The sequence below is a fragment of the Cytobacillus firmus NBRC 15306 genome, from assembly GCF_001591465.1.
GTDB lineage: Bacteria > Bacillota > Bacilli > Bacillales > Cytobacillaceae > Cytobacillus > Cytobacillus firmus.
In genome coordinates, this window is record NZ_BCUY01000022.1 from 1 (window position 1) to 51,359 (window position 51,359).

General features: G+C 43.3%; 53 protein-coding genes, 2 pseudogenes and 2 riboswitches. Of the genes and pseudogenes, 36 read left to right on the forward strand and 19 right to left on the reverse strand.

All coding sequences use genetic code 11. The features are described 5' to 3' along the window. Positions 1-54: 54 nt before the first annotated feature. From liaF to BFI01S_RS08600, 8 genes are all read left to right on the forward strand, one after another. Positions 55-789, forward strand: coding sequence for a cell wall-active antibiotics response protein LiaF (gene liaF, locus BFI01S_RS08565; RefSeq protein WP_061792247.1), 735 nt, complete (start codon positions 55-57; stop codon positions 787-789). Next, the gene (locus BFI01S_RS08570; RefSeq protein ID WP_061792248.1) at positions 786-1,802 is read left to right on the forward strand and encodes a sensor histidine kinase; all 1,017 of its coding nucleotides are present in this window, start codon (positions 786-788) and stop codon (positions 1,800-1,802) included. The genes liaF and BFI01S_RS08570 overlap by 4 nt, the downstream gene beginning before the upstream one ends. Positions 1,803-1,845: 43 nt before the next feature. After that, a complete protein-coding gene (locus tag BFI01S_RS08575) occupies positions 1,846-2,478 on the forward strand; it encodes a response regulator transcription factor (RefSeq protein ID WP_035326266.1) in 633 nt (210 codons plus the stop codon). A gap of 159 nt (positions 2,479-2,637) precedes the next feature. After that, on the forward strand, positions 2,638-3,543 hold the full coding sequence (locus BFI01S_RS08580) for a cation diffusion facilitator family transporter (RefSeq protein WP_235831140.1): 906 nt from the start codon (positions 2,638-2,640) through the stop codon (positions 3,541-3,543). A 300-nt stretch (positions 3,544-3,843) separates the two neighbouring features. Further along, the gene (locus BFI01S_RS08585; RefSeq protein WP_061792249.1) at positions 3,844-5,220 is read left to right on the forward strand and encodes a sigma-54 interaction domain-containing protein; all 1,377 of its coding nucleotides are present in this window, start codon (positions 3,844-3,846) and stop codon (positions 5,218-5,220) included. Positions 5,221-5,305: 85 nt separating this feature from the next. Beyond that, positions 5,306-6,625: an aspartate aminotransferase family protein gene (locus BFI01S_RS08590; protein WP_061792288.1), complete on the forward strand. Its 1,320-nt coding sequence runs from the start codon at positions 5,306-5,308 to the stop codon at positions 6,623-6,625. Between the two features lie 12 nt (positions 6,626-6,637). After that, positions 6,638-8,005 (forward strand): YjiH family protein, encoded by a 1,368-nt coding sequence (locus tag BFI01S_RS08595; protein WP_048010493.1) that lies wholly within the window; start codon positions 6,638-6,640, stop codon positions 8,003-8,005. A gap of 134 nt (positions 8,006-8,139) precedes the next feature. Next, entirely contained in the window at positions 8,140-9,465 is a 1,326-nt protein-coding gene (locus BFI01S_RS08600) for a polysaccharide biosynthesis protein (RefSeq protein WP_061792250.1), read from the forward strand. Between the two features lie 35 nt (positions 9,466-9,500). Here the strand turns inward: BFI01S_RS08600 and BFI01S_RS08605 are convergent, their stop codons facing one another. Both BFI01S_RS08605 and BFI01S_RS08610 read right to left on the reverse strand, forming a co-directional pair. After that, the gene (locus tag BFI01S_RS08605; protein ID WP_061792251.1) at positions 9,501-10,166 is read right to left on the reverse strand and encodes a hypothetical protein; all 666 of its coding nucleotides are present in this window, start codon (positions 10,164-10,166) and stop codon (positions 9,501-9,503) included. A 57-nt stretch (positions 10,167-10,223) separates the two neighbouring features. Then, positions 10,224-10,487: a YbyB family protein gene (locus BFI01S_RS08610; protein WP_009334955.1), complete on the reverse strand. Its 264-nt coding sequence runs from the start codon at positions 10,485-10,487 to the stop codon at positions 10,224-10,226. Positions 10,488-10,685: 198 nt separating this feature from the next. On the opposite strand from BFI01S_RS08610, the gene BFI01S_RS08615 reads away from it, so the two are divergent. From BFI01S_RS08615 to BFI01S_RS08630, 4 genes are all read left to right on the forward strand, one after another. Then, positions 10,686-11,624, forward strand: a complete 939-nt coding sequence (locus BFI01S_RS08615) for a magnesium transporter CorA family protein (RefSeq protein WP_061792252.1) — start codon at positions 10,686-10,688, stop codon at positions 11,622-11,624. 218 nt (positions 11,625-11,842) lie between these two features. Further along, positions 11,843-12,355, forward strand: a complete 513-nt coding sequence (locus BFI01S_RS08620) for an acyl-CoA thioesterase (RefSeq protein WP_061792253.1) — start codon at positions 11,843-11,845, stop codon at positions 12,353-12,355. 253 nt (positions 12,356-12,608) lie between these two features. Then, positions 12,609-14,384 carry a gamma-glutamyltransferase gene (gene ggt, locus BFI01S_RS08625; protein ID WP_061792254.1) on the forward strand — a complete coding sequence of 592 codons (1,776 nt, stop codon included), beginning with the start codon at positions 12,609-12,611 and terminating at the stop codon, positions 14,382-14,384. A gap of 154 nt (positions 14,385-14,538) precedes the next feature. Continuing rightward, entirely contained in the window at positions 14,539-14,865 is a 327-nt protein-coding gene (locus BFI01S_RS08630; RefSeq protein WP_048010501.1) for an SCP2 sterol-binding domain-containing protein, read from the forward strand. 32 nt (positions 14,866-14,897) lie between these two features. On the opposite strand, the gene BFI01S_RS08635 is transcribed toward BFI01S_RS08630, so the two are convergent. Next, on the reverse strand, positions 14,898-15,395 hold the full coding sequence (locus BFI01S_RS08635) for a GNAT family N-acetyltransferase (protein ID WP_048010502.1): 498 nt from the start codon (positions 15,393-15,395) through the stop codon (positions 14,898-14,900). Positions 15,396-15,520: 125 nt separating this feature from the next. On the opposite strand from BFI01S_RS08635, the gene BFI01S_RS22995 reads away from it, so the two are divergent. From BFI01S_RS22995 to BFI01S_RS08655, 6 genes are all read left to right on the forward strand, one after another. Next, entirely contained in the window at positions 15,521-15,664 is a 144-nt protein-coding gene (locus BFI01S_RS22995) for a hypothetical protein (protein ID WP_156185190.1), read from the forward strand. A gap of 100 nt (positions 15,665-15,764) precedes the next feature. Next, positions 15,765-15,938, forward strand: a complete 174-nt coding sequence (locus BFI01S_RS23330; RefSeq protein ID WP_169799743.1) for a hypothetical protein — start codon at positions 15,765-15,767, stop codon at positions 15,936-15,938. 162 nt (positions 15,939-16,100) lie between these two features. Continuing rightward, positions 16,101-17,612: a cardiolipin synthase gene (cls, locus tag BFI01S_RS08640; protein ID WP_061792255.1), complete on the forward strand. Its 1,512-nt coding sequence runs from the start codon at positions 16,101-16,103 to the stop codon at positions 17,610-17,612. Positions 17,613-18,119: 507 nt separating this feature from the next. Then, positions 18,120-19,511, forward strand: a complete 1,392-nt coding sequence (locus tag BFI01S_RS08645; RefSeq protein WP_061792256.1) for a TldD/PmbA family protein — start codon at positions 18,120-18,122, stop codon at positions 19,509-19,511. Position 19,512: 1 nt separating this feature from the next. Beyond that, entirely contained in the window at positions 19,513-20,871 is a 1,359-nt protein-coding gene (locus tag BFI01S_RS08650) for a TldD/PmbA family protein (protein ID WP_061792257.1), read from the forward strand. Positions 20,872-21,301: 430 nt separating this feature from the next. Then, on the forward strand, positions 21,302-21,583 hold the full coding sequence (locus BFI01S_RS08655; protein ID WP_082139009.1) for a hypothetical protein: 282 nt from the start codon (positions 21,302-21,304) through the stop codon (positions 21,581-21,583). A 39-nt stretch (positions 21,584-21,622) separates the two neighbouring features. Here the strand turns inward: BFI01S_RS08655 and BFI01S_RS08660 are convergent, their stop codons facing one another. The 5 genes from BFI01S_RS08660 to BFI01S_RS08680 form a co-directional block, all read right to left on the reverse strand. Further along, positions 21,623-21,964: a DUF3243 domain-containing protein gene (locus tag BFI01S_RS08660; RefSeq protein ID WP_048010509.1), complete on the reverse strand. Its 342-nt coding sequence runs from the start codon at positions 21,962-21,964 to the stop codon at positions 21,623-21,625. Positions 21,965-22,030: 66 nt separating this feature from the next. Beyond that, positions 22,031-22,759 carry a twin-arginine translocase subunit TatC gene (tatC, locus tag BFI01S_RS08665; RefSeq protein WP_061792258.1) on the reverse strand — a complete coding sequence of 243 codons (729 nt, stop codon included), beginning with the start codon at positions 22,757-22,759 and terminating at the stop codon, positions 22,031-22,033. Positions 22,760-22,773: 14 nt separating this feature from the next. Next, positions 22,774-22,992, reverse strand: coding sequence for a twin-arginine translocase TatA/TatE family subunit (gene tatA, locus BFI01S_RS08670; RefSeq protein WP_061792259.1), 219 nt, complete (start codon positions 22,990-22,992; stop codon positions 22,774-22,776). A 27-nt stretch (positions 22,993-23,019) separates the two neighbouring features. Further along, a complete protein-coding gene (locus tag BFI01S_RS08675) occupies positions 23,020-24,729 on the reverse strand; it encodes a GMC family oxidoreductase (protein ID WP_061792260.1) in 1,710 nt (569 codons plus the stop codon). A 26-nt stretch (positions 24,730-24,755) separates the two neighbouring features. Beyond that, positions 24,756-25,520, reverse strand: a complete 765-nt coding sequence (locus BFI01S_RS08680) for a gluconate 2-dehydrogenase subunit 3 family protein (protein ID WP_061792261.1) — start codon at positions 25,518-25,520, stop codon at positions 24,756-24,758. 434 nt (positions 25,521-25,954) lie between these two features. Here BFI01S_RS08680 and BFI01S_RS08685 point away from each other — a divergent pair, with 434 nt between their 5' ends. Further along, a complete protein-coding gene (locus BFI01S_RS08685; protein WP_061792262.1) occupies positions 25,955-26,680 on the forward strand; it encodes a 5-formyltetrahydrofolate cyclo-ligase in 726 nt (241 codons plus the stop codon). A gap of 11 nt (positions 26,681-26,691) precedes the next feature. Here BFI01S_RS08685 and BFI01S_RS08690 read toward each other — a convergent pair. The 3 genes and pseudogenes from BFI01S_RS08690 to mscL all read right to left on the reverse strand — a co-directional run. Continuing rightward, positions 26,692-27,129, reverse strand: a pseudogene (locus tag BFI01S_RS08690) (AhpC/TSA family protein); the annotation flags it as partial. A 219-nt stretch (positions 27,130-27,348) separates the two neighbouring features. Beyond that, entirely contained in the window at positions 27,349-27,990 is a 642-nt protein-coding gene (locus BFI01S_RS08695; RefSeq protein ID WP_061792264.1) for a Bax inhibitor-1/YccA family protein, read from the reverse strand. A gap of 70 nt (positions 27,991-28,060) precedes the next feature. Further along, positions 28,061-28,432 (reverse strand): large conductance mechanosensitive channel protein MscL, encoded by a 372-nt coding sequence (mscL, locus tag BFI01S_RS08700; RefSeq protein WP_061792265.1) that lies wholly within the window; start codon positions 28,430-28,432, stop codon positions 28,061-28,063. Positions 28,433-28,575: 143 nt separating this feature from the next. Continuing rightward, positions 28,576-28,621, forward strand: a riboswitch (PreQ1 riboswitch). Positions 28,622-28,731: 110 nt separating this feature from the next. Between mscL and queF the strand changes: the two genes are divergently transcribed. The 4 genes from queF to BFI01S_RS08720 all read left to right on the forward strand — a co-directional run bounded on the left by queF (position 28,732) and on the right by BFI01S_RS08720 (position 32,584). Beyond that, positions 28,732-29,229 (forward strand): preQ(1) synthase, encoded by a 498-nt coding sequence (gene queF, locus BFI01S_RS08705; protein ID WP_061792266.1) that lies wholly within the window; start codon positions 28,732-28,734, stop codon positions 29,227-29,229. A gap of 159 nt (positions 29,230-29,388) precedes the next feature. After that, entirely contained in the window at positions 29,389-29,679 is a 291-nt protein-coding gene (locus tag BFI01S_RS08710) for a YhdT family protein (protein ID WP_061792267.1), read from the forward strand. Further along, positions 29,676-31,118, forward strand: coding sequence for a sodium/pantothenate symporter (panF, locus tag BFI01S_RS08715; RefSeq protein ID WP_061792268.1), 1,443 nt, complete (start codon positions 29,676-29,678; stop codon positions 31,116-31,118). The genes BFI01S_RS08710 and panF overlap by 4 nt, the downstream gene beginning before the upstream one ends. Before the next feature lie 272 nt (positions 31,119-31,390). After that, entirely contained in the window at positions 31,391-32,584 is a 1,194-nt protein-coding gene (locus BFI01S_RS08720; protein WP_061792269.1) for a hypothetical protein, read from the forward strand. Positions 32,585-32,609: 25 nt separating this feature from the next. Here the strand turns inward: BFI01S_RS08720 and BFI01S_RS08725 are convergent, their stop codons facing one another. From BFI01S_RS08725 to BFI01S_RS08730, 3 genes and pseudogenes are all read right to left on the reverse strand, one after another. After that, positions 32,610-33,842 (reverse strand): aminopeptidase, encoded by a 1,233-nt coding sequence (locus BFI01S_RS08725; protein ID WP_061792270.1) that lies wholly within the window; start codon positions 33,840-33,842, stop codon positions 32,610-32,612. Positions 33,843-34,008: 166 nt separating this feature from the next. Beyond that, a pseudogene (locus BFI01S_RS22400) lies at positions 34,009-34,215 on the reverse strand (TIGR00366 family protein); the annotation flags it as partial. 96 nt (positions 34,216-34,311) lie between these two features. Further along, entirely contained in the window at positions 34,312-36,405 is a 2,094-nt protein-coding gene (locus BFI01S_RS08730; protein ID WP_061792271.1) for a DNA topoisomerase III, read from the reverse strand. Positions 36,406-36,596: 191 nt separating this feature from the next. Here BFI01S_RS08730 and BFI01S_RS08735 point away from each other — a divergent pair, with 191 nt between their 5' ends. Together BFI01S_RS08735 and hutH are read left to right on the forward strand one after the other, a co-directional pair. Further along, positions 36,597-37,442, forward strand: a complete 846-nt coding sequence (locus tag BFI01S_RS08735; RefSeq protein ID WP_061792272.1) for an STAS domain-containing protein — start codon at positions 36,597-36,599, stop codon at positions 37,440-37,442. 356 nt (positions 37,443-37,798) lie between these two features. After that, on the forward strand, positions 37,799-39,292 hold the full coding sequence (hutH, locus tag BFI01S_RS08740) for a histidine ammonia-lyase (protein ID WP_172581949.1): 1,494 nt from the start codon (positions 37,799-37,801) through the stop codon (positions 39,290-39,292). A 39-nt stretch (positions 39,293-39,331) separates the two neighbouring features. Here the strand turns inward: hutH and BFI01S_RS08745 are convergent, their stop codons facing one another. Continuing rightward, positions 39,332-39,559, reverse strand: coding sequence for a hypothetical protein (locus tag BFI01S_RS08745; RefSeq protein WP_226619409.1), 228 nt, complete (start codon positions 39,557-39,559; stop codon positions 39,332-39,334). A gap of 122 nt (positions 39,560-39,681) precedes the next feature. On the opposite strand from BFI01S_RS08745, the gene BFI01S_RS08755 reads away from it, so the two are divergent. The 6 genes from BFI01S_RS08755 to motB all read left to right on the forward strand — a co-directional run bounded on the left by BFI01S_RS08755 (position 39,682) and on the right by motB (position 43,477). Then, positions 39,682-40,269 carry a peroxiredoxin gene (locus BFI01S_RS08755; protein ID WP_373682884.1) on the forward strand — a complete coding sequence of 196 codons (588 nt, stop codon included), beginning with the start codon at positions 39,682-39,684 and terminating at the stop codon, positions 40,267-40,269. Positions 40,270-40,373: 104 nt separating this feature from the next. Further along, entirely contained in the window at positions 40,374-40,748 is a 375-nt protein-coding gene (locus tag BFI01S_RS08760; RefSeq protein ID WP_061792276.1) for a DnaJ family domain-containing protein, read from the forward strand. Between the two features lie 31 nt (positions 40,749-40,779). Further along, positions 40,780-41,241: an STAS domain-containing protein gene (locus BFI01S_RS08765; protein ID WP_061792277.1), complete on the forward strand. Its 462-nt coding sequence runs from the start codon at positions 40,780-40,782 to the stop codon at positions 41,239-41,241. 139 nt (positions 41,242-41,380) lie between these two features. Further along, positions 41,381-41,755 carry a hypothetical protein gene (locus BFI01S_RS08770; RefSeq protein WP_061792278.1) on the forward strand — a complete coding sequence of 125 codons (375 nt, stop codon included), beginning with the start codon at positions 41,381-41,383 and terminating at the stop codon, positions 41,753-41,755. A gap of 137 nt (positions 41,756-41,892) precedes the next feature. After that, positions 41,893-42,687 carry a flagellar motor stator protein MotA gene (gene motA / locus BFI01S_RS08775; RefSeq protein ID WP_061792289.1) on the forward strand — a complete coding sequence of 265 codons (795 nt, stop codon included), beginning with the start codon at positions 41,893-41,895 and terminating at the stop codon, positions 42,685-42,687. Beyond that, a complete protein-coding gene (gene motB, locus BFI01S_RS08780; RefSeq protein ID WP_061792279.1) occupies positions 42,680-43,477 on the forward strand; it encodes a flagellar motor protein MotB in 798 nt (265 codons plus the stop codon). The genes motA and motB overlap by 8 nt, the downstream gene beginning before the upstream one ends. A gap of 301 nt (positions 43,478-43,778) precedes the next feature. Here motB and BFI01S_RS08785 read toward each other — a convergent pair whose 3' ends face one another. Then, the gene (locus BFI01S_RS08785) at positions 43,779-44,975 is read right to left on the reverse strand and encodes an MFS transporter (protein WP_061792280.1); all 1,197 of its coding nucleotides are present in this window, start codon (positions 44,973-44,975) and stop codon (positions 43,779-43,781) included. Between the two features lie 55 nt (positions 44,976-45,030). Continuing rightward, positions 45,031-45,459, reverse strand: coding sequence for a MarR family winged helix-turn-helix transcriptional regulator (locus BFI01S_RS08790; RefSeq protein WP_061792281.1), 429 nt, complete (start codon positions 45,457-45,459; stop codon positions 45,031-45,033). A 160-nt stretch (positions 45,460-45,619) separates the two neighbouring features. Between BFI01S_RS08790 and BFI01S_RS08795 the strand changes: the two genes are divergently transcribed. The 3 genes from BFI01S_RS08795 (at position 45,620) to BFI01S_RS08805 (ending at position 49,163) form a co-directional block, all read left to right on the forward strand. Then, positions 45,620-47,005, forward strand: a complete 1,386-nt coding sequence (locus BFI01S_RS08795; protein WP_061792282.1) for an alanine/glycine:cation symporter family protein — start codon at positions 45,620-45,622, stop codon at positions 47,003-47,005. Positions 47,006-47,139: 134 nt separating this feature from the next. Beyond that, positions 47,140-48,237, forward strand: a complete 1,098-nt coding sequence (locus tag BFI01S_RS08800; protein ID WP_061792283.1) for a carbohydrate kinase — start codon at positions 47,140-47,142, stop codon at positions 48,235-48,237. A gap of 14 nt (positions 48,238-48,251) precedes the next feature. Further along, positions 48,252-49,163, forward strand: coding sequence for a pseudouridine-5'-phosphate glycosidase (locus tag BFI01S_RS08805; protein ID WP_061792284.1), 912 nt, complete (start codon positions 48,252-48,254; stop codon positions 49,161-49,163). Between the two features lie 217 nt (positions 49,164-49,380). On the opposite strand, the gene srtD is transcribed toward BFI01S_RS08805, so the two are convergent. After that, positions 49,381-49,992, reverse strand: a complete 612-nt coding sequence (srtD, locus tag BFI01S_RS08810) for a class D sortase, LPxTATN-specific (RefSeq protein WP_061792285.1) — start codon at positions 49,990-49,992, stop codon at positions 49,381-49,383. Further along, positions 49,993-50,334, reverse strand: a complete 342-nt coding sequence (locus BFI01S_RS08815; RefSeq protein ID WP_061792286.1) for a helix-turn-helix domain-containing protein — start codon at positions 50,332-50,334, stop codon at positions 49,993-49,995. Positions 50,335-50,604: 270 nt separating this feature from the next. Here BFI01S_RS08815 and BFI01S_RS08820 point away from each other — a divergent pair, with 270 nt between their 5' ends. Both BFI01S_RS08820 and BFI01S_RS23000 read left to right on the forward strand, forming a co-directional pair. Next, positions 50,605-50,856 carry a hypothetical protein gene (locus tag BFI01S_RS08820; protein ID WP_061792287.1) on the forward strand — a complete coding sequence of 84 codons (252 nt, stop codon included), beginning with the start codon at positions 50,605-50,607 and terminating at the stop codon, positions 50,854-50,856. 170 nt (positions 50,857-51,026) lie between these two features. Continuing rightward, positions 51,027-51,115, forward strand: a riboswitch (cyclic di-GMP riboswitch). Between the two features lie 29 nt (positions 51,116-51,144). Continuing rightward, a complete protein-coding gene (locus BFI01S_RS23000) occupies positions 51,145-51,294 on the forward strand; it encodes an anti-repressor SinI family protein (protein WP_115596682.1) in 150 nt (49 codons plus the stop codon). Positions 51,295-51,359 lie beyond the last annotated feature (65 nt).

Here is a 51,359-nt window from a genome sequence, read left to right on the forward strand (position 1 = left end):
TACAAGGCGCTTCCGCATTTCTTATCATTCCAATATTAGAAGGGAGAATGCCTAATGAACACAAACAACAAAAGCGATTATATGAGCTGGATCATCATATTGGGCATTGTCTTTCTCTTTGTGGAAATAGCCTTTTTTAACAGCGGCGTGGTGTTCTCTCTTCTTGTGCCAATTGGAATGGTATATATCGGAAGAAAGTGGATGCCTAAGAGCTCCGGTAAATGGCTTTTCTGGTTTGGATTAATTTTTCTGCTCATCAATATTTTCAGCATGATGACGCTGAAATTTTTCCTGCTGGCGATTCTGGTTCACCTGCTGATTCAGTTTGGGCAGTCCAAAAAAGACCCTAAACGGATTCAGCCGGAGTTAAAGGAACCGGCAGTAAATCTCCAGAAAGAAACAGTCATAAAAAAGAATCCTCTTTTTTCCAATATATTTGTCGGCCAGCAAAAAACGCCTGAGAAGGTGTATGAATGGAATGATATCAATATCCAGACCGGCATAGGTGATACGGTCATCGACTTAAGCTATACAGTTATTCCAAAGGGAGAAACCGTCATTTTCATCCGGAACTTCATCGGTAATGTGCAGGTGCTTGTTCCTTATGACGTGGAGGTTAGTGTCAGTCATTCGGCCATAGCCGGAAAGGCACGGATATTCGATTACGAAGAATCAAAGATGTTTAATCAGCACCTTCATCTTCAGACGCCTGGCTATGATCAATCAGGACAGCGCGTTAAAATTTTCACTTCTTTCGCAGTTGGGGATATCGAGGTGAAGCGCGCATGAATATCATTCAGCGGCAAATTGCATGGGGAGCGGGCATGTCTCTCCTCATTCTTGCTGTCCTGACAGCCTCTTTTTTTACGATGTTTCCCATTCCCGGCTGGCGGGATCTTTGGGAAACGGAAATACTTGATATTCCATTTATCTTATTTGTGCCGAGCATAAGCCTGGTTATAGGCCTGATCAGCGGTTTGCTGTCAGGCCTTTACTGGCGCAGGCAGCTTTTTGCAGTAGACACTATGCTCCACCAGGTCGAAGAAGGCAGGCAATTGGATGTGCCGGAAACGGGTAAAGAATTGCAGTCCATAGCAGTCAGGGCCGAGAAGATTCAAAAGAATATGGCAGAACAGGCGAAGATCTCTCAAAAACTGGCAAATGAAAAAGCGGAAGATATCGAAAGCAGGATGCAGGAAATCGTTTCCCAGGAACGGAACAGGCTTGCCCGTGAGCTTCACGACTCAGTCAGCCAGCAGCTGTTTGCAGCGTCCATGATGATGTCCGCCATCACTGAAACCCAGCAGCATCCGGAAGACAGGCAGGCAAAACAGCTGAAAATGGTGGAAGAAATGATCCATCAGTCACAGCTCGAAATGCGTGCCCTGCTCTTACACCTTCGTCCGGCTGCACTTAAGGGTAAAAGCCTTCAGGAAGGAATTGAAGAGCTTTTGGTCGAATTGCTTCAGAAAGTTTCCATGGAGATTGAATGGAAGGTGGAGACTTTTCCGCTTGATAAAGGGGTGGAAGACCATTTATTCCGTATCCTTCAGGAGGCAGTGTCCAATACACTCCGCCATTCCAAATCGGAAAATCTTGAAGTGCTCCTGATTCAAAGAGATGATTATGCCATTCTCCGGGTGGCTGATGATGGAGTCGGGTTTGATGTAGAGGAAACAAAGGCAGGCTCCTATGGTCTGCAGAATATGTATGAACGTGTAGCGGAAGTTGGCGGCAGCATGAAAATCATCAGTGTGAAAAATAAAGGAACCCGTCTTGAAGTAAAGGTTCCGATTATGTAAATAATGTCTGCTTAGGCAAGACTAAATTTTGAGGATGAGGCCAATGATTAAAGTACTTTTTGTGGACGATCATGAAATGGTTCGGATTGGAGTGTCTTCTTATTTGACGGCACAGCCGGATATTGAGGTTATAGGAGAAGCGGATAACGGGAAAACAGCGATTGATATGGCACTTGAATTGCGGCCGGATATCATTCTGATGGATCTAGTCATGAAGGAAATGGACGGAATCGAGGCGACCAGAAGAATCATCGAACAATGGCCGGAAGCTAAGATCATCATTGTGACAAGCTTCCTGGATGATGAAAAAGTGTATCCGGCTTTGGAAGCAGGGGCGACAAGCTATATGCTGAAAACCTCCAAAGCCAGTGAAATTGCTGAGGCAGTCCGCTCGACCTATCATGGACAGTCTGTGCTTGAACCGGAAGTAACAGGCAAAATGATGGTGAAAATGAGGCAGAAAAATCAGCTGCTGCCCCATGAAGAGCTGACAAGCCGCGAGATGGAAATCCTCCTTTTAATGACAGAAGGCAAAACGAATCAGGAAATCGCCGACGAGCTTTTCATTGCCTTAAAAACAGTCAAAACACATGTGAGCAATATTCTAAGCAAACTGCAGGTGCAGGACAGGACCCAGGCGGTCATATATGCCTTTAAGCACTCTCTGGTTAAATAATGTCTTTGGAGAGCTAATCATGATATTAGCTCTTTTTATTTTTGCCAAAAATGATTCAGAATCTGCTGATGAGGGTAACAATAAAACCAAACAAAAATATTTGGCGGTGATGTAATGTCTGTGATTGCTTTATTGAAAAAAGGAAACTAATCATCGGGAATGGCAGCAATCGGAAATACGGCACTCGCAATTGCTAAAGGGCTGGCGGCTTTTGCAAGCGGGAGCGGGGCCATGCTTGCCACGACCCTTCATTCACTTGCAGATGCACTGAACCAGGGGTTTGTGTTCTTTGGCAGTGCGCTTGCGGAAAAGGCCCCAACCAAGAGATTCCCAACAGGATTTGGCAGGGTGATTAACCTGTTTGTATTAATTGCTGTTATCGTCATTTCCATTATGGCCTATGAAACGATACATAAAGGCTGGGAATTGATTCAGCATCCAAAGGAATCAACCGACCTCTGGCTCAATGTGGGAGTAATGATACTTGCCGTCGCTGTGGATGGATTTATTTTATTAAAAGCCATGAAGGAAATCGGCCATGAAACGAGGAATCCTGCCAAAGGATTTGGCATTGTGCCGGTTGCCTTTAAAAATGTCAGGCTTGCCTCTCCACCAACACGACTGGTTTTTTATGAAGATATTATTGCGACATTTGGTGCGCTGCTTGCCCTTGTTTCGATTCTAATCGCTCATTTTACAGGACTTTACTTCCTGGATGGAGTGGGGACGATTTTAATTGGGCTGCTTCTGGTGGGCATCGCTGTGAAAATCGGATTTGAAAATACGTTAGGCCTGATAGGAGTAGCAGCACCAAAGGATATTGAAGACCGTATCGCCCAAATTATTCTTGGTGATCCCCAGGTTGTGGATATTAAACAGCTGCGGCTGATCCAGGAGGGAAGAAGATATCATGTGGAAGGATACATTGAACTGGTCGAAGGCCTCACGCTTGCCGATGCGGATGATATAAAAATTGGTGTAAGAAATCAGCTGCTTGATGACCCTGATATTAGTGATGTAACTCTTGGTATTCTTGAAACAGACCAGATTCAGACATGGAAATAATGTTTCAAGAAAAAGAAGAACTTGAAAAGCAGAGGGAAGAGCTATACGGGAAACTGGATGCTATTTTATAAAAGCGAGGGAAGGCTAACAAATGGGTTAGCCTCTTTTTATGCATTTTATTGTATTAATATAAAATTATTTTAAAAAAACCTTTCAGTTTGCATCTATTTCCTGTATAGTAATATACAAAATTGAATAATTATTTAAGTCTGAATAATTTCACGAGATTTTCTTTTAATAATAAGATCTTTCAAAAGAAAAAACGCTATTCAATATTGAATAATTTTTTCGGAGGGACTAATGAACAGCTTTTTCATGGACTGGAATAATGACAGAGAAGTCATTTCTTCAATGGAAGAAGATATTATGGTCACCAATGCAGACGGCATAATTATAAAGGTCAGTAAAGGCAGCGGTGTGCATTATGGCATAGAACCGGATACGCTGCTTGGTGAATCTGTATATGAACTGGAAAGAAGAGGAGTGTTTAAGCCTGCGATTACTCCTGAAGTATTACAGAAAAAGAAAAAAGTCATTCTGGTGCAAAAAGCCGGCTCAGGCAAAAAGATCCTGGTTACTGGTATTCCAGTATTCAATGAAACTGGGAAAATTGATCATATTGTCAGCTATTCCTACGATGTTTCAGAGCTTCTTGTTATAAAAGAATACCTTAACAGTGTTGAGGAGGAAATGGCCAGGGTGAAGAGCGAACTGGATCTCCTGCGCAATAAGAGCATCAAAATGGATGGCATGGTAGCTGACAGTCCGGCGATGAGAAAGATAGCCGAAACCATTAGAAGAATCAGGGATGTAGATGTCACAGTCCTGCTTCTGGGAGAATCAGGTGTCGGAAAATCGGCTCTCGCCAAATGGATTCATCAAAACAGTACGCGAAAAGTCGGGCCATTCATTGAAGTAAACTGCAGTGCCATTCCGGAATCCATCTTTGAAGCGGAGTTTTTCGGGTATGAAGGCGGTGCTTTTACAGGGGCAAAGAATAAGGGCAAAATGGGATTTGCTGAAATGGCAAAAGGAGGCACACTATTTCTTGATGAAATTGGCGAACTCTCAGCCCATCTGCAGGCAAAGCTGCTGAAATTCATACAAGACAAGCAGTTTTATAGAGTAGGAGGGACAAAGCCTGTTCATGCAGACTTTCGGCTTCTGGCAGCTACGAATAAGGATCTTGAAAAAGCAGTGGAATCCAAGGACTTCAGACAGGACTTATTCTTCCGGCTGAATGTGGTGCCCTTAAAGATTCCGCCGCTCAGGGAGAGGAAAGAGGATTTATTTGCGCTCATTCATTATTTTCTCCACGCTATCTCCAAGCGGCATAATCGGGAAAGGCACCTGGACAAAACTCTGGTCGATCACCTGTTGCAGCTTGAGTGGAAGGGAAACGTAAGAGAGCTTGAAAACCTGATGGAGCGGCTTATCGTGACAAGCACCAGCCTGATGATCACGAAAGATGACCTGCCTTATGAATACCATATGCAAGGAAAAAAAGAGGGTTTTATAGATTATGAGGGACAAACTCTTCCCGCTATATTGGAAGATGTAGAGAAAAAAGTATTAATCAATGCAAGGAAACGTTACCGGACCACTACTGAAATAGCGGGTGTCCTGGGAATCAGTCAGCCTTCAGTAGTAAGAAAATTAAAAAAATATGATTGTTAATACATACTTTGGCATGAATATTGCATTAAAGAATAGCAGAGAAAACATAACCATTACAACTATGCAGGATTCAGGAGGGAAAAGTATGAACGGAGAAAATTGGAGTCATCTTGTCGGAAACATTTCAAACTTATTGGCGCCAAGCATAGCAAAGGATCATCCGAATTTGCCGGTAGTCAAAGCGGAAGGCTGCTATTACTATGGTGTCGACGGAAAAGAGTATTTGGATTTTACATCAGGCATAGCAGTGGAAAATGTCGGACATCGCCACCCGAAGGTTGTACAGGCCATTAAAGACAGTGCAGACCATCTGGTGCACGGCCCGTCAGGCGTAATCATCTATGAATCGATTTTGCGGCTCGCAGATGAGCTTGGGAAAATTACACCGGGAAATCTGGATTGTTTTTTCTTTGCGAACAGCGGGACTGAGGCAATCGAAGGAGCTATTAAGCTTGCAAAGTATGTCACGCGGAGGCCCTATGTCGTTTCCTTCACAGGCTGTTTCCATGGAAGGTCGATGGGAGCGCTGAGTGTATCCACATCCAAGAGCAAATACCGCAAGTTTCAGCAGCCGTCCTGGCTGACGTATCAGCTTCCATATGCGGATGAGCGGGACTGTCCATTTGGTGAAGATCCTGAGGAGTACTTTTCAAGAAAACTGGAAAAGGATGCTGAAACACTCTTCAAGCATCAGGTAGAGCCGGAAGAGGTTGCCTGCATGATCATTGAACCGGTTCTTGGGGAAGGCGGCTATATCATTCCTCCGAAGACATGGCTGCAGAAGATCAGGGAAATCTGTGACCGGCATGGAATCCTGCTGATATTTGATGAAGTGCAAACCGGCTTTGGGCGTACTGGGGAATGGTTTGCCGCTCAGGCTTTTGATGTGGTGCCGGATATCATGGCAATTGCAAAAGGAATCGCGGCAGGACTGCCGTTAAGCGCAACAGCAGCTTCAAAGGAACTGATGGGAAAATGGCCGCTGGGTGCCCACGGCACAACCTTCGGCGGAAATCCGATTGCCTGCTCTGCAGCATTGGCGTCTCTGGAAGTCCTAAAAACAGAGAATCTTTTGGAAAATGCTAAGCATATGGGAGAGTATGCATTAAAGAAATTACAGGCTTTGAAAGCCGAGCATCCTGCAATTGGCAGTGTCCGAGGTCTGGGGCTGATGATCGGCATTGAAATTATCGACCCGCAAACCGGAAAACCGGATGGAAACGCGGTAATGGATATCCTGAATTCTTCTCTTGATAAGGGAGTCCTCTTTTATCTATGCGGAAATTCAGGGGAAGTGATTCGGATGATTCCTCCGCTTGTTGTAACAAAGGAGCAAATTGATCAGGGTCTGAGAGTATTGGAAGAAGCACTTATGGAACATGAAGCAGTTGTTTCCAAATCATAAGGAGGTAAGAGCATGAAAGCTGAGACAAGGGTTAAGCCGCAAGCCGTCACAGGAGAGTATTGGAAATTTATTATTCCATCTTTAATTGGGTCGCTCCTATTCCTGGTTCCTGTTAAATTTCAAGGTGACGTAACGATTGGTGTTGGTATTTTAGCCTCTCTTTTAGGCAAAGCGTTCAGTGAGCAGATGCCTGCCATTATCATTTTTATTTTAGGATTATCTGTTTTTCTTTCCATCCTGGCTAAAACAGCTAAGCCGGCATTTATACTGGATAATAAGTTTTTAAAGGGTTTATTTGATACCGGCAAATTTGGGTTGACCATGAGAGTCCTCGGATTCGCAGTGGGAATCATGACTTTCTTTGAAATCGGGCCTGAATTTATCTGGTCGCGGAATACAGGCGGAGTGGTTCTCTACGACCTGGCTCCCGTTTTGCTTACGTGGTTCCTGTTTGCCGGTATTCTTCTGCCGCTTTTAGTAGAGTTTGGTTTAATGGAGTTCATAGGGGCGCTTGTCCAGAAATTTATGAGGCCACTTTTCACACTGCCCGGCCGGTCTTCCATCGATTGCCTTGCGTCCTGGATGGGTGCCGGAACAGTTGGTGTATTGGTAACAACTAAGCAATATGATGAAGGTTTTTACACAAAAAGAGAAGCAGCGGTGATTGCCACAACCTTCTCAATTGCATCTGTGGCTTTCAGCCTTGTCGTAGCGAATGTGGTTGGCCTTGGCCATTTATTCATCCCTTTTTACTTAACCGTTTCTGCCGCCTGTGTCGTGGCAGCATTGATTATGCCAAGAATTCCGCCTTTATCGCGGAAGCCGGATACCTATTATGAGCCAGTAGGACAGCAGATAGATGAAACCATTCCGGAAGGGGTTTCGAAATTGAAATGGGGATGGGAGCAGGCAATTGATAAAGCAAGGAATGCTCCGGGTCCCAAAAAGCTGTTAACCAATGGCATTGAAACTGTTTTGGATATTTGGATGGGCCTGATACCGCTTGTGATGAGCCTGGGAGCAGCAGCCTTGATCATTGCGGAATACACGCCTGCATTTAAGTTTATTTCTTACCCGCTCATTCCGGTTTTGGAGTTTATGCAATTGCCGGAAGCAGGAGCAGCAGCACAGACTATGCTTGTCGGCTTTGCTGATATGTTCCTTCCAGCTGTTATCGGAAGCGGAATTGAGAGCGAGCTGACAAGATTCGTTGTGGCAGGCCTGTCATTAACACAATTAGTATACATGTCTGAAATCGGGATTCTGATCCTGCGTTCAAACATTCCGCTGAGCTTTATGGATTTATTCGTTATTTTTATCCAAAGAACGATTATTACTTTACCTGTTATTGTACTGATTGCACATGTTTTTGTATTTTAACTGAGAGGGGGGCGGCATATTGCCAGCCCTCCTTTTCGTTATATTAATTTTCTTAAAAGTTCCAAAAGGGCAATATATTATCGGGACATGTCTCATATCTTATATAGAATCTGCATTATATAAGGAGAGGCGCAATGAGTAAATTCTTCAAAGGAGTTATATTGCTTGCATTGGCGGCTTTTGCAAGCGAATGTATAGAGTTTGTGGTGAATATGGTGCTCGCCCGGGAACTGGGGGAGAGGGGACTCGGCATGTACATGTCGATTTTGCCGACCATATTTCTGATCGTGCTGCTGGCCAGTTTTGAGCTTCCGATCTCTATTTCTAAATTCATTGCCGAAAAAGATAAAAGGTATCATCTAAGCATGCTTCATCATGTCATCAAGCTGACCATTATCTTTACAGCCGTTTTGGTGCCGGCTGCCGCGATTATAATTCCGTTTATCAGTGTCTTTGATGAGTACCACCCGCTCTTGAGATGGGTTGTGATCGGCTTTATCCCCATCGTGTCCTTTTCCTCGATTGCCAGAGGATTCTTCATGGGCAAGCATCAAATGGGAAAAATTGCAGCATCCAATTTTCTGCGCAAATCCGTTCAGCTCCTGCTGCTCGTGGTGCTTTATCAGGCCTTTCAATTTGATGTCAATACAGCGGTCTTTATTGCTTTTTGTACGTTTGTAGGAAGTGAGATTGTTGTTTTTCTATACTTGCTGAATATGTTTATTATTCAGTATCAGCGGATTAAGAAAGAACCATCTGATTTTGTCAGCGGAAAAAGTGTGAGGCAGAACCTAATCTCTGTGTCTGTTCCGACAACGGCTTTAAGGGTCTTTCATGCCCTGACACATGCTGTTCAGCCGTTTTTGATCAAGGCTGCGCTCTTAAAAGCAGGCGTTCCGGGCGAAATTGCAACAGCACACTTTGGAATGCTCGCCGGTGTTGCCATGACGATTGGTTTTTTTCCATCCTTTATAGCCCATTCCTTTTTAATCATGCTGATTCCGACAGTCTCCAAAGAGTATGCTGATCATAATCTGGGGGAGCTTCGGAGACTACTTCAGCAGGTGTTCTTTGTCACCTTTTTATACGGGATCCCATCGGTTGTTTTTTTCTATTTCTTTGCACAGCCGCTGACGGAGATGTTTTTTCACTCGACAGATGCAGCCGTGTATTTACAGCTGCTGTGGCCATTCTTTCTGCTCCACTTTTTCATAATCCCGATGCAGGCCTATTTAATCGGCCTGGGGCTGATGAAGGATGCGTTCTATCATTCCGTCTGGTCAACGGTTGTTTCATTCACAGCCATGTTTGTGCTTGGCTCGATGCACAGCCTGCAGATGGACGGGATTATAATGGGCATGAATATGGGAGCTGTTCTTCTGGCGATGATGCATTATGTAACAGTATGCAAAAAGATTGGCCTGACACTCTATCTATCGCCAGTTAAGCAATTTAACTGAAGCCGCGAAAAAAGCATCTCCACTATGGAGGTGCTTTAATCTTCGTTATCCTCATTAGGGCCAAACTTATCCTCAATTGTTTGTTCTTCTCTAATATGGTCGCCTTCCTGCAGTTCCGTAACAAGCCGATCTTTTCTGATTTTTACATCGCCTCTCTGGATAAATAGCACATTAATATCCTCATCCTCCCCGATAATATCCCCCAGCTCTTTACCATTAAATTCACATTTTTCGTCAATGAAATAGTCCAATACATGATCATTATCCTCCGTGAGAAGAGCTTCTCTGATGGGGAGATCACGAAAATCGTAATGTTCTTCGAGCTCATGCTCCAGCTTCTCCGAAAGATAATGCCGCACTTTTGGCATCTTTAAGGTAATAATAACCACGAGCAGGACTGCTGCCACGATCGAGATCTTGGCAGTGAAAAATTCATCTGACAGAATGCTGCTGATTGCCGAAATGATAACTGCCAATGAAAAGGCACCAAATAAAATTAAAAAAGCTCCGAACCTTCTGCGGATCGGATGGTCAATGATGAGTTCCGATTCCCCGGTTGTAAAGCCGGTGCCTGTAAGCATGCTGATCACCTGAAATCTGGCAATATGCTTATCAAGCCCAGTATAAGTGAAGATAAGGGTATGAATTTCGATAACGGCCAAAACGATTCCCAAATAAATCAGGATGAAAAGAACACCCATCTTTCTTCCTCCGAAAATTCAGATTTAAATAAAAAACCTAAGGAGCCAGTCCTTAGGTCATTGCTGAACAGTTTCATTATAGTAATTTACTGAATACATGGCACCTTCATCAACCATTTTATTATCTTCAATATTATGAGGGTCCGGATGACCCAGTTTTTCTGTTGGCACTGTATCGTTTAAAAAACGGTCAGGCAGCATGCCTTTCATTTTAACTGCAAGTGACTGAACTTTATTTCGATTGTTTTTGCTTGCTAATAATAAAATACTTGTAATGCCAACACCGGCTAATAGATATGGGTTTAACGGACGAGAATTCATGGTTAGCTCCTCCTTCAGTAATTGGATTTGTATTTCTTGGTGTATATTTACCCGGCATAATGAAGTGCAAACATTTAGTCTTAATAAGATTGTTTCCAGCACTAGAAATAATTACTCATTGTGAATGGTTTTATTCAGGTCCTGACAGGGGAAATATGTACTTAGTAGAAAGGATAGAATTATAGGAGGAAAATGGGGATGGAAAAAGAATATAGTGAAGATAACTGGACATGGCACCGTTACGATCATTTAGATGAAATTGACTTTAATGACGCTGGCGACTATAAAGAAGCTCTGCAGGCATGGGCCAAAAATACTTCTGAGAACAAAACAAATGTAATGGAAATAGATACTTCCGTTCGCAATAAGGAAATTCTTAGCGGCTCTCTCATTTACCAGCAGACAACAAAAGAGCAGCATGAAAATAGTTTGTTCCACTATTTTCTGACAAGGGATTTTCTCCTAACTGTGGACTTTGATTCGAATGTCATTCAGTCTGATGAATCACTGCTTTTAAAAAAAATGGATTATACGAATAATGCTATTGATGGATTTTTTGTGATTTTAGGCGAGATTCTAAGTGATAATATCAAGAAGATTGATAAGTTTGAAGTACGTTTAAATGATCTGTTATGGAAAATAAAAGATAAAAATAATATTAATCGCCTGGAAGAAATATATGAGCTCCGACACCAGATTCTTGTATGGAAAAATATCATGATTCCTGTTAAGGAAATCAGACTTGGTGTGGAAGAAACCTTTGGTGAAGGTGTTACAGAAGGAACTGAATTTAAAAGAACCTGCAAGAGAATTGAAAGAGGCTATACGCTTGTGCGTGAGTTTCAGCAGGAAATTGATGATCTTGTGAATTTTGAAGAAATGGTATCCATGCATAGAGGAAATGAAATCGTGAAGACGCTCACGGTTATAACCACTCTCATGACTCCGATCGCAACCTGGGGAGCGCTCTGGGGAATGAACTTCAAAGTCATGCCCGAACTGGAATGGAAGTACGGCTATTTGTTCTCAATTATTATTATCATTGCTACTACTGTGGCCCTCTATATCATGCTCGTGAAAAAAGGCTGGATGGGTGATATCCTGAGGGGAAAAAAGAAGAATTCATTCTTTAAATAAAGAACATCAGCTCATAATGTTTTTGATGGGTCAGGCCAAATTGAATATAACGGTAAAAAATATTGAAAAGCTTCTGTTCATTGGTATCTGCAGATTTTCTCAGCACACTGTCGAGGACCTGGTAGGGGATATTTTTGGCAACATTTTTTATATCTATCCAAATTATTTTTATTAGCCATCAGCATTTGATATGCTTTATTAAAACAGGAGGCAACAACATGAACGAAACAAAAACATGCAGAGAATCTTTTACGGTTAAAACAAGCATCGTGCTTCCGCCGGACACGAATACATATGGAACATTATTCGGCGGCAAGCTAATGGCTTACATTGATGATGTCGCAGCCATCGCGGCGATGAGGCATGGAAGGAGAAATGTCGTAACCGCATCTACAGACTCTGTTGACTTTCTTCATCCCGTTTATGAAGGCAATTCAGTCTGCCTGGAGGCTTTTGTGACCTATACAGGCCGGACATCTATGGAGATATTTGTAAAAGTAATTGCAGAAGACCTGCTGACAGGCAATCGAAATGTGTGTGCGATGTCCTTTCTAACAATGGTTGCGGTTGACGAGAATGGAAAGCCTGCTCCGGTGCCGGCAGTCGTTCCTGAGACAGAAGAAGAAAAGAGCTTATATGAAACAGCAAAAGAACGGGCGGAATTCCGCAAAAAGCGGAGAAAGGACAGCGAAGCCAGAGCAAAGACATATGGTACAAGTCTGCCCTGGTAAATAACAAAGCCAATAACAGACATCCGGAATGAGGAGCCGTTTTTTTGATGAGGGTCAAGAGCACCTGACACTGTTTCACCCTGTCAAAAACTTCCTCCTCATTTTTTCCCATCTGTAAGAATAATTGAACCTTTTTACACATCACTGTCTAGTAATATAGATTTAACTTTCAGAATATTAACTCTTATTCCTTGATTATCCTTTTCCTTCCTCTTAAGTTAGACGTGTAGAACCTAACAGAAGGAGGAAAATTATGAGAAGAGTTTTGAAAGCTAGTATTCTAATGCTTTTAAGTATTTTACTGGTTGCCGGAACCATGCCTTTAACCGGGCAGGCGAAAAAGCCGAAGCACGATGATGGTTATGGCGGTTATAGCCAGGTTGATGTCGGCAAGGATGGAATGGTGGCTTCGGCCCATCCGCTTGCGTCAAAAATTGGGGCAGATGTTTTGAAAAAGGGCGGTAATGCCATCGATGCGGCTGTCGCAGTCCAGTTTGCCCTCAATGTGGTGGAACCGATGATGTCCGGAATTGGCGGCGGGGGCTTCATGATGGTCTATGATGGCAAAACGAAAGAAACCACCATCATAAACAGCCGTGAACGTGCTCCGGCTGGTGCAGCGCCGGATATGTTCCTGGATGAAAACGGGAAGCCGATTCCATTTGCGGAGCGATCAACTGGCGGTACGGCTGTCGGTGTGCCGGGCACATTGAAAGGGCTGGAAACAGCTCTTGAAAAATGGGGAACACGCCCTATGCAGCAGCTGATCGGTCCTGCGATTAAGCTGGCAGATAAAGGCTTTCCGATTGATTCTGTATTAGCCGATGCGATCGCCGATAATCAGGATAAGCTTGACAGAACGGCTGCCGGCAAAGTGTTTTTGCCTAAGGGTGAACCTCTTGAAGAAGGGGACCGTTTAGTACAGAAGGATCTTGCCAAAACGCTTAAAATGATTCGTTCTGGCGGAACTGACGCTTTTTATAACGGGAAAATAGCAGACGCTCTTGCAGGTGTGGTGCAGGATTTTGGAGGATCAATGACACCGGAAGATCTGGCAAAGTATGATGTAACCATTGACGAGCCTATTTGGGGAGACTATCAGGGGTATGAAATTGCGAGCATGCCGCCTCCAAGCTCTGGAGGAGTATTTTTGCTGCAGATGCTGAAAATTCTGGATGATTTCAATCTATCACAATATGATTTAAAATCCTGGGAAAAATATCACCTGCTTGCTGAAACCATGCATCTTGCTTATGCAGACCGCGCAGTATATGCAGGGGATCCGGAGTTTGTAAATGTCCCGGTCAATGGTCTCCTTCACCCTGATTATATTAAGGAGCGCCAGGAACTGATCAGCCTGGATAAAGCCAACAAAAATCCTGAAGCGGGAGATCCTTGGAAATATGAGAACAGTGAAGCCAATTATGAAGCGGCTGAACAGCCGAATGACCGCCAATACGGTGAGACTACCCATTTTTCCGTAACGGACAGATGGGGAAATGTTGTATCTTATACGACAACGATTGAACAGGTATTCGGAACAGGAATCATGGTTCCAGGCTACGGATTAATGCTGAATAATGAGCTGACAGATTTTGATGCCGTGCCAGGCGGGGCAAATGAAGTCCAGCCGAATAAGCGGCCTCTAAGCTCGATGACACCGACGATTGTCTTTGAAGATGGAGAGCCTATTCTGACTGTTGGTTCACCAGGCGGCCCAACGATTATTACATCAGTACTGCAGACAATCCTTTATGCCATCGAATATGACATGGAGCTAAAAGCAGCAGTTGAGGAACCGCGGATCTATACCAATAACCTGAATTCCTACCGCTTTGAAGAAGGCATTCCGTCAGAAGTTATTGATGGGCTAAACGGAATGGGGCATAATTTTGGTCCAAGTGCGACCACAATTGGAAACGTCCAAAGTATTTTGATTGACCGTGATAAAGGTATTTTCAAAGGTGTAGCAGATTCAAGCCGTAATGGAGCCGCCATTGGCGTTGATTTGAAAGGGAAAAGAAAATAGAGTTTATGAGAATAGCACCTTGCTGATAAGGTGCTATTCTTTTGGTTGAAAAATGAATACAAATTCATTTTTTTAGCAGGGATTCATCTATATTTGTTGAAATAGAACGGGTCAGGCAAAAAGGTATTTTGGATAATAGAAGGGGGAATATGCCATGACGGTAAAAAATGAACTATATCAGCTGGCGGATAAAATAAACGCTGATCCCGTACATATCAAAGATGAAAAAAATCGGGTATTTCAAGTGGACCTGGAGGAAAGCGGTCCTATTCAAATTTTCTTGAAGGATGGAAAAGTCATAGTGGAAGAGGGTGCTCCACACCAATCAGAAGTAACACTGAAATTGTCAGAAAAAAACTTTTCTAAGCTATTAAAAGGCGATTTAAACACAACCATAGCATTTATGACAGGCAGTCTTAAGGTGGACGGGAAAATGGGCCTTGCCCTCAAATTACAGGAAATAGTGAATAACTATCAATGATAAAAAGGCAGCCATCATAGAGGATGCTGCCTTTAAAAATACAATGCCATCAGGTCTTCATCATAGTACTTGCCATCTATCTTCAGTGCATGCCTCTCCTTGCCGTAAACCTCAAAGCCGAAAGAAGCATAGAGCTTTTTAGCAGGAGTATTTTCAGACATGACGGCCAAGTGGATTTGTTCAACCCCGTCCCAGGATCGTGCCTTTTCTACAGCCTTGCTGACAAGGCTCTTGCCGACACCATTCTTTCGGGCGGACTCTGTCACGTACATTGCATATATATTCGAGCGGTGCTTCATTTTTAACCCTGTATCTCTTACTAAACTGACAACACCTATAAGCTTTCCGTTTTCAAATGCGCCGTAGTGAAAAGAGTTTACTGCCATAAATCTTTCTCCGTACACTTCAGGAGGCCGGCTGGCTTCCTCTTCATAGCTTGAACCAAAAGCTTCCGGGTTCTTTTTTAATCCTTCTAACCTAATCTCTTTGTACATTTCACCATCATCCTGGCGCAGCAGTCTGATTTCCAACAGGGTCACTCCTTTATTTTTTCTTAACCCTTAAATTCTCTTTACCATTACAAAATCCTTTAGCAAAAATTGTTTTTCTTTGCTTTGATAAGGGAACAGGATAAAAAAGTACAGGAGGGATCAGTATGGCACAGGATAACAACAAGGACTTAAAAGAGATTGTAAAAGGGCATGATTCCCGGCAGCAGCAAGAACAGTCATTAAAAGATCAGGAGCGTAAGCCGGATCAGCAAAACCGATTAAAGGACCAGGAGAATATGAGGAAGTAATTTTGAGAGGGAGCTATGAAGAATAGCTCTCTTTTTTTAGGCCGAATTGTAAGCAATGGTTTCCGCATATGGAATATACATATATAAAGGGGGAAGCAGAATGGGAGTGCTGTTTGGTTTAATTATTGCGACTCTGGTTTTCGCCTATTGCATTGACCGCAGAAGGAAGAAGTTAAACAATACAATGCAAAAAGGGATCAGCCCAAGTGAAAAACCGGGGGAGAGCTCGAATTATACGATGGGTGATAATCATTATACCGGAGGGGGACAATAGCTATGGAGTTTTGCGATATCAGCAAGGCTCTTCTTTTTTTCCGGATCATGCTTTCTTATCCTGAAAATGGGAAAAGATAATGTTGCCTGGTTTCTAAAGCGCATCAAAAAGGGTATAAGGAAAACATACATATTGTAACCTTTTTTAGGAGAAGTGGCCCCTATGAAAAAAAGAAGAGTGGAGTCTTTATTTGTATTTATCCTGATTGCATCTGTGTATACGATATTTTTCACGGATGCCGCCCCACCCATTAAAATCGGTGCAGCCCTGCTTTATGCGGCTGTCATATTTATCAGCGCTATATCCTTGATGCTCGAGAATCGGAGCCCTAATCAGACATTGCTTTGGATGTATGTGCTGGTATTTTTTCCGGTAGCCGGTTATTTGATTTATTTGTTCTCCGGGCAGCTTTATTTGAAAGGCTATTTATTTAAAAGCAAAAGAAGCCGCGACAGGGATGAATGGAAAAGGCTGATGAAAAGGGAAGACACGCCTGATATATCATTTCTGCAGGACAGCCAGCACTGCTTTGCTAAATTCGCCAATAATGTGGCATTGACCCCTCTGAGCACCAATTCAAGGGCGAAAATACTTAAAAATGGGGAAGAGACATTTAATGAAATCAAGAAAAAGCTGCGTGAAGCAGAAGAGTTTATCCATATGGAATATTATATTTTCCGGTCTGACAGGCTTGGCAAGGAAATCATCAATATCCTGATCGACAAAGCCAGGCAGGGAGTGGAAGTGCTGTTTATTTTTGATGCGGCAGGCAGCATGGGGATTACACTGGAGGATTTGCAGTGCATGGAGGATGCAGGGATTAAGGTAAAGCCATTTTCTCCGCTTAAGTACGGTTTTTTTAATCAGAAATTCAACTTCAGAAACCATCGCAAAATTGTTGTTATAGATGGAAAAGTCGGCTTTGTGGGCGGACTGAATGTGGGAGTTGAATATCTGGGCGAAAATGAAAAGATTGGATTCTGGCGTGATACTCATATGCTCCTTAAGGGGGAGGCAGTGTATACATTGCATACGGTTTTTCTCCTGGATTGGGAATATGTCAGCAAGGAAGATGTGCTGGAGGAATACCGGGATGTAAAGTATCCGATTGATGATGATGTGCTTGATGGTGCGGTGCAGGTGGTGGCCAGCGGTCCGGACACACAGCAGGGAATTATGAGTGATCTTTATTATTCAATGATATCCTGCGCGACCAGATCCATTTGGATTGCCACACCTTATTTTGTCCCTGATGAATCGATTCGTACGGCATTGAGGGTGGCGGCGGCTAAAGGAGTGGAAGTGCGCATCCTTGTTCCGGAGATCAATGACAGCTTCCTGACGCAATACGCCAGCCGGTCCTACTTTGCGGAGCTTCTGCGATATGGCGTCGAAATTTATTCTTATAAAAAAGGCTTTCTCCATCAGAAGATTATTATCGTGGACGGAATCCTCGCTTCCATTGGAACGGCGAACATGGATATGCGCAGCTTCCACTTGAACTTTGAAGTAAATGTCTTTTTATACGGCACAAGCTCCATCCGCGATCTTGTCGCACATTATGAAGAGGATCTGGAGGAAAGTGTGAAATTAAGTCCTGTCCAATATTATAAGCGGGGATCGGCGGAAAGATCGAAGGAATCCTTCGCCCGGCTGTTTTCGGGGGTGTTGTGAAAAAGTGCCATTGATGTGGCGCTTTTTTTGTGTGGAGGGATACTGTTTTTTTAATCTGCAGATAGATGAGGGGGGACTTGCAAATAGACCAGCCGAAATTACAAATAGATGAACAAGCCTGCAAATAGACCAGCCAAACCTGCAAATAGATAGGTAAATGCAAATAGAAACCCGGAACCTGCAAATAGATGAGCAAATTTGCAACTAGACTAGCCGGAATTACAAATAGATGAGCAAACCTGCAAATAGACCAGCCCAACTTGCAAATAGATAGATAAAATGCAAATAGAAACCCTAAACCTGCAAATAGATGAGTAAATTTGCAAATAGACCAACCAAACCTGCAAATAGGCCCACCCCACAAAAAAGCAACCCACCCATTTACGTCTCCAGACCGAGGCATAATCATCCTCTTTATTGGTCAAAAAAGGAAAAAATCATACTAAAATAAAGATCAGTACGGTATGATTAGAATAGTTTGAAAAGTTAGATAGAAGGAGGGTCACTATGTTTTCACAATCAGTCATTCATGATGTTATTACGGCAGCTCTGGCCACTGGCGGGGATTTTGCCGAAGTATTTGTTGAGGATCGTTTCACCAATAGCCTTGCGCTCCAGAGCGGAAAAATCGAGAGCAGCTTATCAGGCAGGGATTACGGGATCGGCATACGTGTGTTTAAGGGGCTTCAGAGCGTTTATGCTTATACAACGGATGGATCAAAGGAAGGTTTGCTGAAAGCTGCGGGCAATGCTGCCCAGGCGATCAGAGGAGAAAAAATCATTCAGCCCGCACAGCTGCAAAAGGAAATTATTCCGGCAGGGCATCCTATATCTCTGAATCCGCGCGAAGTGGAGAAGCTCCGCAAAGTAGATGTCATGAAAAAGGCATACGAAATTGCGAAAAACTATCACAGCAGCATCCAGCAGGTTACGGTCAGGTATTTGGATGAAGAACAGAATGTGCTGATTGCCAATTCGGAGGGTAAGTTTGTTGAAGACCGACGGGTGCGAAGCCGCCTTGCTATTCAGTCGATTGCGGCAGAAGGAAATCAAATGCAGCCTGGATTCTATGGACCTGGAGCCCATAAAGGCTTTGAATTTATGGAAAACCTGAACTTGGAGCATTACGCCAATGAAGCATCTCGCATCGCCGTTACGATGCTTGGGGCAGACCCTTGTCCAAGCGGGAAGTTCCCTGTGATCATCGATAATGAATTCGGCGGTGTTATTTTCCACGAAGCATGCGGACATGGCCTTGAAGCTACATCTGTAGCGAAGGAAAACTCTGTTTTTGCAAACCGGATCGGCGAAAAAGTGGCCTCGGATGTTGTTACATACATTGATGACGGCACGCTTGCCAATGAGTGGGGATCGATTACGATCGATGATGAAGGCGAAAAGGCGCGTAAAAATGTCCTGATTGAAAATGGAATTTTAAAAGGTTACTTGATTGATAAATTCGGCGGACGCAGGATGGGCATGGCATCGACAGGATCGGGAAGACGGCAGTCCTACCGTTTTGCACCGACTTCGAGAATGACCAATACGTACATTGCAAACGGCAAGTCCACTCCGGAAGAAATCGTCTCAAATACTGAGTACGGAATATATACCAAATACATGGGCGGCGGGCAGGTCAATACCACAACGGGCGATTACAATTTCGCTGTCATGGAGGCGTATCTCGTAAAAGACGGAAAAATCGGCAAGCCGTTAAAAGGTGCTACTTTAATTGGGAATGGCCCGAAAACACTCCAGCTGGTTGATATGGTGGGAAATAACCTGGACCATGGTGCTGGCATGTGCGGTTCACAGAGCGGAAGCATTCCTGTCAATGTTGGCCAGCCGATGATCCGCGTAAGCGAAATGACTGTTGGCGGAACAAAGGGAGGCGAATAATATGAACCTGCAGGAATTTAAGGAAAAGCTATTTCAGCTTGGCGGGCAGCATGGTTTTACAGATATGGAGCTTTATTATGAGAGAGAGGAAAAGTTCGCCTGCGAGCTTTTCAAAGGTGTAATTGATTCCTACGACACTTCCGAAGTGTTCGGAACCTCCTTCCGAGGCCTTTACGAAGGCAGGATGGGCTATGCTTTTACGGAGAAACTGGATGAGGAATCCCTGTCTTTTCTGATCGAGAATGCGAAGGAAAACTCTCAATTTATTGAGGATGAAGTACAGGAAGAAATCTTTGCCGGAAGCGATAAGTATGAGTCTGGAAGCTACTATTCAAGCAGTCTTGCTGAAGTTACGATTCATGAAAAAATTAATTTGCTCAAGGAAATAGAAAAGCACATCTATGCATATGATGAGCGGGTAACCGGGACAGATTATTTCATGCTGCGAAGCGGTGAAACGGAAAGGGTTCTTCTCAACAGCAAAGGCCTGAATCTCAGCGAAAAGAACAATCATGCCGGCATTTATGTATCAGTCATCGTAAAGCAGGGGGACCAGGTGAAAAATGGCGAATACTCCAAGTTTACGAGAGACTTTTCCATCTTGAATCCGGAGGAAATTGCCAAACATGCAGTAGAAGAAGCATTATCACAGCTTAATGCAAGGAGTGCTGAAAGCAAAAACTACCCTGTGCTCTTGAGAAATGATGCTGCCAGCGCTCTGCTGCAGACATACAACTCGATTTTCTCAGCGGAAAACACCCAAAAAGGGCAATCTGCTTTAAAAGGGAAAACGGGTGAAGTCATTGCAGCAGCGTCATTGAATATCGCAGATGATCCATTTTTAGAAGAAGGTCTGCTCAGCTCTAATTTTGACAGCGAAGGGGTTGCCACTGCCAGAAAAGATATTGTGAAAGACGGCAGGCTTGTTACCTTAATGCATAACCGCAAAACAGCACAAAAAGATGGTGTGGAATCGACAGGCAATGCCTATAAAGCTTCTTATAAGGGCGCTTTGACGGTAGCTCCAACAAATCTATACGTCAATCCATCCAATCAAAGCTATGATGAGCTGGTATCCTCGCTCTCAGAGGGCATCATCATTACCGAATTATCCGGCCTCCATTCCGGTGCCAACACCGTCTCAGGGGACTTTTCCATTGCCGCCAACGGCTTTTATGTCAAAGACGGAAACGTGCAAAACGCCGTAAACCAAATGACGATTGCCGGAAACTTCTATGAGCTGTTAAAAAATATTGAAGCCATCGGTTCAGACCTGGAATTCTCAATGGGCTTCATGGCCACAGGCTACATTGGCTCGCCATCTCTATTAATCAGGGAGCTTGCTGTGACGGTTGAATAAATAAAAAGGGATGGCATACCACTTCATAGGTGGTGTGCTTTCTTCATTAAGGGAGCTGCTGGATAAGCTGAAAAATCTGCAGGAAAAATAAAGGATTTTCTTTTCGGAAAATAGAAATTTTGCTGATAAACAAAAATAGGAGGCAAAAAGATGAAAACCCTCGAAACCAGCCGCCTGATTCTTCGCAGCCTTACCCTTGATGATGCACCCAGGGTAGCGGAAATCCCGGATCATGGAGGATTATGGAGAAAACGGGGATGAAGCATGAAGGGATTTTGCGTCAGCATGCAATAAGAGATGGGAGGCGGGTGGATTTGACCTACTATGCCATTCTGCGTGAGGAATACACCGGGTAAGGGAGCCGCTGTTTGAATCGCACTCCACAATATGTTTCAATAGAAGCAAATCCTTTTTAATCATGGAGGTTCATGTGCGGATCATTGCTTCCCATCCTTTTTTTACAGTAAGCAGGAAGATCGACTGGAACCAGCAGCAATACATTGAACAGGAACTTTTTCTTCACTTATTTGAGGATCATATCCTGTCGCCATCAGAAAAGTTTCTCCTTGATGAAGTTTGGGATATGTCATACAGAAATTCCAGCTGCGAATTTGGTTTCCTGTATCTTCATACCAATCGGGGTGTGTTTTCTTTTCAAGTAAAGTCAGAGCCGAGTCACTTTATAAACCTGTATAGAGATCTTAAAAAGTAAAAGCCGGAATTGTCACGATTAACAATTCCGGCTCCATTATTATGCCTGCTCTGTCAGGCGTACAAGCATATGTGCGAGCTTATGCCTTTCTTTATCATCCCCGACCTTCCATAATTCCTTCAGCAGCTGTTCTTCACGGTTTTTTGGCTCCACATTTTCAGCGAGGTAGCCAGCCACTTTTTCTGCGGTTACGGCAAGCTGTTCCTCATTTAATCCCAGCTTTTTGCCAAGCTCAATTCGTTCCGCCAGATAGCTCTTAAATTCATCGAAGCTGCTTAAGATGTCCTCAGCTCGTTCATTCGACATCTTGTCCATTGCGCTCTTAATATTTTTTGTATCCAGTTCACCATCTTGTTTGATTACATGTTCTTGTTCATTCATTTTTATAGACCTCCCAAAGGATTGTTTTCTTATTAAATATCCTTTCAGAAGGAGAATTAAACTCTTTTAGATTTCACTGGATGGTGTTTCCTGAACAGCTTTCAGTTTCCTGAATTTTACTTTGGATAAAATAACGCCAATTTCATATAGCCCGATAAGAGGCACGAGGACTAGAATCTGTGAAAATAAATCTGGTGGTGTAATGAGAGCTGATACAACAGCCATGATCAAATAAGCATATTTTCGCATTGAGCTGAGCATGGCTGGGGTGACAATGCCGATTGTTGTCAAAAACAATAACAGCAAAGGCACTTCAAACAGAAAACCAAAAGGAATGGTCGACATTAAAAGAAACGAAAAATACTCCCTGGCCGTGATCATCATCGCAAAATGTGATTCACCTAATAGCATTAAAAACTGATAAATGGCAGGAAATATAATAAAAAATCCGAAGCCAAGCCCGCCTATAAAGCTGAAAAGGATGGCCGGGAAAAACATTAAAGATACTCTGCTTTCTTTTTCCGTTAAAGCAGGTTTTACAAATAGCCAGATCTGATAGGAAATGAAAGGAAGCGAAAGCCCCAGGCTGATGCTTCCTGCAATTCCTGTGTACAGCTTAATGACATCCAGCGGTCCAAGCATAACAAGCTCATGATCGTTTGCCAGCATAGGGATCAGCCGGTTGATGAAAAACAGACATAGGGTAAAGCTGATAATAAAGAAAATCAGAGATCGAATCAGTACTTTTCTCAGGTCTGTTAAATGTTCTACAAGGGTTTGTTCGTCCGTTTTCATTCTAAACCCTCCTGTTAAAGCGGTTTATCCTTCCGGTCAGCCGTTTCAATTGAACGTGTTTTTGAATCAGGTTCATCATCATCGCTCATAATTTCTCTGGCTGATTTTTTGAATTCTGATAAGGTCCTTCCAAATGCAGATCCGATTTCCGGAAGTTTTTTTGGCCCAAAGATAATTAAGGTTATAACCAGGATGATAATCAATCCGGGTATTCCGATATTTGAAAGCCCCATGATATTCACTCCTTATTTAGAATTTTTTTATGCAAGCAGGCCGCCCTCTTTGCTATATTTAATGATTCCTTCAGCAGCACGATAAGCGAGTGCCCCAACGGTTCCTGTCGGATTATAACCTCCGTTGTGAGGGAAAGCGGATGCGCCAACGACAAAGACATTCTCAGCATCCCACATTTGGAGATAGTTATTTACGGCTGATGTTTCAGGCTCAGCCCCCATGATGACACCGCCTGTATTGTGTGTAGTCTGGTAAGGGACGATATCGTAATGCTCAAGCTGCTGCCGGTCGTTAATTTTTGACGGTCCCATTTCCTTCATGATGTTGCCTGTGATTTTTCCAATATAGTTATAAAGATTCTTATCCTGTTCTGTGAAATCGTATGTCAGACGAAGCAGGGGAAGTCCGTAAGCATCTTTATAAGAAGGATCGAGATCCATAAAATTGTGCTTCACAGGCATGGAAGCCCCCTGTGTGCCGATGCTCAAGGCTCTTGTGAAATATTTGATAGAGTTCTCCTTGAACTTGCTGCCCCATTTCGGTGTATCAGCCGGAACCATATTATATTGAATCGGACGGTATCCTGACTGGTTGATAGATATGGAGCCGCCATGGATAAAGTCAAGATCCGAGTGGTCAAAATTGTCTCCATTGTAATCATCCACAGTTGCACCAAGGGCACCGGCACCCATGAAGGTGTTAAATTGTTCTTCATCGAAAAAGCCCGCTGACCCGGGAAGGATCTGATAGCAATAGTTCTTCCCGATCACCCCTGTGCCTGTATCAGGATTGTATGGACGTCCCAATTTGGATGTCAGCAGCAGGCGGGTGTTATTCATGACATAGCTGGTCAGAATAACCATTTCAGCCGGCTGAATGAATTCTTCTTTTGTCTGGACATCCACATAGCGCACACCGGTTGCTTTTTTGCCGTCGTGAATAATTTCCGTTACATTCGCAAAGTTGCGGATATCCACATTTCCCGTTTCTTTGGCAAATGGAATAACGGCTACAGTCGGATCTGCCTTTGCACCATATTCACAGCCGAAGCGTTCGCAAAACGCACAATATTGGCATGGAGCCAGTTTGGCTCCATATTGGTTTTCATAAGCCTCGCTCATATTGCCCGATGGCATTTGGTAAGGTTTCATCCCCAATGATTTCGCGGCCTTTTTAAATCTTGCTGTAATAGGTGTTTCCTTCATTGGAGGATTTGGGAACGGATCTGCTCTTTTTGGCCCCAGTTCACCTTCTTCTCCGCCAATACCTGCATCCTTTTCAAATTCATAGAAATAAGGCTCTAATTCATCGTATGTAATGCCCCAATCCTGAATTTGAAGACCTTTGATCTTGGATTCGCCATATTTTTTAACTGTCTGTGACTTGATTTCAAAATCATATGGCAAAAAGCGGAAAGTATGACCATTCCAGTGAACACCGGACCCTCCTAAGCCTTCGCCCAGCAAAAAGGAGCCAAGCTGGCGCATGGGAAGGGCTCGTTCCTTCCCGTGGTTGCGGAATGTGATCGTTTCTTTAGAGAGATCCTGCATTAATTCATAGCGGATTCCATAGCGCAGTTCATCATGGACCACATAGTAGTCCTTGACGCCGCGCTCTTTTCCACGCTCCAGGCCGACAACTTTTAATCCCTGTTTCCCAAGTTCAGCCGCAATGATTCCGCCGGCCCAGCCTACTCCTACAATGACTGCATCCGTTTTTGGCAATGTTTTTGCCATGTTTACCACTTCCTTAAAAGATAGTACTATTTCGTATATGAATGGAGGCTGTTTGGTTTAATTTTCACAAATTTTTCAGACTCAATTTGATTGATATAGCTCATTTGATGGCCAGGAAAGTCTTTCATTTTCCAGCCTTCCATATTTTTGTTTCCGGCATAGGCAGGATCTGCATATACACCTTCAATGGTGGCGGCCCGGAGAATATTAAAGAACGTCCTTGAAGTAACACCCCGGAGCTTCACTTTATCCTCTTCAAAGGCTGTAAGAATTTCATCCTGCTGTTCGCCCTCCAGTTCAGCAAATGGCTTCTTGAACTTTTCATTGCTGTAGGTTTGCAGGGCAGCAAGTCCGACATCAAATACTTCATGCCGTTTTAAAGGGGACTGGTAGCCCTGAAAGTTCGACCCTGGAAAGAACGGACCCTGCATATATTCCCTTGTATTATTGCCCCATGAGCCCGCAAGCTGATGGTCGATAAAAAATGGAACATCCAAATCATTGGCACCAGGGCCATTTTCATCCTTTGGATAAATTCTCTCAACGGCTGCCTGCAGGATTCCGAATGTCTCGGGGTTTGTGAAATATAAAGGAGACTGCTGATAGGTAACCTGATCATGCCCGTTTGTATGGGCATTCTCTTCCGTTGCTGTACCGTCTTTGTTCATGTTTGCACCAATTAAGCCGCCAAGAATACCGCCTCCTACTAAACCGCCGGCAACTAACCCGGAATTGCGGATGAATCTCCTCCTGGACATGGTTGATTCTTGTTTTTGTTCATGTTCAGACATTTATATGGAAACCTCCTTTTATTTGCCATTATGGAGAAAAATATACTTGTCTAAACAGTTTGATAGAATTATTTTATAAGGGGGTTCTTAAGGCATTAAAAAAGATGCAAACCGATTGGTCTGCACCTTTTTTAAGTCCGAATGACGGACAGCCTGGAGATTACGATTTGCATAGGGCCGAACCGATTTTAAATATATCGGTTATAGACGAGAGTGCCTTTCGAACGCTCTGCAAACCCTCCTTGGTTTCTTGCAATGCCAATGACGAACCTTGAAGTCGCTGTTACGCTTTTCATCGTCAACCAGTCCCTTCCGTTTTGTTATTGGCCTTGCATTATTTGTTTACCCCGTGAACTTGTCTTAAAACCTGTTTATTTAAAAAATTGGAGTTTTTTTCTTTAATAGATAAAATGAAAGAAAGGAAGTGAAACACGATGAAAACGAAGAAAGAAATCCGTGAGTACATATGGAATTTTCTTGAGGAGAACAAGCTTGGCCGCTTTCCGTTTCCTTTAACGAATAGAATTCCCAATTTCAAAGGAGCTGAAAAAGCGGCTGCATTTGTTTTTACTATGCCTGAGTATAAAGAGGCTAAGGTCATTAAGGTAAATCCTGATTCTCCTCAGCTGCCGGTCCGCACCCAAATTCTGAAAGATGGAAAGACATTGCTGGTTCCCACTCCACGGCTGAAAGCAGGCTTTATTATGGTAAAGCCGGAATGGGTACCAGCGGGGGAGGAGCGGAAAGCAGCGAGCCTTAAGCATATTCACTCATACGGAAAAGAAGTTCCCCTCACACAATTGCCGAAGATTGATTTGTTTTTTGCCGGATCAGTGGGGCTTCACCGGGATGGCCGGCGGGTCGGAAAAGGGGAGGGCTACGCTGACCGGGAGTATGCGATTATCCGGGAACTGGGGAATCCTGAAATCCCCGTGATTGGAACGGTTAACAGCGCCCAGGTGACAGAGGCAGATATCCCGAGGGATCCTTATGATCTGACTGTCGACTGGATTGCAACTGAAAAGGAACTGATCAAAACCAATACGTCCTATCCAAAACCAACCGGGATTCAATGGGATCTTGTAACGGAGAAGGAAATGGAAGAGATGCCGGTTTTGCGTGAAATATGGGAGATCACAAAAGGAAAGGCAGCCAAGTAATTGGCTGCCTTTTAAGCTTTAACTTCGTCCATTTTCTTTAAAACATCATCAATCTTTGCGTGATTTTCAGGGGATTCATCAATATGATTCCATAAAATTTTTCCCTGTGGCGAGAAAAGCCATGTCCCGCCCTGAATGTAGACATCCTGAGTTTTCATGGATTTCATGACAAACTCCTTTTGTTTTTCATCCTTAGGGATAAAGCCGCCGACTTTTCCTGTAATAAACCCAAGTGCTGCTTTTGAAAGAAGCTTCCACTTTGGCATGGTTTTATGTCCCATTCCTCTATAAGCTTCCCGGGAAGGGTCGCCGAGGATCGGAAAAGGGAACGGACCGAATTGCTCAAGGAATTGACTGATAAAGGTTCCTTTCGAAGGAGCAATGACAATGACTTGAAATCCTTTAGCTTCTACTTCATTTATGCGCTCGCGCAACTGCGCAAGATATTCCCGGCAGACCGGTCAGCCAAGATGGCGGACGAAGACAGCCATTGTGTACTGGCTGATGATGGCCTGTTCAAGCGTAATATTTTTATCAGGATGCTGGGTTTCTAAAATATATTTCATGAATATCCCGCCTTTCGGATTTACATCTGATCATACCTAATTCTTTTGAAGGAATAAAGAATTGCGGCTTGCACATAAAAAAACAGGAGTTCGCACTCCTGTTTAGTCCCGGCTCCCCAATATCCCAAAAATGCGCAGGATATTAATGAACAGGTTGATAAAATCAAGATATAGGTTAAGGGCCATCAAAGGCACTTCTTCCGGAGACACTCCATACTGCTTCATGCGGTTGAAGTCGAATAGCACATATCCGCTGAACACGAGCACTCCAATGAAGGAGAACGCGAGCATCGCGTTAGAGCTTAATGGCCAGATGAGACTGAAAATTCCAATCGCAATAAGAGCGAGCAATGCCGCCATCAGCATGCCGCCAAGGAAAGATAGGTCCCGCTTGGTTGTCGAAGCATATACGGCTAAGCCTGTGAACACAACTGTTGTGGTCGCAAGTGCTGTTAAAACAGTGTTAGGTCCAATAGCAGCCAGGTAGTGGGCAACAATCGGGTAGGTCGTCATCCCTGAAATAAATGTAAATACATAAAGGAATGTATACCCAATAGCTTTTTTGCGGCGAAGCAGGAAAGCGAATAGCAGCATTCCGAGTTCAAGAAGCATTAGCGGCAAAAACAGGGCTGGAGGGATGAAAACACCCGCCATCGTTCCGGTAAATGCAATCCCCAATGATAAGGCAAACGCCCGTAAGACAGAAGGCAAATAACTGTTATTTGCAGTATGCTGTACATACATTTTTTCATTTCTCCTCTAAATTCATTTTGTATATGTATATACGACTGAGCTATTATTTAAGTTTCATTAATTATTTATTTTTTAAAAGGTCCCTTATTTCAGTTAAAAGCTCAATATTTTTATCCACAGCTGGTGCAGGTGCTGCTTCCTCTTTCTTTTTGAAACGATTGTTAATAATCCTGATAAAAACGAAAATGGAGAATGCCACGATGAAGAAATCCACCACATTCTGTATGAATAAACCGTATTTCACTTGTGCTCCGCCGACTTTCACCATCAAATCCGTAAAGTCAACTCCGCCCATCAGCAATCCGACAAGCGGCATAATGATATCATCTACAAGAGAAGATACAATCTTTCCGAAGGCCGCTCCAATTACAACCCCAACCGCCAAATCCAGGACATTTCCCTTTAGGGCGAATTTTTTAAACTCATTCCACATAACAAGTCACCTTTCTTTCAAAAAATTACTGTTATTATACTATGAAGAAGGTATGAAAACCAGATAGGGAATGACCTATTGACAGAAACAGGCTTTTTCTCTATAGTAACTATGACAATTATATTTCTATCATTCCCGTGTGAGCGGGAGAGGTTCATAGCTTCACCCTCTATAAAAAACTATGGCTTTGATTATAATAATCAACCATATCCATGAGAGGATATGGTTTTATTTTTCAAGCTGTACTTTTCGGACCTCTCTTTAGGATCAGCGGGATCATATAAAGGGAGGCTATTTTTATGTCAGGAAGAAAAGATGAGGAATTAACGGATATTACATTGTTGGGAAATCAGGGTACTAACTATCTTTTTGAATATGCTCCTGAGATTCTGGAGGCTTTTGATAATAAGCATCCGAACCGCGATTATTTTGTTAAGTTTAATTGTCCTGAGTTTACGAGCCTTTGCCCGAAAACAGGCCAGCCGGATTTTGCGACCATCTATATCAGCTATATTCCGGATCAAAAGATGGTAGAGAGCAAGTCATTAAAGCTATATCTTTTCAGCTTCAGAAATCACGGAGATTTCCATGAGGATTGCATGAACATCATTATGAATGATCTTATCGAATTAATGGATCCCCGCTATATTGAGGTTTGGGGGAAATTCACACCACGTGGAGGAATCTCCATCGATCCGTATTGCAACTACGGTAAGCCGGGGACGAAATATGAAAAAATGGCCGATTACCGCTTGATGAACCATGATCTATATCCGGAGACAATTGACAATCGCTAAACCATAGCTTGCTTAAAGTTCATTTTTAAAATAATATCAAAAAAGGCAGAGGAATCTGCTTTTTTTGTTGCAGAAAATATACATAAGTGGGATTATATTTAGGGAATATTCTGTATTTTAATAGAGCAGTACAATAATAAAGCTCTGAAAGGGGACATAATGAAGAAAAGCATACATAAAAAAGATCCTCGCTTTAAGATTGCAGAGAAAGAAGCGTGGATTGGCATTGGTCTCGTACTCTTTAATTTTATTTGGTGGTATGGGTTTGCCTATGGGCTGGGGTCCGAACCTGCCGATGAGTATACATTCATCATGGGGATGCCTGCCTGGTTTTTCTGGAGCTGTGTAGCCGGATTTGTCGTCATGGTGATACTGGTATCAGCAGCTGTGAAATTCCTGTTTAAGGAAGTTCCGTTCGAAGAAAACGGGGAAGGGGGAGAATCCGAATGAACTGGCAGGTTATTGCTCCTCTTATCTTCTTTTTAATCATTATTTTTCTGGTGGGTTTATGGTCCAGCAGAAAGATTGATGCGAGCAGTTCGTTTCTGCAGGATTATTTTCTTGGAGGAAGGCAGCTGGGCGGTTTTATTCTGGCCATGACCATGATTGCCACCTACGGAAGTGCCAGCAGTTTCATTGGGGGTCCTGGTGTTGCATACACACAGGGCCTAGGCTGGGTATTGCTTGCCATGTCACAGGTTGTTACTGGTTATTTCGTCCTCATGGTTCTGGGGAAAAAATTTGCAATTACAGCAAGAAAGTATAATGCTGTAACACTCATCGATTTTCTGAAAGAAAGATATAACAGCAAATGGGTTGTCTGGCTATCCTCCCTCAGCATCATTATTTTCCTGTTTTCCGCCATGGCTGCCCAATGGGTTGGCGGAGCAAGATTAATTGAATCACTGACAGGATTAAGCTATTTATCGGCTTTGTTTATTTTCGCAGCTTCTGTCATGGTCTATGTTGTCATAGGCGGTTTCCGGGCTGTTGCCCTAACGGATGCCGTTCAGGGCGGGATAATGTTTATCGGAACCATGATCCTTCTGGTTGCCGTTATTGTGGCAGGTGGAGGAATACCGAATATTATCAGCGATCTGTCTTCAGAAAACCCGAATCTGATTACACCGTTTGGCTTTGATGGCGGATTGACCCCTTTATATGTATCCTCATTCTGGATTCTGGTTGGAGTGGGGGTTGTAGGTCTTCCTCAGGTTGCGGTAAGGGCCATGTCTTATAAAAATGCCAGAGCCATGCATAGGGCCATTATCATCGGAACAATCGTGGTCGGCTTTATCATGCTTGGCATGCATTTAATTGGCGTGTTTGCCCGGCCGATTCTTCCCGGAATTGAAGTGGGGGATAAAGTTATGCCGATGATTGCCATGGAAGTCCTTCCACCATGGCTTGCGGGAATTGTGCTGGCTGCACCGATGGCTGCCATCATGTCAACAGTGGATTCCCTGCTCCTTCTGGTCAGCTCGGCGATTGTTAAAGATGTGTATATTAATTACATTAAACCTGATACTGAAGAAAGCACGGTTAAGAAAATGAGTTTTGCAGTCACAGCCCTGCTGGGGGTTCTGGTATGCATCATGGCGCTCAGTCCGCCCGATTTGCTGATCTGGCTGAATCTCTTTTCTTTTGGAGGACTGGAAGCAGCATTCATATGGCCTGTTGTGCTGGGCCTTTATTGGGCGAAGGGAAATAAATATGGTGCAGTGGCCTCCATGATAACAGGAACGGCTTCCTATATTTTATTCCATACTTTTTATCCCAATGCTTTAGGCATGAATACAGTCGTATTGCCTATTGCTTTATCACTGGCAGCTTATATAGCTGTAAGCCTATTTACCGAAAATACAGCACCTGCAGCAGCAGAAATTTAACCAAGAGGCTTCGGAGAGTTTTTCCGGGGCCTCTCGTATTAACCTGCAAAATGCCTATAGATAGGGCCCTCGGCACTTTAATCAAACGTTTGATTGAAGCAGGAGAAGAGTCATATATAAAGGATAAGGGAGGAAATCCATGTTTTTGTAAAAAAATGAGCATATTGATAGGTTTGTAGAAACGATCCCTATTTGTTACACTTAATAAGTTGAAACGTAATTGTAACATTTGACTTTAAATGGAAATGTTTTTTAACATTAGGGAGAATATAATGAAAAATTTTATAAATATGATTATGATTGCCATGCTGTCATCCGTTATAGCAGGCTGCTCAAGTGAAATAAATGCATCTTTAAATACAGAAGAAATAAAGCTTGAAAAAGAAGATAAAGTGGAAGCAGAAAATAGTATATCTGTACAAGAGGATGGAAAAGAGAAAAAAGATACGGTTTGGCTTGAACGCAAGTCATTATTCCAGTTTGACGCAGCAGACGGGAAACTGAAATATACTGTTTATCTTTTTTCGGAAGACGAAAGAAGAACCATTCTGGAAGAGGACAGTGCGAAAGGAAAGAAAGGCGATTCTTATTTTACAGGACATTATTCAGTTTATCTTGCTGAGAAAGGGTCAAAAGAAGCTTATAAACAAGCAGCTCTTAATGACAGTTCTGAAATGTCCTTTAATCCTTCAAAGGAACAGGTTTACACTCAGAAAATGAGGAACAAAACCATTATCTCGATCTTTCAGTCCAAGGGGGAAAATTTAGTTAAGGGCCAGATGCTGGCGATTAAAGATGGTGAAGTGCAAAGAATCAGCACAGAAAAAGACATGACCACTACCTCCAAAGCGAAAATAAAAAACATTAATCAAAAGTATCTTCAAACGGCCCAAAATAAGAATGATGGCTGGGTTATTTCAACATGGCTTTTTAATGAGGAAGCCCATTCAATGAGCCTGCACGACCGAATCGAGCTTTCCAAAGAAGATCAATCTGATATCGACTGGATGAATCTATGGCTGAAAAAGGAAGCCCTTTACTATCCTTTTAAAAACCTGGCACTCAGTGGGGATGCCATTGAGAAAGCAAAACAGGGAATCCCGCTCGGAAGTCCATTTCCGATTGGCACAAACATATCTGAAATTAAAAAGTCAGATCCAAACTTTGTTGAAGAGGGGTTTGAAGCTGGCAGCCCTTTTGTGATGTATCCTGAAATTACCTATTATTTTGAACGGGAAACCGGAAACGTAACAGCTATTTCCATTCCTGGACAGCGGGTGAGAACGTCAATGGACGAGATTACTGCCATGTTCGGCACTCCAGCGGAGGTTAAGGAAGAGAAGCTGTCAGGTGAAACCATCTCCATCTACCCGGCAGATAAATATTCCATCGATATGATTTCTGATTTAGAAGGAAACGTCAGTGAAATCGTATTAAGGAAAACAAAAAATCATGCGGGCCAATGACCGCATGATTTTTGGCGCTTCCGCTTTAAAATGCCCAGTCTCCATTTCTGAATACAGGTTCAGCTTTGCCGTCTTCAGTGATTCCATCGATATCCATTTCAGCGGAACCGATCATGAAATCAACATGTGTTAAGCTTTCGTTCAAGCCGTTTTCAGCCAGTTCTTCACTGGACATTTTCTTGCCGCCTTCAATACAGAATGCATACGCACTGCCGATGGCAAGGTGGTTGGAAGCATTTTCATCGAATAAAGTATTATAGAAAAGCAGATTCGATTTGGAAATTGGCGAGTTGAAAGGAACCAGGGCCACTTCACCAAGATAGTGGGAGCCTTCATCTGTCTCAACCAGCTGCTTGAGGATTTCTTCTCCTTCTTCTGCTTTCACATCTACAATCCGGCCGTTTTCAAATGTCAGGCTGAAGTTATCGATGATGTTTCCGCCATAGCTTAACGGCTTTGTGCTGGAAACTGTACCGTTCACACCTGTCTTGTATGGTACTGTGAACACTTCTTCAGTCGGCATGTTTGCCATGAATTCGTGTCCCTGTTCATTTACACTGCCTGCACCGACCCATAAATGGCCTTTTGGAAGCTCGATTGTCAGGTCTGTCCCTGGAGCTTTATAATGAAGCTTCTGATAACGCTTGCTGTTTAAATAATCCACTTTTTCATGAAGTGTTTCGTCATGCTTTTTCCAGGCTTCGACCGGGTTATCCAAGTCAGCGCGAGTGGCTTTGAAAATTGCGTCCCATAGCATTTCCACTCTGGATTCCTCCGGAGCTTCAGGGAATACCATGTTTGCCCATGCTTTAGATGGAGCTGCTATGACTGTCCAGCTCACTTTATCGGACTGAATGAATTTACGGTATTTTGCAAGCGCCTGTCCGGCTGCTTTCTGGAAGCTTGCGATTCGTTCTGATTTCACACCTTTCAGCAAATCAGGGCTTGCTGAAACGATTGACATGAATGCCGCACCCTTCTCAGCTAAATCTTCGACTTCCTTGGCACGCCATTCCGGGTATTCCGAGAAAGACTCATCCGGTGCCAAATCGTACTTTGTGCGTGTGACGGCATCATCGCTCCAGTTCACAACTACGTTATGAGCTCCTGCTTCATATGCCTTTTTAACAATTGTACGAACCAGTTCAGCTGCATCAAGCGTTGTGTTAATAACAAGTGTCTGACCCTTTTGTACATTTACCCCGACCTTCACCGCAAGCTCTGCGTATTTCTCTAAATTGGTTTGAATTTGACTCATTATGTATTCTCCTTTTGTCAGAATCTTCATTTTCATTGTAGCTGTTCTGTCCGGAAAAAGAAACCTATTGAACTGAATATCATACTGCAGAACTTCCGGTCTCCATCTCCGGGCGGAGGAAAAGAGAGACAGCCAAACCCTGGCAGGGCTTGGCTGTCTCTATTAATTAATATACAAAAATCATTAAAATGGTCGTAACAATGCCCACCCATATGGCCAGCAGTGCACAGTAGCCCATAATATGACGAATATGTAGGCCGACTACACTTAAAATAGGAAGTGCCTAGAAAGGCTGGATCAGGTTCGTCCAGGCATCACCCCAGCCTACCGCCATAGCCGTAATGGCGGGGTCCACACCCAGCTGCAGCCCGGCAGCCTGTCATCAAGAGAAGCACCATTTGCATGGTAGAGGACAAGCTGTGTATGCCAGTTCATATAGAAAAGCCCCGGCGGAAGCCAGGGCTATACATTAATCTTTATCTTCCATTGCGGCCTTCAGCAAATCACCAAGGCTTGTTCCAAAGGACTCTTCCTTCTGGGTATATTTCTGAACAAGTTTTCGTTCTTCGCGTTTGTTGACTGCTTTCTTTTTGTCCTGGGCTTTCTCCACCACATTGCATGAGCGGCATTGGAAGTAGGCGCCTGCCTTGCCCTGGTGGATCTCCATTTTTTTGCGGCACTGAGGGCATCGGCGGTTTGAAAGCTTTGGATCCTTGCGCTTTCGGAAACTGCAATCAAGGTTGGAGCAGACAAGTATTTTTCCGTCCTTTGTATTCCTTTCTTTCAGGAAGGAATCGCATTCCGGACATTTTGAGCCAGTGAGATTATGGGCACGGTACGATTTATCGCTCTTTTTAATTTCAGAAACCAATGTCCGTGTCTGCTTGCGGATATTCTGCAGAAACTCTTTGGGATCTGCTTTTCCGCGCGCGATTTTCTCTAATTCCTGTTCCCATTTGGCCGTCAGTTCCGGTGATTTCAGATCTTCATTCACCAGGTCCATCAGCTGTTTACCCTTTTTAGTCGGAAACAGCCGGCCATTTTGTCTTTCAAGAGCTTCGGTTTCAAGAAGCCGTTCAATGATTTCCGCTCTTGTCGCAGGTGTTCCGAGGCTGTACTTTTCCATCTGGGTCAAAATGTCGGCTTCAGAGTAGCGAAGAGGCGGTTCAGTCAGCTTTGCAGAGGACTCGGCACTTTGTATCGTAAAGCTCTGTCCTTTCGAAATATTCCTCAGGCTCTGTTTTTCTATTTCCTCTTCACTATTCCGTTCAACCTTGCGATAACCGGGGTCGATTACGGCCGTTTCCCTGGCTGTGAATGTCTCCCCATTTACATCGATAACAGCATGGACGGTTTCATACTTATAAGGATTATGGAAAATGGCCAGAAATCTGCGCATGATCAACTCGTAAAGCTTACGCTCATCAGGGGACAAATCACCGAGATGCACACGCTCTTCTGTTGGAATAATCGCATGGTGGTCGGTTACCTTTTCATTATTAAAGACTCGCTTAGCAAGGACCCTGCCCTGATTCGCAAGGATTGGCTTCACTTCATCTTTATAGGAAGCGGCAATGCCATGGAGGCGATCCATCATAGTTGCCTCCATATCCTTTGTCAAATAGCGCGAGTCTGTGCGCGGATAGGTGACAAGCTTATGCTGCTCATAAAGTTTCTGAAGCACATTAGATGTTTTCTTGGCAGAGAAGCCGAAACGTTTATTGGCATCACGCTGCAGCTCGGTCAAATCATAGGGAAGCGGCTGCGGCTCTGTTTTTTCCTTCCGGTTAATGGACTGGATAACCGCTTTTTGCCCTTTTACTTTGGAAAGGACATCATCTGCAGCATCTTTGGAAAACAGGCGCTTTTCTCCATTTTTCTCCCAGTCAGCCTGCAGGGGGCCAATGTGGGCACGAATGGTCCAGTACTCTTTAGGAACAAATTTTTGAATGAGCTTTTCCCTTTCCATCACGAGTGCCAGAGTCGGCGTCTGCACACGGCCCGCGGATAGAGGATCCTTGTATTTAGTCGTCAGGGCCCTTGTGACATTCAGGCCAATGAGCCAATCAGCCTCAGCCCGGCACACGGCGGATTCATACAGATCTTCAAATTGTTTTCCGGGCTTAAGATTTTGAAAGCCGTCACGGATGGCACGATCGGTTACAGATGAGATCCATAATCGTTTGATGGTTTTGCGCCAGCGGATTTTCTCGAGTATCCAGCGAGCGACAAGCTCACCTTCACGCCCTGCATCCGTTGCAATGATGATTTCCTTAATATCCTTCCGCTTAGCCAGGTTTTCAATGGCCTTGTACTGATGGCTGGTCTGCTTCATTACTTTTAGACCCATCTGGTCAGGTATAATCGGCAGATCTTCCAGGTTCCAGTTTTTATATTTGCTGTCATAATGCTCCGGCATTTTTAATTCGATTAAGTGGCCAAGAGCCCAAGTGACGATATATTTATCGCCTTCCATATAGCTTTTATGAGATTGCCGGCATCCCAGAACCCGGGCAATTTCACGGGCAACACTGGGCTTTTCAGCAAGAACAAGTGATTTCATAAGTGCTCCTTTCAAATTACATTCAAGCATTTCTGTACAAACTAAGTATAGCTGAAATTTGGGATGGGATAAACTTTGATAGGCAGTGAAGTAAATAACTGCCTAAGTTGTATTGCTTTTCATAAGCCACAATTCATTCTACAATGAACATACCAGTTTGTTTACAAATAGAAAGAGACAAGGTGAAATAAATGAATTCAAAAAATCGGCTGCTTTATGATTACATTCAGGAGAATTCAATAAAAATCACAGATATGTGGCTGTCTTTAAGGGAAAAGCAGAAAGGCTCCATTTATTCTGCAGATGCAGATCCTGCTTATGAAAAACTCCTTAGAGAACAGAATACGTTTACGAACAGCACTGTGTCAGCAGCTTTGCTGGATGAGGATACTTTTAACGAAAATATGGAAGAGTGGGCCATTACAGTAGCGGAGAGCAGGGTGAATTCGAATACACCCATTTATCAAGTGCTTGAGGCATTAAGCCATGTCCGGGAAACCTATTGGCATTTTGTTGAAAAGTTCATCAACGAAAACAAGTCTGAAGTCACAGCAGACGATGTATTGAAATGGAGCACCATCATTAACAGGGCTTTTGATAAACTCATCAATAAATTCTCGGAGAAGTATTATGAATTAACGACTAATCGGCTTGTTGCCCAGCAAACGCTGATCAATGAACTAGGAACGCCGGTCATTCCGGTTATGGATGGTACTGCTATCCTGCCGCTTATTGGCAATATTGACACGGAGCGTGCGCAAATTCTGATGGAAGAAATTCCGAAAAAATGTGCAAAAGAAAATATTGAGCACTTGTTTATTGATTTATCTAGTGTAGCCATTATTGATACGATGGTCGCACATCAAATATTCTCTTTAACGACAGCTCTAAAGCTGTTAGGGGTCAAATCCACCATCTCCGGAATCAGCCCTGAGGTAGCTCAGACTTCCATTCAGCTCGGCCTGGATTTTACGGGTATTGAAACGTATGGAAAATTAAAACATGCTTTAAAAAGACAAGGTGAAAACATAGAATAGAAAAAAGATTGACAAGCCGGCTGAACTTCCGGCTTTTTATATGGAAATAATAAAATACGCTTTACTGTGTTACCATTCTAACAATCTAACTTGTTAAAAAATGGGAAAATATTATTGACATACCTTAATAGGGAACATAAAATTAATTATATTCAGAAAATATAACGAAAATAGGCTGTGATAAAGATGAGACATCTGACAACAGATACTGCAAATAATCTTCTAAAAAAGGCTGTATTTCAAACCTGTGTTTGAGATACAGCCTTTTCTTTATCTCGCTAATGTACCGGGGAGGATATAAAATGGAAAAATTAACAGAATCGATGATGACTTTAACTCACGGGGAGGAGAACAGCGTGGTTACTTTAAATGGAAATACCCTTACTTTGTCTGAAGTCAAACGAGTTCTTTTTGAAGGAGTAAAGGCTGCGGCATCAGTAGAAAGCATGCTTCGTGTAAAAAACAGCCATGAAGCCGTTAGGAGAATTGTGAGTGAAGAAAAAGTTATATACGGAATAAACACCGGTTTTGGCAAATTCAGCGATGTAAGAATTGACCAGGGAGATGTCGAGGATCTTCAGCTGAATTTAATTCGTTCGCATGCCTGCGGAGTAGGGGAGCCGTTCCCTGAGTCTGTCTCAAGAGCAATGCTTCTTTTAAGAGCAAATGCCTTATTGAAAGGATTCTCAGGCGTTCGTCCGGTCGTGATCGAAACTCTTTTAGCACTTGTGAATAAAAGTATCCATCCTGTCATCCCGCAGCAGGGCTCTCTTGGAGCAAGCGGAGATTTGGCGCCTTTATCCCACCTGGCATTAGTATTAATGGGAGAAGGGGAAGTGTTTTACAAGGGGAAAAGGAAGCCTGCGCTTGAAGTGCTTGTTCAGGAAGGAATAGAACCTGTAACCTTACAGGCGAAGGAAGGGCTTGCCCTCATTAACGGCACACAGGCGATGACGGCAATGGGAGTCATTGGTTATCTGGAAGCGGAAAAAATCGCTTATCAAAGTGAGCTGATTGCAGCACTTACAATGGAAGGATTGAACGGCATAATTGATGCGTTTGATGAGAACATCCATCAGGCAAGAGGGTATCAGCAGCAGGTGGATACAGCCAGAAGAATAAGGGAATACCTGTCAGGCAGCAGCCTGATCACAAGACAGGGGGAAATCCGGGTGCAGGACGCCTATTCCATCCGCTGCATTCCGCAGGTGCATGGAGCATCCTGGCAGGCTCTTGACTATGTGAAAGAAAAGCTTGAAATCGAAATGAATGCAGCCACAGATAATCCGCTTATTTTTGAAAATGGGGAAAGCGTCATATCAGGCGGAAACTTTCATGGGCAGCCGATCGCTCTTGCAATGGACTTCATGAAAATCGCGGCAGCGGAACTGGCCAATATTTCAGAGCGCCGCATTGAAAGGCTTGTTAACCCGCAGCTGAGTGATCTGCCGCCATTTTTAAGCCCGGAGCCTGGACTGCAGTCCGGTGCAATGATTCTCCAATATGTGGCAGCATCCCTTGTTTCGGAGAATAAGACACTCGCCCATCCGGCAAGTGTGGATTCGATCCCTTCTTCAGGGAATCAGGAAGACCATGTGAGCATGGGAACTATCGGATCAAGACATGCTTACCAGATCATCCAGAATGTCAATAAAGTACTGGCAATTGAACTGATTTGCGCACTGCAGGCAGCAGAATTCCGGGGTTGTGATAAAATGGCTGACAAAACAAAACGCTTTTACGAAGAAGCTAGAAAAGTGGTGCCTTCCATCACAAAAGACCGCGTATTTTCAAAGGATATTGAAGCATGCGCAGCCTGGCTGAAGGAGATTGAAATTGACGTAATATAAAACAGAAGGGGTCTGAATGTTATTCAGGCCCCTGACTTTTTAATCTTTGGCTCTTTCCTCAAGTTCCTTGGCTTCATCTTCTTCAAAACGGTTTTTAAACGCTTCCTGTGTCACAATAAATTCCTCATCTTCCTGTGCCTCAGTTGTATGGCGCTCAACCATTGTGTGTTCAGGAAATTCCCCCGGGTGATGCTTTTTTTTATGATTAAAATGGACTCCGCGTGACATAATCAGGCTCCTTTCATAGTTGAATTTGCATTCTTCCACTATTTTTCCCTCCGGCATCAGGAGTATGTACGGCTGGTTCAATCAATATTTTCCGTTCAATATTGCTCTTGTTCGCATAAGTATATAGAGCAAAGACGAAACAGAAAAGGAGGGGGACAGCCGTGATTGATCCGAATGCTTCCGTGTTCTGTGCGGGACGGGGAGACCGTGCGCCAGTTTTTATTGCCGATGCTGTCATTGATCACCAAATAAAAAAAGTCAATCTGGAGAACTATATTGGAAAATGGGTGCTGCTGTTTTTTTATCCGAGTGATTTTACATTTGTCTGACCGACAGAATTAGCGGCGGTCGCCGCTGTGAACCCTTATTTAAAAGCCTTAAACTGCGAAGTCATGTCCATCAGTACGGACAGTGTATATGCACATAAAGTATTTAAGGAAACATCTCCGTCATTAAAAAATGTCAATTATCCAATGGTTAGCGACCGGACACACCAAATCAGCAGAGCTTATAGGGTACTTGATGAAAAGTCAGGAGCGGCCATCAGGGCATCCGTTTTTATCGACCCCAATGGCATTATCGCGGCAAAGCTCATTTATCCCGAGGAAGTTGGCAGAAATCTGCATGAACATGTCAGAATCATGCAGGGCATCCAATATGCACAGCAGACAGGGAAGGGTGTGCCGGCAAACTGGCAGCCAGGCCAGCAAGGGATTAATATGGATCCGAACTTGATAGGTAAAATCTAAAGGAGGATGCGCAAGCTTTCTCCTCCAAAATACATAATTACTTTAATAAGCAGTGCTGAAAATATATAATATAAAGTACACATGAAGCGGAGGGGGAGTTTTTCGTGGACTTTTTTTCTATACTTTCTGAAGATCGGATTAAAAAAGCTTATAAGGACGGGGAATTTGATAATCTGCCGGGATATGGGAAACCGCTGCCGCCTGATGAATTGTCTTCTGTCCCTGAGAACTTGCGCATGGCCTATCGCATCATGAAGAACGCCGGATTCACTGATGAAGAAAACCAAGTGAAAAAGGAAATGCTGACGATTGAAGACTTAATGAAGAAATGTGATGACCAGGAAGAAAAAAAGAACCTGCAGAAGAAATTAAACGAAAAGCTGCTTCGCTATAACAGTATGATGTCCAAAAGAGGGCAAAGCACCAACTCATCCCTTTTCAAAAACTATCAGGAAAAAATTAACAATAAATTATTCTAATGAATTAGATGATTGGAATTGAGGAGAACACATGAATAAAGATGAATATATAAAGTTACTTGAAAAAAGAGTAGAGGAATACGAGGCAGCCATAGCAGATATGACCGCACCGATTATTCCATCGATCATTCCCCAGACGATTCTTGTGCCAATTACAGGGTTGCTCATGGCTGAAAGATTCGAAAAAATTACGGCTAAGATCCTGAACCATATTAAAGACCATGACACAGAATTTGCCATTATAGATTTTACCGATATTACGGTCGACCGCTTAGAGCAGATGTGCCTGTCAGAGCTTGGGGAGCAAATCCGCAGCCTGACTGATTCCATTAACCTCATGGGAGTTAAGCCTTACTTTGTCGGAATGACCCCGCAGCTTATAAAAGAAATCATTTTATCCGGCATTGAATTAAATGCTGAAACACATGCCAACTTCCAGGCGGCTTTAAAGCATCTAATGAAAATACACAATCTTGTCTTTCAAAAAAACTAAATTCTCAAGACCCCTCTCCTGAACAGGATAGGGTTTTTTTACTTATACAGGCACATTTTCTTTCCGATTGGGGAATTGTCCATGCGAAAACCTCCTGTGATACATATTCTATAGTATCCATGAGAAAGGAGGTAGACTTATGTCGAGAGATTGGAGAAGAAGATTTGAGATTAATGCAGATGAAGTAGAAATCAGAGCCGAAAGAGTTATTGTAAAAGAAGAAGATAATCGCCGCCGTGATGATGTGCGTGGAGCGGAAGACCGCCGCAGGAAGCACCGCCGAGATGACGATGTAGCAGGAATAGAGGACAATCGCAGAAGACATTGTGGCTGTGGAAGAGACAGTGTTGGCGGAGCAGAAGATGACCGCCGAAAACATCGCCGTGACAATGTGCGTGGTGCTGGTGACTTATGGTACAACAGAGATTTAGCCGGATCTGGCAGAGGCTGCAGATGCCGCCGAGATGACGATGACCGCAGAAGAAGAGGTTTCTGCGGATGCCGCTGGATCTAAAAATAATGAAAACGAAGGCAGGGGAAGCACCTCTGCCTTTTATATATGAAAATTTTCCTAAAGAACTGTTAAAATCATCCGAAATTAATAATAGAAAGTTTTGGAGATTTTCAGACTACATAGAAGGTGTGGCATGCATGGATAAAACAACGATTATAGGAGTAATATTAGGAATCATAGCAGTTGGAGTAGGGATGGTTTTTAAAGGGGTTTCCCCATCTGTTCTGATTAACCCTGCCGCTATTCTGATCATTATCTTGGGTACGGCAGCAGCAGTGAGCATTGCATTTCCAACAAATGAAATCAAACGGGTGCCAAAGCTTTTTGGCATTTTATTTAAAGAAGAGAAGCTGATGAACCCTTCTGAAATGATTAAGATGTTTTCGGATTGGGCTCAGCTGGCAAGAAAAGAAGGATTGCTTGCCCTGGAAGTCAAGACGAACGAAATTGAAGATGCATTTTTAAAAAACGGCTTATCTCTGGCTGTTGATGGGCAAAGTGCCGATTATATACGGGATGTATTAAGTGAAGAAATCGAAGCGATGGAAGAAAGGCACCAGGCAGGAGCGCAAATTTTCAGCCAGGCAGGTACGTATGCCCCATCCCTTGGAGTATTGGGAGCCGTTATTGGATTGATTGCAGCACTTGGAAATATGGCGGACACTGCCAGCCTGGGACATGCCATAAGTGCGGCATTCGTAGCGACTTTACTGGGGATATTCACCGGTTATGTGTTCTGGCATCCGTTTGCCAATAAGCTAAAGAGAAAGTCCAAGCAGGAAGCAAAAATTAAAAGCATGATGATCGAAGGGATTCTTTCTATTTTAGAAGGGGAGGCTCCTCGAGTAATAGAACAAAAGCTTGCTTCCTACCTTCCTGCAGGAGAACGCCGTAAATTCCTTGATGAAAGCAGCGTGGCAAAGGATGAGTAGGAGGAAAAAGAAGCAGCATCATGAGGAGCATGTAGACGAATCCTGGCTTTTGCCGTATGCTGATTTATTAACTCTGCTTCTTGCCCTGTTCATTGTCCTCTTCGCAATGAGTTCAGTGGATGCCCAGAAATTTCAGAAGCTATCAAAGGCATTCAATGATGTCTTTTCAGGGGGAACGGGCGTCTTTGAATTCCCAAGTCCAATGCCGGAAGGACAAATGCAATCTACTGATGCAGTGTCGGAAAAGCCAAGCAAGGATCTCGAGGAAATGGCAGCGCTGGATGAGTTGGAAAAAGAAAAATTGAAGCAGGCTGCCGATCATGAAGAACTGGCAGAGCTGCAGCAAAGAGTCAATGCCTTTATTGAAAATCAAAACCTGGCGGACAAACTGGAAACCTCATTAACCACGGAAGGACTGCTTGTGTCTATCAGAGACAATGTTCTATTCAGCTCAGGAAGTGCGGAGGTCCGAAAGCAGGATTTAAAAGTGGCTGGTGAAATAGCCGGGCTTCTCATCATGGACCCGCCAAGAAATATCATCATCAGCGGCCATACAGACAATGTCCCGATCAGCAATTCGAACTTCGAGTCCAATTGGGAGCTCAGTGTCATGCGGGCGGTCAACTTTATGAAAATCATCCTGAAGAATGACCAGCTGGACCCGAAATGGTTCAGTGCCAAAGGCTTTGGGGAATTCCAGCCGGTTGCCGGAAATGATACGAAAGAAGGCAGAGCGAAGAACAGACGGGTAGAGATTTTAATATTGCCAAGAACGGGGAATCAGCCTTAGCGGGCTGGTTTCTTTTTTATGTAACAAATAAAAAAAGGCTGTTAGACAGCCGCTTTCCCGGGATCATTCATTTGCTTCCTGTTCCGTGCCGTCCGGTTTGCACATGAGGTCGACCATTACACCAAATAGAAATACACAGGCGATTGGAATGGAAAAATTCAAAATATGAACAATGGTCATCAGCGAACCTCCCAAAATATATTAATTACATTATATGCCAATGTTCACAGAAAAGACAAACAATTTTCAGAAAATATACACAAATTAAGATTGACAAAGAAAAAGAGCCGCTGGGGGCTCTTTATAATGGAAGATCTGCTTCTGAATGAATGGTTCTTGGTTCTGTCTTTTTTCCATGAAGCAGGTAGTATACAAGTAGGCCAAACAGTGCGACTCCGGCAAGCATAAAATATAGCGAAGCGAAGCCTGTTTTGACCGCAAGTATTCCGAGAACATAGGATCCTAAACCGATCCCTGTATCAAAGAGGGTGAAAAAGGTCGAGGTAGCAAGCCCGCGTTTCGCTGGATCGGCCTGCTTGATGGCAACCGTTTGAAGACTCGGAACAATTGTGCCATACCCCAGTCCGATTACTGCACCTGACAGCAGAAACACAATGGTGCTGTTGGCTTGGCTGAGCAAAAACAATCCTGCCGCAAACAGAATAATGGCTGGATAGATCACTTTATTTTCTCCGTACGTATCAAACCAGCGGCCTGTAAATGGGCGGGACATAATGATGAACGCTGCATATACCACGAAGAAGAAGCTCGCGGCTTCAAGCAAATCAAGCTCTTTCGCATAAACGGAAATAAAGGATAGAATTCCTGAGTACGCGAAAGCAAGGATGCCAGCTGAAATCGCAACAGGAACGGCATTTTTTTCAAATAAGCTTGAAAGTGTAAAACTCGGATGCTTCACAGAGCTTTCTGCTGTTTGCGGTATTTTTACAAAAGCGCCAAGCACTATCGCAATAAATGATAAAACCGTACATAACGCAAAAATCCATGTGAAGCTTGCGTATTGGACCATCGTCAGACCGGCAAACGGGCCGATGACCATAGCCAGATTCATGAACATCGCATAATAGCCAAGCCCTTCGCCTCGCCGTTCATCCGGCACAATTTCAGCAACAATCGCTCCAGTCGCTGTTGTGGCCATGCCAAAACCTGCACCATGAAGGAATCTTAGAGCTAAAAGTGCAGGCATAGTGTCAGCCCAAAAATAAAGAAGAGATGAGACTGCAAACACAATCAGGGAAGCAAGCAGAATCTTCCGCCGTCCAACCTCGTCAATCCATTTCCCTGTAAAAGGCCGGCTGATCACGGCAGCAATCAGAAAGACCGAAATAATCAGGCCAACCTGTGTTTCGTCCCCTTTTAAATCATCCAAAATATAAAGGGGAAGCGTAGTCAGCAACACATAAAACCCCATAAACAAGAAAAAACTCGTAACAGAAATACTCAAAAAATCCTTCGTCCATAATGGCTGTTTCTTCATGTTGTCCTCCTAACAATGAAGGTACCAGGTACCTATACCAATTTCGTGAACTGGTCTAGGTGCCTGGTACCATATTTTCTCTCATTTTTGCCATAAGTCTGATCATCGTGCTGATTTCTTCTTCCGTAATGTTCTGCAGGACATTGCTTTCGCTTGATCTTACTGCGGCAAGCCAATTGTGGTATTCCAGGATGGCTGCATCAGTCAGTGAAATCAGTTTTTCACGTTTGTCCTTGCCTGCCGTTCTGGCGATCCAGCCCGATTTCTCAAGACGGGCCAATGTCCTGGTCATGGTCGGAGCCTCAACTCCCAGATAAGTAGAAATCTCTTTTTGAGTGCTTGGTCCTCCGGTTTTCAGACGGTAAATAATCGTCCATTGTGCCGCATATAACCCAAGCGGCACCAGACTTTCATTAAGTACTTTAGAAAAATGGCGTGTAAATTGGTTAATGGAATGAAAAAATTCACTTTGATTAGGGTGCATTGCTTTCACCTGCTTAAAATAGTTACCTAGCTAACTATATATGAAATTTAAGAATTTGTCTACCTCGCATATTTCTTTTGCTAACTAAGTGTTTAACTGGCAAATAAAAGGGAATGGAATAACAAGGGCAACTGTGCATAACAATAAGGGGGAAATTTTTTTGGATAAGTTATTAGAAGTCGTAGGAGATATTTCAGGATGGCTGTGGGGATATCCCATCATCCTATTATTAGCTGGAACAGGGCTGTATTTAACCTTCTTGCTGGGTTTCTTCCAGTTCCGTTATCCGGTATATATTTTTAAACAGACATTCGGAAGTGTTTTTAAAAAGCCGAAGGGAAAAGGAACCGTTACACCGCTGCAGGCACTCACTTCAGCACTGGCTTCCACCATTGGAGCCGCGAATATTGTAGGTGTACCGGCAGCCATCATGTTTGGCGGCCCTGGAGCAGTCTTTTGGATGTGGGTCATTGCGCTAATAGGAATGTCCATTAAGTTCTCGGAAAGTGTATTGGCCATTAAGTACAGAGAGAAAAATGAAGATGGAGAATATGTGGGCGGCCCTATGTATTACATGACGAAAGGGCTTAACATGAAGTGGCTTGGTGTGATATTTGCCTTTGCGCTCATGATTGAATTAATCCCAAGCATCATGGTTCAGGGAAATGCCGTAGCGTCTGCGGTTGGCGAGACTTTTAAGATTGATGGCCTTTATACGGGCATCGCTGTAGCCTTACTGGTTTCCTTAGTCGTTTTTGGCGGAATTCAGAGAATCGGCAAAGTAACTGAAATCTTCGTTCCATTTATGGCACTCATCTATGTAGGTGCGGCGTTAGTAGTCTTATTTATGAATCTGGGCAAGCTTCCTGAAGTGTTGGAATTAATCTTCACTTATGCGTTTCAGCCAATGTCAGCAATAGGCGGATTTGCCGGTGCGGCAATTGGCGAAATCATTCGCTGGGGATTTGCAAGAGGATTATATTCCAATGAGGCAGGACTTGGAACGGCACCGATTGCCCATTCGGCTGCCACGACTGACCACCCGGTGCGCCAGGGCTTCTGGGCGATTGTCGGCATTGTTGTGGATACGCTGATTGTGTGTACAGCCACTGCATTTGTAGTGCTTTCATCAGGTGTGTGGACAAGGGAAGGGGCAATGAAAGATCCTTCTGCTCTGACAGCAGCGGCATTTACGGAATACTTTGGATCATTTGGAGGTATTCTCGTAGCTGTATCACTCGTATTCTTTGTCATTTCAACGATCATTGTCGTCGTCTTTTATGGATCCAAAATGGCAGAATTCCTATTTGGCTCTTTTGCCGGAAAAGCCATCAAAGTCGTTTACATTGCTGCCATTGTTCTTGGTTCAGTAGGAGCGGCGAAAACGATCTGGCAATTCCTTGATCTGGCTCTTGCCATGATTTTGATACCGAACATCGTGGCTGTCCTCCTTCTAAGCAAAGAAGTTAAACAGCTGAAAAACGAGTTCTTTACTTCGGAAAAATATTATTTAAAGGATATAAAAAAAGACGATAAGGCTGCGTAAAAACAGTTCTCCCGCTAATGGCGGGGGACTTTTTTTATAACTAAAACAATTTTCGGAAAAATAACACTTGTAAGATAAATAAACAAAAGTTTATAATTTAAACAAAAGTCAAAAAAAGACAGGGCTGATCCATTATGAACGATAAAGAATTATTAATTTTGCAGCTGATTAAAGAGGATCCCTTTATTGCCCAAAACGAGCTGGCTGAAAAAACGGGACTCTCCAGGTCCGCTGTTGCCGGCTATATCTCTTCACTGACCAAGCAAGGAGAAATTCTTGGCAGAGCCTATGTCCTGCCGCAAAAGAAAGCAGTGCTTTGTGTGGGAGGGGCCAATGTCGACAGAAAAATCCAGACGACAGGACAGCTCCAATTCGGAACATCGAATCCCGCCGAGAGCTCCCAATCCTGCGGAGGAGTGGCGCGGAACATTGCCGAAAACCTTGGCAGGCTGGGCTGTGATGTCGGTCTGATGACAGTAGTGGGAGGCGATCCGGAAGGCGAATGGCTTCTGGAATATACGAGAGCCTTTGCTGACGTGACACCTTCACATTCCCTGGCAGGATCCACCACCGGAACCTATACAGCATTGCTTGATCTGGAAGGGGAAATGGCTGTGGCCTTAGCCGACATGTCCATTTATGAAAGCGTTACCATGGAGTTCATCGAGAAAAAGTGGGGGTACCTGGCATCATCTGAGATGGTGATATTGGATACCAACTTTCCGCCGGGGGTTTTAAAACAAATCATCACAAGGTGTTCCGAAGAGAGTATCCCGCTATGCATCACACCTGTTTCAGCACCAAAAATAAAGAATCTGCCGAAAAATCTGCAGGGTGTTACCTGGCTGATTGCCAACAAAAATGAAGCAGAAGCCCTGACTGGGATGGAAATCAGGAAGGAGGGAGACTTCTTTAAAGCAGCACAGGAAATGATCAATAAAGGAGTGGAAAAAGTGGTTATCAGCCGGGGGGATAAAGGGCTGATTTACTTCACAAATACAGGTGAAGCAGGTGTGCAGCTGCCTCCAAAGGTGAAAATAGCTGATGTGACAGGTGCAGGGGACTCGCTTGTATCGGGTATTATTTTTGCCCATTTAAAAGGACTGAGCACAGAGGATGCCTGCAAAATTGGCATGTCCTGCTCGATGCTTGCCCTGCAATCCATTGAAACCGTTAATCCGAACCTAAACAACAAACGCCTGCAGGAAACATTCAAACAATATTTCGACTAAGGAGAAGTGACATCATGTTAGAAAAATGGCTAGAGTACTCAGAAGAAGTGTTAGAAGCAAAGAAAGCAAATAAACCGGTTGTCGCCCTTGAATCCACCATCATTTCACATGGAATGCCATACCCTCAAAATGTCCAGACAGCAAAAGAGGTGGAGGACATCATCCGCAAAAACGGTGCAGTTCCAGCAACCATTGCCATTTTAAACGGGAAAATCAAAATTGGTCTGTCAGATGAGGAGCTGGAGTTCCTGGCCCAAAGCAGGGACGTTGAAAAAACAAGCCGCCGCGATCTCCCATATTTGATTGCGAAAAAGAAAAATGGTGCCACAACGGTAGCGGCCACCATGATCTGTGCAGAGCTTGCCGGCATTGAAGTGTTTGTCACAGGCGGAATTGGCGGCGTTCACCGGGAAGCGGAAACCACCATGGACATCTCCGCTGACCTTCAGGAGCTGGCAATGACCAATGTTGCCGTTATCTGTGCAGGCGCAAAATCCATCCTGGATATTGGTTTGACGCTTGAATACTTAGAAACCTATGGCGTTCCGGTCGTAGGATTTGAAACAGATGTATTGCCTGCCTTTTACACACGCACAAGTCCTTTTAATGTAAATTACAGAGTGAATACTGCGGAGGAAGCAGCCGAAATGATCCGCACAAAATGGGCACTGGGACTAAAAGGCGGCGTTGTCATCGCCAACCCGATTCCTGAAAAAGATGCACTGGAAGAAGAGTTTATTACTGGGGTGATTGAAACAGCCTTAAAAGAAGCGAATGAAAACAATATCTCAGGGAAAAAAGTGACTCCATTCCTTCTGGAAAAAGTGAAGGAATTGACAGAAGGCAGAAGCCTGACAGCGAATATTGCATTGGTGAAGCATAATGCGGAAGTGGGTTCTAGGATTGCTGTTAGTTTGCATAAGTAAAGGGAAAAGCCAGGCTTAGAGAGTCTGGCTTTTTATACTGATAGCATGATAGCTGTGATGATGATGCCTAAATATAGCAGTAATCTTAAGAAGTTAATCATTAGGATTCGTCCCTTCTGGAAACCCATATATTAGATGATATGTACAGGTTCTTATATGGGGGAAGGGTGTTTGTCTATATGCAGTAAAAAGGGCACTTTCCTGTGGAATGTGCCTCTTAATTTTGTATTCTTTTGGCATTCAGGATATACCGGGAGGGTGCATTGCCCACAAATGAGAAGGGGTAGCAAGTAGAAACAGTAAGAATTTCGTGAGGAGCGGTGGAGCGGATCACAGTGGTATCGCCTGCATCCACAATCTTCGAATCGGTTATTTCATATGTAAACTCACCATATGGCATGCTGACTAGAAAAATATCACCAATTTCAAGTTCGCCGAGGCTGCGAAAGACCGTATCCCGATGCCCGGATAATAAAATCTGATCGGGCTGTCCTGGAAATACAGTTGTGGAGTAATGGCCAACCCCTTTTTCCAGCTCATCCTCATCGGTTCCTTCTATTATTGGAAGTTCAGCTTTCAAACGGGGAATTTTTAAGATGCCAATGGCTTCACCCTGATCGAAGGAAATATCTATTGGGTGTTCTGTTTGGAGAACATTTTTGCTTTCTTTGTTCTTTTCGTTTTGAATTATTTTTTGTGCGTGGATTAAGGAATCTTTAGTTTTCTTCTCCTGAGAATACATTTCCTGCAAAGAGAACAGGACTAAACCGCCTCCGATTAAGATAAGGAAGGAGGCAGCTACAATCAGCAAACGGCCACTAACCTTCAATTATACGTTCCCTCCATTCATCTTCTTAAATTTAATAAAGTCCAAATAATAAGCGAAATCCTCTTTCGTGATTCCCTGCCTGATTGCTTCTTCAACAAGGGAAACCCACTCCTCATCCAGCTTAGACAAGTCGGTAATTTCATCTTTGTTCTCTTCCAGCAGATCCTCAAGATTAGCATCCAATGTCCTGGCGATTCTCGATAAAACCTGCAGTGAAGGGTTCTCCTGTATGCCTCTCTCAATATAGCTCAAATATGATTTGGATACCTCCGCTTTTTCAGAAAGCTCATTAATTGAGTATCCCTTTTTGATTCGTAAGCTTTTAATCCGGACACCTATCATAGGCATAATACTCCCTTATCATAAAATATAAAGATGTTTTCATTATAACGAACAAAACGTTCAATAAAAAATACAAAATAGTGAGAATTCTCGAGGTATTCTTAGAAAAAGAATGAAAAACGTTCTTTAAAACGAAAAAACGGCTGAATTTGGAATTGTTCAAAAACAGTTAGTTAGTCCTAGACTATTCCTAAGGAGTAATGTAAATGCATGGCATTAAGAAGCTTAATCGGGAATAAATATGTTATTTAGTAAGGTAGGTGGGGGTTAATGTATAAAAAGGTTTGTGATCACTGTAAAAAGTCTTCTTTTAGCAGCAGTGAAATTGGAAAGTGGATTTGTCCTATTTGTGGTTCGGACTTAACAGGTAATCCGTTTTTTGATGCTATGACAAGGGAAAGAGTTTTTGTTTCTTACGCTTTTAAGACATTAATTCCACATAGTGGAGTAAAACAGATAAGCAGAAATTATAGAAAAAGGATTGGTCTTTCTTACTATTCCAAAATGAATATTAATCCTTAGACTAATTTTTGCCCGATTAAATTATTTTAATGATACTTGTTAAAATCAGTAACAAATTGTCGAGATATAAACTAATTTAATATTAAAGTAATTCATAACATTGACAAAAAAAGACATAATTATCAATATGGACATAGTAGAATACACCTATAGGAAAATAATAGTAAAGACACAGAAAAGGGCAAACTCATTGAAAAATGAGGACGCAAAGTCACAGGTCTAAGGTATTGAAGGATACTAGGATGGCTGGATTGCCTGGAATACGAATCGTATTTTGGGGGGAAAAGAGTGGTGAACACTAAGGTTCAATCTAAGCAATTAGACAATGATTGGGTCCAGCTTATTATCGAAGCAAAGGACTTGGGTATTGAGAAAGAAGAAATAACTCGCTTTCTTTTTGAAAATAAGACAAATGAGCAATTATCAAGAAGTTCGTAAAGAAAAAGTTAATAATCCTTATAGCCAAGTATTTCTTAAAAGGTAACTTTTAAGAAATACTTTTA

What these genes read in the sequence shown, in the direction of transcription:
- panF (WP_061792268.1), top strand. Translation starts at nt 29,676, where the DNA reads ATGAACTGGCAGGTTATTGCTCCTCTTATCTTCTTTTTAATCATTATT.
- BFI01S_RS08815 (WP_061792286.1), bottom strand. Translation starts at nt 50,334, where the DNA reads ATGATAGGTGTCCGGATTAAAAGCTTACGAATCAAAAAGGGATACTCA.
- BFI01S_RS08800 (WP_061792283.1), top strand. Translation starts at nt 47,140, where the DNA reads ATGAACGATAAAGAATTATTAATTTTGCAGCTGATTAAAGAGGATCCC.
- queF (WP_061792266.1), top strand. Translation starts at nt 28,732, where the DNA reads ATGTCAGGAAGAAAAGATGAGGAATTAACGGATATTACATTGTTGGGA.
- BFI01S_RS08605 (WP_061792251.1), bottom strand. Translation starts at nt 10,166, where the DNA reads ATGGGTGTTCTTTTCATCCTGATTTATTTGGGAATCGTTTTGGCCGTT.
- BFI01S_RS08620 (WP_061792253.1), top strand. Translation starts at nt 11,843, where the DNA reads ATGAACGAAACAAAAACATGCAGAGAATCTTTTACGGTTAAAACAAGC.
- tatA (WP_061792259.1), bottom strand. Translation starts at nt 22,992, where the DNA reads ATGGGGCTTTCAAATATCGGAATACCCGGATTGATTATCATCCTGGTT.
- BFI01S_RS08770 (WP_061792278.1), top strand. Translation starts at nt 41,381, where the DNA reads ATGTCGAGAGATTGGAGAAGAAGATTTGAGATTAATGCAGATGAAGTA.
- motA (WP_061792289.1), top strand. Translation starts at nt 41,893, where the DNA reads ATGGATAAAACAACGATTATAGGAGTAATATTAGGAATCATAGCAGTT.
- BFI01S_RS08585 (WP_061792249.1), top strand. Translation starts at nt 3,844, where the DNA reads ATGAACAGCTTTTTCATGGACTGGAATAATGACAGAGAAGTCATTTCT.
- BFI01S_RS08610 (WP_009334955.1), bottom strand. Translation starts at nt 10,487, where the DNA reads ATGAATTCTCGTCCGTTAAACCCATATCTATTAGCCGGTGTTGGCATT.
- BFI01S_RS08660 (WP_048010509.1), bottom strand. Translation starts at nt 21,964, where the DNA reads ATGAATGAACAAGAACATGTAATCAAACAAGATGGTGAACTGGATACA.
- liaF (WP_061792247.1), top strand. Translation starts at nt 55, where the DNA reads ATGAACACAAACAACAAAAGCGATTATATGAGCTGGATCATCATATTG.
- BFI01S_RS08645 (WP_061792256.1), top strand. Translation starts at nt 18,120, where the DNA reads ATGTTTTCACAATCAGTCATTCATGATGTTATTACGGCAGCTCTGGCC.
- BFI01S_RS08790 (WP_061792281.1), bottom strand. Translation starts at nt 45,459, where the DNA reads ATGCACCCTAATCAAAGTGAATTTTTTCATTCCATTAACCAATTTACA.
- BFI01S_RS08720 (WP_061792269.1), top strand. Translation starts at nt 31,391, where the DNA reads ATGAAAAATTTTATAAATATGATTATGATTGCCATGCTGTCATCCGTT.
- BFI01S_RS08805 (WP_061792284.1), top strand. Translation starts at nt 48,252, where the DNA reads ATGTTAGAAAAATGGCTAGAGTACTCAGAAGAAGTGTTAGAAGCAAAG.
- BFI01S_RS08570 (WP_061792248.1), top strand. Translation starts at nt 786, where the DNA reads ATGAATATCATTCAGCGGCAAATTGCATGGGGAGCGGGCATGTCTCTC.
- BFI01S_RS08615 (WP_061792252.1), top strand. Translation starts at nt 10,686, where the DNA reads ATGGAAAAAGAATATAGTGAAGATAACTGGACATGGCACCGTTACGAT.
- BFI01S_RS22995 (WP_156185190.1), top strand. Translation starts at nt 15,521, where the DNA reads ATGGCACAGGATAACAACAAGGACTTAAAAGAGATTGTAAAAGGGCAT.
- BFI01S_RS08730 (WP_061792271.1), bottom strand. Translation starts at nt 36,405, where the DNA reads ATGAAATCACTTGTTCTTGCTGAAAAGCCCAGTGTTGCCCGTGAAATT.
- BFI01S_RS08595 (WP_048010493.1), top strand. Translation starts at nt 6,638, where the DNA reads ATGAAAGCTGAGACAAGGGTTAAGCCGCAAGCCGTCACAGGAGAGTAT.
- BFI01S_RS08785 (WP_061792280.1), bottom strand. Translation starts at nt 44,975, where the DNA reads ATGAAGAAACAGCCATTATGGACGAAGGATTTTTTGAGTATTTCTGTT.
- BFI01S_RS08710 (WP_061792267.1), top strand. Translation starts at nt 29,389, where the DNA reads ATGAAGAAAAGCATACATAAAAAAGATCCTCGCTTTAAGATTGCAGAG.
- BFI01S_RS08590 (WP_061792288.1), top strand. Translation starts at nt 5,306, where the DNA reads ATGAACGGAGAAAATTGGAGTCATCTTGTCGGAAACATTTCAAACTTA.
- BFI01S_RS08650 (WP_061792257.1), top strand. Translation starts at nt 19,513, where the DNA reads ATGAACCTGCAGGAATTTAAGGAAAAGCTATTTCAGCTTGGCGGGCAG.
- ggt (WP_061792254.1), top strand. Translation starts at nt 12,609, where the DNA reads ATGAGAAGAGTTTTGAAAGCTAGTATTCTAATGCTTTTAAGTATTTTA.
- BFI01S_RS08680 (WP_061792261.1), bottom strand. Translation starts at nt 25,520, where the DNA reads ATGTCTGAACATGAACAAAAACAAGAATCAACCATGTCCAGGAGGAGA.
- BFI01S_RS23330 (WP_169799743.1), top strand. Translation starts at nt 15,765, where the DNA reads ATGGGAGTGCTGTTTGGTTTAATTATTGCGACTCTGGTTTTCGCCTAT.
- mscL (WP_061792265.1), bottom strand. Translation starts at nt 28,432, where the DNA reads ATGTGGAATGAGTTTAAAAAATTCGCCCTAAAGGGAAATGTCCTGGAT.
- cls (WP_061792255.1), top strand. Translation starts at nt 16,101, where the DNA reads ATGAAAAAAAGAAGAGTGGAGTCTTTATTTGTATTTATCCTGATTGCA.
- BFI01S_RS08725 (WP_061792270.1), bottom strand. Translation starts at nt 33,842, where the DNA reads ATGAGTCAAATTCAAACCAATTTAGAGAAATACGCAGAGCTTGCGGTG.
- BFI01S_RS08580 (WP_235831140.1), top strand. Translation starts at nt 2,638, where the DNA reads ATGGCAGCAATCGGAAATACGGCACTCGCAATTGCTAAAGGGCTGGCG.
- BFI01S_RS08820 (WP_061792287.1), top strand. Translation starts at nt 50,605, where the DNA reads ATGTATAAAAAGGTTTGTGATCACTGTAAAAAGTCTTCTTTTAGCAGC.
- motB (WP_061792279.1), top strand. Translation starts at nt 42,680, where the DNA reads ATGAGTAGGAGGAAAAAGAAGCAGCATCATGAGGAGCATGTAGACGAA.
- tatC (WP_061792258.1), bottom strand. Translation starts at nt 22,759, where the DNA reads ATGAAAACGGACGAACAAACCCTTGTAGAACATTTAACAGACCTGAGA.
- BFI01S_RS08685 (WP_061792262.1), top strand. Translation starts at nt 25,955, where the DNA reads ATGAAAACGAAGAAAGAAATCCGTGAGTACATATGGAATTTTCTTGAG.
- BFI01S_RS08600 (WP_061792250.1), top strand. Translation starts at nt 8,140, where the DNA reads ATGAGTAAATTCTTCAAAGGAGTTATATTGCTTGCATTGGCGGCTTTT.
- BFI01S_RS08695 (WP_061792264.1), bottom strand. Translation starts at nt 27,990, where the DNA reads ATGTATGTACAGCATACTGCAAATAACAGTTATTTGCCTTCTGTCTTA.
- BFI01S_RS08675 (WP_061792260.1), bottom strand. Translation starts at nt 24,729, where the DNA reads ATGGCAAAAACATTGCCAAAAACGGATGCAGTCATTGTAGGAGTAGGC.
- BFI01S_RS08575 (WP_035326266.1), top strand. Translation starts at nt 1,846, where the DNA reads ATGATTAAAGTACTTTTTGTGGACGATCATGAAATGGTTCGGATTGGA.
- BFI01S_RS08765 (WP_061792277.1), top strand. Translation starts at nt 40,780, where the DNA reads ATGAATAAAGATGAATATATAAAGTTACTTGAAAAAAGAGTAGAGGAA.
- BFI01S_RS08735 (WP_061792272.1), top strand. Translation starts at nt 36,597, where the DNA reads ATGAATTCAAAAAATCGGCTGCTTTATGATTACATTCAGGAGAATTCA.
- BFI01S_RS08630 (WP_048010501.1), top strand. Translation starts at nt 14,539, where the DNA reads ATGACGGTAAAAAATGAACTATATCAGCTGGCGGATAAAATAAACGCT.